Origin of the sequence: Sulfitobacter noctilucae (assembly GCF_000622365.1) — a bacterium.
Classification (GTDB): Bacteria; Pseudomonadota; Alphaproteobacteria; order Rhodobacterales; family Rhodobacteraceae; genus Sulfitobacter; species Sulfitobacter noctilucae.
The window spans coordinates 507,768-565,438 of the sequence record NZ_JASC01000013.1; the positions used below are offsets into that span (position 1 = coordinate 507,768).

Here is a 57,671-nt window from a genome sequence, read left to right on the forward strand (position 1 = left end):
GTTTGGCGTCGTTCTGCCCGATGATGAAACGGTCAAGTTCGGATACGATCTCGCGTGGGGTCAGGTCAGTCATGTCGAAATTTTCTCCACCGTGAGGTTGCCGTTTGTGTAGACGCAAATATCAGACGCAATCGCCATCGCATCGCGTGCAATGCTTTCTGCGTCGCGGTCACTGTCCATAAGCCCCCGCGCTGCCGCGAGCGCATAGTTTCCGCCCGATCCGATCGCCGCCACGTTGTGTTCAGGCTCAAGCACATCGCCGGCCCCGGTGATCACCAATAGATCCTCACCATCGGTCACGATCAACATCGCTTCGAGCTTTTGAAGGTACTTGTCGGTGCGCCAATCCTTGGCCAGCTCCACAGAAGCACGGGCCAATTGCCCCGGCGTGGCCTCCAACTTGGTTTCCAACCGTTCCAGCAAGGTAAAGGCGTCTGCTGTCGAACCGGCAAAGCCTGCAACCACGTCAAACCCGCCGGGCGACAGGCGACGTACCTTGCGCGCTGTCCCTTTGATCACGGTCTGTCCAAGGCTCACCTGTCCGTCGCCGGCAATCACCACCTCTCCGTCTTTTTTGACGCCAATGATGGTCGTACCATGCCAGCCGGGAAATGCGTCTTTTGCCATGAAGGGCCTCCTTTGTTCTGCCTTGCTATATGGCCTTGGCGGCGCAGGCACACAAGGGCGCGGCAGCTTGTCGGCACCGGGCGGACCCTTTAGCCTTTCCCGATGACATCCGAAAAGCCCCTGTATTTCTTTCTCGAAGAACCTTTGCGCGAAAGCGCAGCGGCCGGAGAGCACAACTTTCTTAACTTGGTGAGCGAGGTTGTCACGAATTCAGGTTTCTCGGTTCAATTCGAAGGATTGCCTGCGACGCGCACCGGAAACTATTCGCTCGGTCACATGGCGCAACCGCCGGACGACAAGGGATTGGTCTTTCGCCGCGTCTATCACTATCCGTTCTGGCAGATTGATGCGGTGGCGCAACGCTGGCAGGGGGATGTGGCGCGGGCGCGTTTCATACCTGAACAAGCGCCCAGCGACGCGCCGCGGTTCTATCGGTTCTGGCAAAAGCGGCTGTTCGGTGATGCACCGCAAAGCACCCACCGCGACGGCTTTATCTTTGTCCCGCTTCAGGGGCAGCTGACACGCAAACGCGTCTTCCAGACCTGCACGCCGTTAAAAATGATCGAACATTGCCTTGAATACGGGGGCGGCCGGCGGGTCATTGCGACCCTGCACCCCAGTGAAGCCTATAACCCGAGTGACCTTGCCGCATTGAATGCTCTTGCGGATGAACACAGAAGTTTGACGGTGGAAACCGGCAAGATGGAGCAGAATTTGCAGCGCTGTGACTTCGTTGTCACCCAGAATTCAGGCGTTGCCTTTAACGGGTTTTTCTTTGGCAAACCGGCTCTTTTGTTTTCGCAGATTGATTTCCATCACATCGCCATCCAAGCAGATCTGGACGCGCTGGGCGACAGCTTTGCGCGTGTCGCGGCGCATGCGCCAGCGTACGATAAATATATCTGGTGGTTCTGGCAGGATCAGTCGATCAACGCAGGCCGGGATGATGCCAAAGCCAAGATCGCAGCGCGGCTCAGGCGGTTTGGTTGGCCGATAAAATAAGGGCGCCCCAATCGGGGCACCCTGTAAAATCCAAAGGCTAGTGGATCAAATGGATTCTTTGATCCAGTTTTCCAAAGCCGCTTTCGGCTTGGCACCGGCCATGTTCGACACAACCTGTCCGTCCTTGAAGATGAACAGCGCGGGAATGCCGCGTACACCCATTTGCGCGGGTGAATTGGGGTTTTCGTCAACGTTCACTTTGACGATTTTGACCGTGCCTTCCATCTCGGAAGACAGCTCTTCAAGCGATGGGCCGATCTGTTTGCAAGGGCCGCACCACTCTGCCCAGAAATCCACCACTACGGGGATTTCGGAATTCTTAACTTCGGCGTCGAATGTGTCGTCTGTGACTGCGACAGTGGCCATGTTGCTCTCCTGAAAAGCGTTACGTTGAGCAGAACCTAAGAACGCGGGTGAGGCGCGTCAAGGTAACCTGACGCCTTCGCCGCCTTTGTCACAAGTTCGTGCGGCAAAGGCATAAGGCTGGCGTCGACAGTCCATAGAATGGCGCAGTCGATGCGGTGGTCGGTATAGACTTGTTCAAGCATAAGCGTATAGGCACCCATCTGCCGCAGGATACCGACCGGACAAGCCTCGGGTGTTTCGGGCACAACACGATTAGTTTTGTAGTCAACCAAAAGAATATGATCATCGCGGATGATCAGCCTATCGATAATCCCGTGAAAGCGCGTGGTCCCGAGGGTGGCGGTTACCGGTACTTCGGCCAAAGTGCCGGGCGCGAACACGGGGGCGAGCGTTGGCGCCTCTATTACGCGGCGGGCATCCGCGATGGCGCGGGTAGCATCCTCTGGCGTAGCGTTGCGGGTCAGATGTGTTGCGGCGGTGGTCAAGGCGGGCTCGACAAGACCGGGCAAGGTTTCGAGCAGCTCATGGACCAAAGTGCCAAAAGCCATCGCCGTTTCTACATCTTCGCCCAGTTCCCCACCGATGGCTTTCGCACCCCCGAGGTCCGAGGGAGACCATACAGCATCGTCATGTGCAAAGATCGCGGGTATTTCACTGAAAACAGGCTCTAACTCAGGGCTTTCGGGTCTTTCTACTTCAAGGTTCTGCGGCGTCAAAGCATTCCAATCCCCTTCGCTGAAACGCGTAACGCCTTCTATTTCCACCGCGTTCACGTGGGACATGGCATCAGCTACGATGTCGTACCATGCCGTATTATCCTTGGATAAATCTCCCGCTGCAGCAACGATCAGCCATTTTTCTGCACGGGTCATTGCGACATAAAGCAGGCGCAGGCGTTCGGCGAACTCCGCCTCTTTCATTTCCGCGGTGGTTTGGCGCAAAACCTCTGGTAGATCGCTCGCGGCGGGTTTCCAAAGCGGGACGCCGTTCATGCGAATGATCTCGTCTTTGACCGAAATATCGCGCCTGCCGGTATCTGGCAGGATCACAATCGGCGCTTCCAGTCCTTTGGACCCATGCACCGTCATCACCCTGATCTGGTTTGACGCGCTGTCAATTTGGCGCTTGATCTCAAGATCGTCCGTCTGCATCCATTCGATAAAGCCCGTCAGACTGGGCACATCGTTACGCTCGTATGACAGCGCCTGCGTCAGCATAGCGTTGATGCCATCCTCCGCCTCCGGGCCAAGCCGCCCGAGGAGTTTCTGGCGTCCATTATGGCGCGTCAGGATACGTTCAATCAAATCGTAAGGGCGCAGAAAGTCGACCTGCCCGCGCAGATCTTGTAGGACATTGACGGTCTTCGGGAAATCAGTCTCGCGCTTCCGCAGCGCTTCCCAAAGATGCCGTTCTGTCCGGCGATGCGACAGATCAAAGAGAGCCTGTTCATTCCATCCGAACAGGGGTGATTTCAACGCGGTCGCCAGCGAGAGATCATCATCAGGTGTCGCCAGAAACGATAAAAGCGCCGCGAGATCTTTCACTGCAAGCTCTGCCCCGACCTTTAGCCTGTCCGCGCCCGCGATGGGCAGATTAAGCGCTTTGCAGGCACGAATAATCTCCGAAAACAACGCAGAACGCCGTTGTACGAGGATCAGGAAGTCACCAGCGCGGATCGGGCGTTTGACAATCGTGCCCGGTTCCTTGCCGTCATCGGGAATGAAATGCGTACCATCGGTCAAATACTGGATCTTCTCGGCGATCTGGCGGGCCAGGATCACTGTATGATGCTGTGGGCTCAACCGATCCAGCGGATCCGTCCACGGTTGGTTCTCGTCCTTGTCCGCCTTGTCGACCACCGGCCAGAGATCGACACGGCCGGGCAGCGCTTCCTTGAAAGCGATGTGCTGGCTTTGCTTGCCAAAATCCGGGCGCTGGTCCGGGTCAAAAGCAGTGTCTACCAAGTGCAAAATGGCGCTGGAGGACCGAAAAGAATAGTCTAGGCTTTGATGCAGAAACGGCTCGCTGGCGGCTTTGAATTTCTCTTCGAACAGGAGGCTACGCCGATCAAATTCCAACGGATCAGCACCCTGAAACGAATAGATCGACTGTTTTTTATCACCGACCACAAAGAGTGTGCGAGCGACGTTCGTACGCGCACCTTCGCCGCTGTGGAACTCGTCCGTAAGCCGTTCGATCACGTCCCATTGTCGTGCGGAGGTATCCTGCGCCTCGTCTACGAGAATATGGTCAATGCCGCCGTCAATGCGGTACAGCACCCAAGCAGCCACGGTTTTGTCCATCAACAAGGCCCGCGCCCGAATTATCAGATCGTCAAAGTCGAGCCAGCCGCGCATCTGTTTGGCGTGCGCATAGCGTTTGAGGAAAGCGCTCGCGAAACGGTGCAGCGCAATGGCTTTTTCTGCAGTAGCAAGCGCAAGCCGACTATCGCGTGCCTCTTCAACGCGCTGCATAAAGTCGTGAAGGTCGGACAAATCGTCAGCAATGACGGTTTGGGTAGCTTTGGTCGGAAAGCTGTCGATTTTTGCGGCAAAGGGCGCTTTGGTTTTTTCGCCATATAGGAAAAGCCCCTCTAATTGGGGCAAAACAGACATATCAAAAGCGTGTAGTTCACCCAGCACGACCGCAGCTTTGCCATCATTGCCGCCTTTTGCGACGAGATGCGGCATGATCCGATCAATCAGCGCCCCTTCATCGCCCACGAAAACACGGCTTTCGATTTTGCGTGCATCCAGGTCGGGGTCTTCGCCAAGCAGTGAAAGGATATCGGCACGAGTTTGTTCGGCTTGAAACCCCTCCTGCATGCCGACGATCCTCTGGGTCAGCTTGCTTAAATCCTCGGCGGTGTAGAAGGCCGCAATCGCTTCGATCAGCGGTGCTTCCGAACCTTCGGACATCTCGTCAATGATGTCGGCGCGCAGCAGATCGGCAGCACGATCTTCGATCTCAGTGAACTGCGGGCTTACCCCCGCTTCGAGCGGAAAACGCCGTAATAAAGACGCACAAAACGAATGAATGGTTTGAATTTTCAACCCGCCGGGGGTCTCGATGGCAAGGGCAAAAAGCGTTCGGGCCTTGCGCAACTGGACATCGTCAAGCCTGCCTTCGATCCCGAGCTCCTGCATCGCTTCGCGAAGTTTAGCCTCTTCCAGCATTGCCCAAGCGCCCAAACGTTTGAACAACCGGTTCTGCATTTCTGACGCGGCGGCCTTGGTATAGGTCAGGCACAGAATATGCTGAGGCTCTACCCCGCTGAGCAAAAGCCGCGCCACCCGGTCGGTCAGCACGCGGGTTTTGCCTGATCCGGCATTGGCCGCTAGCCAAGTAGACGCATCAGGCCGCGCCGCTTCGATCTGGGCGCGGGTGGCATCGTTGATCATCATGTCAGATCCTCCGGGACAGAGGACATGGTGCCGTCCCATTCGCCAAACCGCGCCAGTTGATCGTAATCGCCTGAGGCTGCATCGGTTTCGACCAACCGCCGCGAGGTGAAACCCTGAGTGTCCGACAGGTAGGTGGCGATCAGCAGATGCAACCCGGCCATCACTTCGGCAGGGGGTTCCTTGTCTATCGGAGCAGGTATTTCTTTGGGGTTGCTGCCCAAGCCAATGAAGACCGCATTCGCCACAGGCGCTGGGCCTACGGCCTCAAACCCGCCTTCTTCAACCATCGCGGCCTCAAGCAAGAGTTGCTTGTCAAAATGTTCCTGTTGCGCGGCTGACGGGGGCGTGCCGGTTTTGTAGTCATAGATCAGAATGTCGCCATGCTCTGTCCTATCCAGCCGGTCGGCATAGCCCGTGAGGGTAAAGCCCAGATCGTCAAACCGGTGCGTGCCCTTGGCCGATTCTTCCAGCAACAGTGGCTTGGCAAAGTTTTGGCGTTTGCGTTCCTGTGCTATGAACCAATCGGCGATGCGCGCAATGCGGGCTTGCCACATCACACGGGCCGTGGGCCAGGGCACCTCCTGTTCCAGAACTTCGCGGGTCACCACCATCAAATGGTCGCGGGTCAGGCGGGACGGATCAGAACTGACCGATTTGATGAACAGCTCCATGATTTTATGTACGACCATACCGCGTTCGCGGGCATCGGCGGTCTGCACCAAAGGATCAATCGGCCGCAAACGCAGGGTGTGTTTAGCGTAGACCGCATAGGGGTCGCGGATCAGTGTTTTGATCTCTGTCACCGAAAGCGCGTGAGGCCGTGCGGTGACAGGGGGCCGCGGGGAGGGACGCGATGCAGGGTCGATACGATCAAAGGTTTCGAGCGCTTGAACCTGTTTGATCCAATAGGTGCCTTGCTCTTGCATGGCCTTCCAAGCAGCGACGCCGAAGCCGTCCGGCAGACCGTTTAGCAGGTTATCGAGTCGGTTCAGCCAGCGCGATGGGACGGTTTCTGCCTCATCCGAGCGGATGGCGCGGGTCAGCCAGACTTCGGGCGCGGCGATGGCCTGTTGGTAGTCATGCGCGGACAGCCCGATGCGGCGTTCGGGCAAGAGCATCCCGGCCTTCAGGCGCATTTGCCTATTCAGCCAGGGATCAGGCGGCGGCGCTTCGGGCCATGTGCCGTCATTCAATCCCCCCATGATAATCAGGTCAGCACCCTGTACCCGCGCTTCAAGCGTCCCCCAGATCATGATGTGGGGGTGTGGGGCATCGCGGTCGCGTACCTCTTCGGCAGAGAGCAACGCACCGATCAGATCAGCGTAATCTGCAGCGGACATGACACCACCTTCGGCTGCATGGGTCCGCAAGGTCTCCATGACTTCAAGCGCTTTACGGCCTGCTTTCTTGCGCCAGAGCTGAGATTGTTCTGATGGTGTGCTGCCATCCGCGATACGTTCGGCCAGATCAAGATGGGCCTCGACCCAATCCGCAAGCGGTCGCGGCTGTGTCGCCCAAAGGTCATTAAACTGGGTGGCCACCCAATTCAGCCAGTTCACAAAGCCATGTTTGCTCTCTGGATCTTTAATCTTGTCGGCGGCCAAAGTGCCCACGCGCTGGATACTTGCGGCGTCGGGGAAAGGCAGGCCCGTACGCCTGATCTGTAACTCAAACCGTTGGGTGTTCAGCTGGTGTTCGTTGCGGTCGCCGCCGCTGTGGGTAAGCGGATGTTTAAGCAGAACCAACAGCGCCTCTGCATCCAACCGTCGCACAAAGCATCCTGCAAGATGGCGGAGGAACCGTCCCGGAGGTGAAAGCTGCAAGGGCGTGCCGGCGCTGTCGTCGGGCAGGATGTTCCAACGGTCAAGCGCGGCGGTCACTTGCCGCGTAAGCATCCGGTCTGGTGTGATTAAAGCGGCGGTTTGACCCTCTTCCACTGCTTTACGCAGCCTCATCGCAATGCTGAGCGCCTCGATCCGCAGCGTGGGCGCTTCGATCAGGGTCAGCTTCTCCGTAGCTTCAGGGATGTCCTTCAGTTTGGGTCCTTCTTGCAGCCAAGTGTCCGTGACCGGGGCAGGGCGCAGAGACAGGGAGATCAAGGCGTTGCGCGCCGAAGAAGGCGCGGGCATTTGTGCCCAATCCTCAATTTCGGGATGCACATCCAGTTTTTGCATAAGATCGAAAAACCGGTATTGCGGATGATCCTCGGGCGGGGTTTCGCCGTCCAGCATGGTCCAGCGTTCGGCGGGCATTTCAAAATCGAACCCCGGCAAGATCAACGCCCCTTGCGGCAGTCGGGCCACTGCTTGCATCAGCAAAGACGTGGTGCCGCGCGACCCGGTAGAGCCGGCGATGATCACAGGATTCTGCGCGGGGTGCTTTTGCCAATGGGCTGCGATTTTCTGGATCAGCTGACGTTGACGCGCCTGTGCATCCGGAGTGCTGTCCATCTGGTCCAGATAGTTTTGCGCAATGCCTAGGAACCGCTTGGCCCGTTCCCAGTGCCCGGATTGATCCGTCACATCCAGGTCAGCGATGGTATCGGCTGAAACACCTTCGCCCTGCATTTCGTCGATCAGCGTGGCGAGGCTGTCGGACAAAGCGTAAAGCGAGGAGTGCGGCGCGAGATCTGTGTCAGCGTCCAATAGTGTCGAGACCAACTCGATCAGCTCAAGCCTGCGTCGCAGCGGCGGAACGGCGGGGGCAACGGTGACACCCGGCACCAGCGTATCCAGATCGGTCAAAAGCCGGATGCGCGGCAGGAGAGAGGGCGGACCTTGATCAAAGAGATCCCGCAGACGACGGGCCATGCGGCGGGTGTTCACGATCAGATCGACCTGCGCAATGGCATGCGGGGGCTGGTCAGTCAGACGTTTGTGCAGTCCGGTAATGAGCGCTTTGGGAAAATCCACGCCGGGTGCCACACCGAAAACGCGGGGGTGGTCAGACGGATCAAACATCGGCTTGATCCAGAATGCCTTCGGCCAGCGCGATCCCGCCCGGATGGCCGACGTCGCACCATGAGCCGGGATAGGACAGGCCAGAAAGACGCCCCTTCGCCAACATCTGATCCCACACCACGTTCAGCGAGAATGCTTGCTCGGTGATCTGAGCCAGAAGATCGGTTTTGATGATCTGAACACCACCATAGACGACGCCGGGTCCGCGACTGATCTGCCCTGTGGGTGCCAAAGTGAAATCACCGCTGCCCTCATGGCCCACCGCGGATGCCACCGGAACACAAACCAAAAGCGCGTCCATTTTATCGGGCTGCCAGGCGTCTTGCAGTAGCTTCAACGGGTTCGGTCCTGCCCAGATCGCATCTGTGTTCATCGTGATGACCGGACCGGCACCCAGAAGCGGTAGAGCGTTGCGCAAGCCACCACCAGTTTCCAGAATATCGGGCTGTTCGGTCAGGGTGAGCACCCCTTTAGGATGCAAGTGATCCGCCAACATCTGCGCTTTGTAGTGCAGGTTTGCGACGATCGGATCGGCCCCAACTTCCTGCGCCAATCCCAATGCATGGTCAATCAGCGGCTTGCCTGCCACAGGGATCAGCGGTTTGGGCCGGTCGGCGGTCAGGGTTTTCATGCGGGTGCCGAACCCGGCGGCGAACATCAGGACGGGGAAGGGGGGCATCGCTGTTTCAGGCTTTCCAGAAAGGGGGATGAGGGATCGGGCAGCAGCCTATCCAGCAGTTTGGAGAGAGGCAAAAGATCGGGATGGGCCAGGTTACGCTGCACATACCCCCAGACGCGGGGGATCAGGTCGACATAGTGAGCTTTGCCATCCCGCAGACAAAGACGGGCAAAAATACCGAGAATCCGGAGATTGCGTTGAAGCCCCAGAATGGCATAGCAGGCCCGAAATTCTGTGGCTTCAGTATCTATCCGGTCCAGCATGTAAGCAAGGATCTCGGCTTCGATTTCTGGGCTGACGTCGCGCCGGGCATCTTGCAGAATCGAGACCAGATCATAGGCTGGATGCCCCAGCATCGCATCCTGAAAATCAAGGATCCCGACCCGCGCCAACCCACCGTTCTGGTCAAGCAACATCAGGTTCTGCGCGTGGTAATCGCGCAGGATCATCACTTGATCCGCGTTGGCAACGCGCTGGGCGAGAGGATAAAATTGCTCTGCAAAAGCATCCATTCCATCGGGGTTGGGGGCATACCAGTCAAAAAGCGGTGCGACCATTGTAGTCAGATACTGCGCATCACTTGAGGGAAGTGGGGGCGCGGGGTGTTGATGCAAATGGATCAATACGTCTGTCGCCGCACGATAAAGCGGGATCTCGACGCCCGGATCATTTGCCATCAAATCGGCAAACAGATCATCGCCGAAGTCTTCGATCAGCAGAAACCCGTGTTCGCTGTCCTGATTGTAAATTTCGGGCGCTTTCAGGCCGATGTCGCACAAATGCCGCGAGATAGAGACGAATGGGCCGGTGTCTTCGCCTTTGTCGGGGGGTGCATCCATCAAGATGGCAGCGGCGCCATCTGCCTTGATTAGCCGGTCATACCGCCGATTGGACGCATCGCCGGCAACCACACTGCGCCGGGCATCTTGCCATCCAATGGCTGTCAGAAACGCAGTGCTTTGATCTGCGCGGTCAGTCATGGCTGCCATACCTTCAACTTTTCATCCCAGCGCGGGTCCGTCCAGCTTGCGCGGATCATTCGGGTATCGTCGGTGTCTCCGTTTGTCACGTGCAGCATCAAGGCCTGCACCGGACTGAGTGGCCCAAGACGATCAGGCCATTCAACCAGACAAATGTCTGTCTCGAAGGCGTCGATCAAACCCAGTTCTTCAATCTCCGAGGTCGACGTAAGGCGGTAGAGGTCGGCATGCCATATGTCGGTACCGGCGGCTGGATAGGTTTGGACGAGGGTGAAAGTAGGGGAGGGTACATCTTCGGCATGGGCCATCAGGTGCTGGATCAGCGCACGGGCGAAATGTGTTTTGCCGGCACCCACGTCTCCTTCCAGCAAGATAACGTCACCGTCACCCAGTTCTGGTGCCAGATCCTGCGCCAGTTGCGCGGTGTGATCGGGTGAAGTCGAGTTGAGAGAAAGGCTGCACGAAGTCATGCGCTATCGTCGCAATCGGCCACTGGCCTTGCAAGTCGAAAGCGGCGCTGAAAATACCTTTCGCAGCGATCCCTGACTTAATTGACCGTATCGGAAAGCCTTGCTTGCGCTGCCGATCGCGAAAACCGGACAAGGGTTGCCTCTGCTGCAAGTGGATAGAGGGTGCACCGCAGGTCAACGCCGGTTTGGAGCTCTATGTCCAACGAAGTTGGCTGGGTGGCACCGATGGTCTTGGCGAAGTTTGTGATCGTCTTCCAGCCATCAGGCGTTTGCGCTTTGCTCTGCCAGTGAGTGATGGCGTCAGCCAGCGTTACATCGGCAAAGGCGGCTTCGGGGTTCTGTTCCCACATCCGGCGATAGGCGGCGTTGCAAAACGTCAGCACGCCCGAAGAGGAAAACACCACCAATGCGTCGTCGATGTTGTCCAGCACCGTCTCGAATTGCTCCATCTCTGCGCGATAGCAGCGCGACTGGGTGATTTCGGCGCTGATGTCCTCGATCAGGAAAGCGGTGGCGCCATCGGGATGGGGCCGTCCCTGAACCGCATAGGTACATCCGTCTTCCAGCGTCCAGGTTTCGCGATAACGACCGCCTGATGCCGCTGCAATAACCTCGGCGATGTCTTGGCGCCATGAGCGGTAGTTCTTGGGCTCCGGCATCTTGCGGCTTTCGCGTAGCGCATCGAAGAATGACATCATCGTTGGCTGGCTTGCCAGAAAGGCCCCCTGCAAACCTGTCAAATCCACCAACGCGGGATTGAACATGCCCAGCCGCCCGTCGCGGTCAAAGATCGCCAGACCAATAGAAAGATGAGCAAAGGTCTTGGCCAGTGTCTGAACAAATAGACGCTGGGTTTCTTCGGCCTGGACCAGAGGCGAGATGCATGTTGCGTGATAGGTCCACCCTGTGTTGGTCCTATGGCTTTCGATCTGAAACCAATCGCGGTCTCCGTTTTGGTTTTCCAGCACGCGCCGCTGTGGCTCATGCGCCTCATCCGCATCAAGATGAAGCGTGCACGCGCAATCGGGATATCTGGATTTCAGCAAAGCAAAGGCCGAGTTATGCCAGATCACCGCACCCGCCGCATTGCTTTGCCAAGCCGGGTGCGGAGAGGTTTCGCAAGACAGACGCATAGCGCTGTGATCCTGAGGAAAGGGCGTAACATCTTCTTGCGTGTCTGTCTGTGACAGATGCACCCAGCACAAGCCGTCGCGCCAGTTCACCTCGATCACTGAATCATCATCAGCTGCCTGCGCAAACATCGTCATGCTGCCGGATGCATCTGTACCGACGGTGTCAGGGAAGTCGGGGAACGACGGCAACAAGGCATCGCGCAGGTCATCCCAGACGTGCGTGCCGGGAAACAGGGAAAAGCGTTTGAGCGCACCGGTGCTCGCATGGTGTAGCACGCCGTTGTCAAACAAAAGCGACAGGTCGTTTGACTGGCTGCCGTCGGCAGATTCTTTAGCGAAGGACGGCTGCATGAGAAGCACCATCGCAACCACGGCCGTGAGAACCGACATCCCGAAGATCATAAAAAGCTCTGAGATCGCCAGCATCAACTCTGTCCCCGAAAGATTTAGTGATACGGCAGCTTTGTTTATTTTGGTTAATTAGACGTTAATGCCAAACCGGCTTGTAAAGACCTTGCCGGACATCACGCCGTAATATGCCGGTTCTGACCCATGCCCTGCGGTGTCGTTTCGATGTCTGACGCAAGCTTTTCGCGCGGCCAGATCACTTCGACCACAGCACCGCCTGCGGGGGTATCGTGCAGCCCCTCGTATCCGTTCGCAAAACGCAACTGCGCGCCCGAACGCTCCAGTAAAGTTTTCGCGATAAATAGGCCCAGGCCCATGCCTTCGTATGCAGGGCGCGACCTGTCTGTCTGCGCAGTCGTACGTTCGCGCATGAAGGGATCACCAATGCGTCCCAGGATATGCGAGGGAAACCCGTCGCCATCGTCCATAATACGAATGGAGATGTTATTCTCGGACCAGCTTGATTCAACCCAAACGGTTGTCTGCGCGAAATCCACGGCGTTCTGGATCAGGTTGCGCAGCCCGTGAATGATCTCCGGTTTGCGGGGGATTACGGGCTGGGATTTACGGTTTTCCTGTCCCGGTGCCTGCTGGAGCAGAACGGCTTTGCCCCGGTCCATATGTGGTTCGGCGGATTCCTCGATCACCGCTTCTAAAGGCGCATGGCGCAGATGCAGATCGTCTTTGCCCGCCCGACCCATATCTCGCAGAATATCGCGACACCGGTCAGCCTGATCGCGGATCAAGGCGGCATCTTCGGCCATGTCAGCCATATCGGGATGATCCCGAAGGTCGTTCAACAGCTCGGCACTGGCCAGTTTGATCGTTGCCAAAGGTGTGCCCAGTTCATGCGCAGCAGCAGCGACGACGCCCCCCAGATCGGTCAGCTTTTGTTCACGCGACAGCGCCATTTGGGTGGCGGCCAATGCATCCCCCATCGAATGGACCTCGGACGTGACGCGCCGTGAATAGGCGGAGGTAAAAACAATCGCGATCACCAGCGCCGTCCACTGACCAAACACGAAAATTTCGGGCATATGGAGCACTCGACCGGCGGACGTGACCAGCGGCAGGTGAACAAGAGCCAGGATGGAGACCAGAACGATCCCCGTCGAACACAACACGATTGTTGAGCGCAGACTTAGTGCAGTTGCCGAAATTGTGATGGGGCCAAGCAAGAGCAAGGCGAATGGATTATTCAGCCCGCCGGTGAGAAACAGCAAGAATGCAATCTGCACCAGATCGAAGCTGATCATCGACAGGTTCTCAAGTTCGGACAGGCGCTTGTTCTCCGGAAAGATGAAACTTGCGACCAGATTTGCGATAACAGAAGCACCAACCGCCATAAAACACAGGCCAAGCTCCAGCTCTAGATTATAGAGAACCTGCGCGACGGTGATCGCAATCAACTGACCGGTAATCGCGACCCAGCGCAACAGGATCATCGTGCGCAGTCTGATCCAATTCGCCCGTGTGCGCCCGGAAAGAGGGCGAATGGTTGCCTGCGTCATGTTCGCACCTATTGATTTGTCGCCCTTGCGTCTGCAATGACGTAGCTTAGGTCTGCAAAAAGACATCAACAAGCGCGCGCATTGGCGCAGGAGGACTGCTGTGAGCCGGAAAATAGCAATTGGAGCCGTTGGCGTTGCTGCTGCATTCTTGTTGGGTACGGTGTGGATGACGGTACAAGACGGTGCTGATGCAGACCAATTCGCGCAGTGTCGATCCTCAACAGTGGCCGGTGATCTCGGCGGGCCATTCGAGCTGATCAATGCCAAGGGTGAGACGGTTACGGACAGTGATGTGATTACTGAACCCGCGCTGATCTATTTCGGGTATACATTCTGCCCGGATATCTGCCCGCTGGATGTGGATCGCAATGCCTCTGCGATTGAAATTCTGGAAGAGCAGGGCAAGACTGTGACACCCGTCTTCATCACCATTGACCCCGAGCGCGACACGCCAGAAGTGGTGGGCGATTTTGCCGATGCGATGCACCCGCGTATGATCGGTCTGACCGGGACGCCGGAGCAGGTAAAGGCGGCGAGTACCGCCTATAAAACCTACTACAAGGCGCATCCGTCTGTTGATGATGAATATCTCGTGGATCATTCGACCTTCAGCTATCTTGTGCTGCCCGAAGTAGGTTTCGTCGATTATTTTCGCCGCGAAGTGACCCCGGCCGAGATGGCCGAAAGGATCGGGTGCTTTGTTGATCAGCTTTGAAATGTTGACCTAAGGCAAAGCCGGTCCATATTCAATTGTAACGGTTTAACAACACAGAGCACCTTGACGTGACACAGGACCAATCAGACCTCGGACCGGACAAGACCTTGTTGCTGGTGGACGACGACGAACCTTTTCTGCGTCGTCTTGCCAAAGCGATGGAGAAACGCGGTTTCGAGGTCGAAACTGCTGATAGTGTCGCCGCTGGTCGCGCCATCGCGACGGCCCGTCCACCCGCCTATGCGGTGATTGATCTGCGGCTGGAAGACGGCAACGGGTTGGATGTGGTCGAGGTGCTACGCGAACGGCGTGTTGATGCGCGCGTTGTTGTACTAACGGGTTACGGTGCCATCGCCACAGCGGTTGCCGCGGTCAAAATCGGTGCCACGGATTATCTGTCAAAGCCTGCAGACGCTAATGATATTACCAACGCGCTTTTGGCCACAGGCGATGACATGCCGCCCCCGCCGGAGAATCCGATGAGCGCGGACCGCGTACGCTGGGAACATATCCAGCGCGTATTCGAGCTTTGTGATCGCAATGTGTCAGAGACCGCACGCCGCCTGAGTATGCACCGCCGCACATTGCAGCGTATTCTGGCAAAGCGGTCGCCGCGCTAGAGATCGTAACGTTTGAGGCGTTTGTCTACGATTTCGCCGTTGGCCATCTCGTAACCCTCGATCACGCCATAGTCCTGAAAACCACGGCTTTGATAGTAGATCAGCCCACCTTCATTGTCGGCGCGGATGTTGGCATTGATCCACTTGAAGCCGTTGGCCTTGGCTGCTTTGCGCGTGGCGTCGAACAAGGCTGAGCCGATACCCAGACCAGTGCGGCCAATCTGCACAAATGTGGCGATGTTCGCGGCTTCGGGCGGCAATGAAGTTTCTGGTTCGATCCACTGAAAACCGACCACATGCTCATCTTTATCAATTGCGACGTGCCAGGCGTTTTTACCAGGTGCAAAAGCCATCCACTCTGCCAGATCATCCGCCGTGACAGCGCGGGTCAATGCGGTGGTGCCGCCCTCTTTGATGATATCGTTCAGCAAGCGGGCCATGTCCCCAAGATCCAAAGTGATCGGCCGGCGGACCTGGATCATGACATTACCTTTAACAAATCTTCATGCCGTTTCGTAAATGCATTCCGCGTCTCGATCGGGGGCCGCAGCACAATGCCCAAATCGCGTATCAATGCGGTATCGGGTTTGCCAAAAAACTTGGTTGCTTCAGTTTCTGAAAATCCTGCGATCTGTACGGCTTCCATCCAGGCGCTGACCTTGTCAGCTTTTTTGATCTGCCGTTTTACTGTAGCAGGGATTTGCGCGGGCAGCCCGAAGCGTAAATGAATGGCCGCCGTCAGCCGGTCATCCAGAGCGGTATAGCCTGGCCCAACAGCAGCCTTTACAGGCGATATCATATCCCCGATCACGTATTCAGGTGCATCATGCAGCAGCGCAGCCAGTTGCCATTTTGCCGGGGCTTTGGGGTTCAGTCGGCCAAACAGTTCTTCGACCAGCAAAGAGTGTTCGGCGACGGAATAGGCGTAGTCACCATGGGTTTGGCCATTCCAGCGGGCGACAAACGCCAGACCGTGGGCGATGTCCTCGATTTCGATGTCCACAGGCGTCGGATCAAGCAGATCAAGCCTGCGACCCGACAGCATCCGCTGCCATGCTCTGGGTTGTTGTGGCATCTGCGCTGCCCCTACGTCATTGAGTCTATTGGAACTATTTTTCGTCTCGGATGTTTCTCACATGAAGGAGAGATTGATGAAACCGCTTATTGCCCTGCCCGTTGCTATTGCCGCTCTTATGACTGCACAGACTGCCTTTGCCGATCAAGTCTGCATGTCTACAGACGAGATGCATGCCGCTTTGACCGACTGGTATGCCGAAACGCCTGTGGCGGAGCCATCCTCGACGAATGAACAGATTTGGGCGTCCACCAAGAATGGGACTTGGACCATGGTTAAAACCTTCTCGGATGGTCATGCTTGCGTGGTTGCCCAAGGCGACGACTGGATGCAGGGACTGTCAGATGAACGTGTGGCGGCATTGGTAGATTAATTCCCGCAAACCATGCGGCACCATCGCATGTTGAGAGAGGCGTATAAAAGTGCTACGCGCCCTTTAAATACATGAACGAGGTGCCCCATGGCCAACGACTATATTGTAAAAGACATTGCGCTTGCCGCCTACGGCCGCAAGGAACTCGACATCGCCGAAACAGAGATGCCCGGCTTGATGTCACTTCGCGAGGAATACGGCGACAGCAAACCCTTAAAGGGTGCTCGGATCGTAGGATCGCTTCACATGACAATCCAGACGGCTGTTTTGATCGAGACATTGGTCGTGCTGGGCGCTGATGTGCGCTGGGCGTCATGCAACATCTTCTCCACCCAAGATCACGCAGCGGCTGTGATTGCCGAAGCAGGCATTCCGGTTTTCGCGATCAAAGGCCAGTCTTTGGAAGAGCATTGGGATTATCTCGACAAATCCTTTGCGTTTGAAGAAGGTCCCAACCTGATTTTGGACGATGGTGGCGATGCAACGCTCTATATCCTTTTGGGTGCCCGTGCCGAAGCCGGTGAAGACGTCATCTCGGTGCCGACTTCCGAGGAAGAAACAGTGATTAAAGCGCAGATCAAAAAGCGGATGGAGGCCAGCCCCGGTTGGTTCACCAAGATGCGTGACCAGATCGTTGGCGTATCCGAAGAGACCACAACAGGCGTACATCGCTTGTATGATCTGAAAAAACAGGGTCAGCTGCCTTTCCCTGCAATCAACGTGAACGACTCTGTGACCAAGTCAAAATTCGACAACAAATATGGTTGTAAGGAATCGCTCGTTGACGGGATTCGCCGTGCAACCGATACGATGATGGCCGGTAAGGTCGCCGTCGTGATGGGTTACGGCGACGTGGGCAAAGGCTCTGCCGCGTCATTGGCGGGTGCCGGTGCGCGTGTGAAAGTGACCGAAGTCGATCCGATTTGCGCGCTGCAAGCCGCGATGGACGGGTTTGAGGTTGTCCTGCTGGAAGACGTGGTTGGCACCGCCGATATCTTCATCACAACCACCGGCAACAAAGACGTTATCCGCATCGAGCATATGCGCGAGATGAAGGACATGGCGATCGTTGGCAACATCGGCCACTTCGACAACGAGATTCAGGTGGCCGCGCTGAAGAACCACAAGTGGACCAACATCAAGGAACAGGTGGACATGATAGAGATGCCGAATGGCAATCGTCTCATCCTGCTTTCCGAGGGCCGTCTGCTGAACCTTGGCAATGCTACAGGCCACCCGTCTTTCGTGATGTCCGCATCATTTACCAATCAGGTACTTGCGCAGATGGAGCTGTGGATGCGCGGCGATAACTACGAAAACGACGTGTATATCCTGCCCAAGCATCTGGACGAAAAAGTGGCTCGTCTGCATCTTGACCGTATTGGTGTGAAGCTGACCAAGATGGACCCCGAGCAGGCCGCTTATATCGGCGTGAGCGCTGATGGTCCGTTCAAGCCAGAACACTACCGCTACTAAAAGGCTGTTCTGAGTGTTCAAGGGTGCAGTAGCTCTGGTACTGGTGTCGTGGTTCTGCGGAACTGCGGCACTTGCCGCCCCAAAAGTCACTGAAATACTCAAGACCTACGCGGTGGATGCCACAACCGCCTCCGCACTCAAGCAGCAAATGCGCGCGCGTGGGCCCAAAGGGTTTTGGGCCTATACCCGTTGGGACATTCGCTGGTCCTCCGCCTGCGAAGTGCGGGTTAAGGTGTCCTATACGATGCCCAAGCACAAAAATCCTGACGCGATGTCGCCCAGCCTGCGCCGCGAGTTCGATGCGATGGTCGCGAGTTTGATGGCGCACGAGCGTCAGCATGGCCAACATGGTATCAACGCAGCCAAAGAAATCGACCGTGCCAATTGCAACGGTGGTATGAAAATCATTCGGAAATATAATCGGATGGACAAAGAATATGACCGGAGAACCAGGCATGGGTTCACCGAAGGCGTTTTGCTGAACTAACCGCAGCCCTCTGGCGCTGCGATCCGTTCGTCCAGTGGTGCGACATAGAACGAGCACCACTGCGATCCCCCGCCACAATTTGCTTATTTGCGCAAGCGAACCCCGGCTAAGGGGAGATGTCAGGCAATTTTCCCTTTGTGGAGACCGGAAATACCCGTACGTTCGCCCCACATGGCCCACAAGGGTCGGGGACTAAGATTAAATATGGGAGAATCTTATGGGCAAGCGTGACGACTGGATCGCGAAATACGCGGAAGAGCTGAAAACAAAATGTGGTATGTCACCTGACATGGACCTTTTGACAAAGGTCACGATTGGCTGCGGTCCGTCGATCTATAGCGCCGATGCGCAAACCGTTGCATCTAGTCAGGAGAGCGAGCTTGAATTGGTCAAGAAGAACTTCCTGATGAAAAAGCTGGGTCTGTCTGACGGTCCTGAGCTGATGGAAGGCATCAACAAGGCGATCGAGACTTATGGCAAATCCGAGCGTAACAAATACCGCGCTGTGATCTATTACATGCTGACCAAGCACTTCGGCAAAGAAGCGGTCTACGGATAACCCGAACCCCTTCCAAGCAATTTACGCCCGCCTCTTTCGATGGCGGGCGTTTTGCATTTAAGAAAACTTTTCAATATCAAATCCTTGGTGTTTGGCGATGTTACTGCTACGCCCTACGAACGGCCAGGATGGCCAGAACAGATTTCTATACGTGTGCGGTGGTTATGGGAGCACGCGGGGTGAGAAAGGGTTCTGGCATCCGTGTCAGAACCCTTTTTTGTTCAGCTATAGGCTTAGCGCTGCAGGCACAGAGCAAAACACCCCTAGGGTTTAGTGTCGCCCATATCACAAACGATCTGCCATTCCCCATCTGTTACAGGCTGTACGGATAAGCGTGAGTTATTGACCAACACCATCTCTTCCAGCTTCGGCTCTTGTTTGATCTGGTCCAGCGATACCGGCGTTTTAAATGGACGTACGGCTTTGATATCAACACATTCCCAACGGTCATCGTCCGTTGTGCTGTCTTGGTGTGCCTCTGCGATCACCTCGACAATGCCCACGACTGATTTCTCTTTCATGGAATGATAGAAGAACCCCAGATCACCCACCTTCATGTCGCGCATGAAGTTGCGGGCCTGATAATTTCTAACGCCATCCCATTCTTCGCCAGCATCACCTTTGGCGACCTGATCGTCCCAACCCCAAGTGTTAGGCTCCGATTTGAACAACCAATAGGCCATCAGGGGAGCACCTGAATCCATTCGCGCAGGGTTACGGTCTCGAACAATCCGGCCTTGGCGTAGGGATCCTCTGCCGCCCAAGCCTCGGCCGCTGCCATATCGGGCAGGTCCAGCACCAGCATGGAACCGCACATGTCACCTTGTGAATCGCGAAACGGTCCGCCCAAAGTGACGCAACCTGTGTCCTTCAAGTAGGCCAAGTGTGCATCACGGTTGGCTTTGCGTACGTCAAGCGACCCGGGTTTATCATGAGCCATCAGGCAAACGAGCATATCATTCTTCCTTTAACGGGCGGGCCAGCAGGCCGCGCATTGCTGTTTCAACATCTACTTTGTTCCCTAGCAACGCCGCAACGGCATCGGTGATGGGAAGATCGAGTTTCTGGTCTTGCGCCAACCGATGCATGGCCAGTGCGGTTGCGGCCCCTTCAACAGTTGTCGCGCTATCAAACGGGGTGCCGCCGCCGATGGACAGACCCAACCGGTAGTTCCGCGATTGGGTCGAAGTGCAGGTCAGGGTCAAATCGCCAAAGCCGGACAGGCCCGCCAGCGTGGCCGGGTCGGCATTCACATGTGCAGCGAACCTCTGCATTTCGGCGAAGCCCCGTGTCATGACAGCCGCGCGTGCGCTTTCGCCCAAACCGGCCCCGATGGACGTACCGCAGGCAATGGCGATCACATTTTTCAATGCGCCGCCCAATTCGGCCCCTACCGTATCCGTCGTGCGATACAGGCGCAGGTTGGCGGTCGTTAGGGTTTCTTGAAGCACGCGCCCGATTGCATCATCGTGACAGGCCAACGTCAGCGCCGTCGGCAAACCACGGGCAATATCGGCTGCGAAACTGGGACCGGTTAGGATAGCAGGTGTGCAATCCGGAATGGTCCGGGACAGGACTTGCACAGGTCCGGCACCGCTATCAATTTCGATGCCCTTGCAACAGGCAACAAGTGTTTTTCCCTGTAATAGTGCCGCATTCTGGGCCAAAAAGTCCCGCAGCTTCTGCATCGGGACCGCCAACAAAAGGATCTCTGCGGTGCAGGCCTCCTCAAGAGCGCCTGTAACGGTCAAGATTGCCGGGAAGGGGTGATCTGGCAAGCGGCGCTTGTTCTCGCGTTGGGCTTGCATATCGCCTGCATCACGCGCCCAAAGTGTCACCGGCCCGTTGCCTGCCAGCGAAATTGCCAGCGCTGTTCCAAAAGCTCCGGCACCCAGAACAGAAACTCTCATGCTTTGGCCCCTTTTTTTCCGCTGCCCAGCATCGCGGGTTGTGATTGATCCAATGGCCAGCGGGGGCGTGCCGAAAGCGACAGGTCATCTGGTGTGCGATGCTGGGATTGCTCTGCGGCCGCAAAGGCAATCATCGCTGCGTTATCCGTGCAAAGCGCAAGCGGTGGTGCGACGAAGTTGGCTTCATGTTCCCTTGAAACAGTCTCTAACGCTAAACGAATAGCGCCATTTGCCGCGACGCCACCCGCTACACACAGAGTCCGGGGTGCGGCGGCAGGATAAAGGGCAAACGCCCGCCGCGTTTTCTCGGCCAGAACATCAACCACGGCGACTTGGAACCCTGCGGCAAGATCCGCCTGATCCTGCAGGGTCAGCCCGGATTGCGCGGCGACAGCCGCATCCCGCGCACGCAACACTGCCGTTTTCAGACCCGAGAAAGACATATCGCAGCCGGGACGGTCCATCAGCGGGCGCGGAAAAGCAAAGCGGCGTGGATCACCGGATTTCGCGGCCTGTTCAATTGCCGGACCGCCAGGTTGGGGCAGGGCAATCAACCGCGCGACCTTGTCAAACGCTTCGCCTGGGGCGTCATCAATCGTTCCGCCAAGTCGCTTGAAAGTATCAGGACCGGAAACCAACAAGAACTGGCAATGTCCGCCGGATACCAGCAACATCAAATAGGGGTAGGGCACATCATCCGTCAGTCGCGGTGTCAGCGCATGACCCGCCAGATGATTGACCCCGTAGAGCGGTTTGCCCGTTGCGGCAGCGAGCCCTTTGGCGCACATCACACCAGATACCACGCCGCCAATCAGACCCGGACCGGCCGTCACCGCAATCGCATCGACCCCGCTCAGAGTTAGATTCGCCTGAGTTAGAGCCTGTTCTACACAGTGATCCAGCTTTTCAGCATGCGCGCGCGCCGCGATTTCGGGGACAACACCACCGAACGCGGCGTGCAGATCGGTTTGCCCTGCAACCACCGAAGACAGAATTTGCGCCGGTCCGTTTGGCGCGAGGCGGACGATTGCCGCTGCCGTGTCATCACAGCTGCTTTCCAATCCGAGAAATGTCAGAGGTCGCGACATGAGGCTTTCCATTGCAAGGGTGCTGATGCGCAGGTAACACCAAGAGACGATGGCGAACAATGCTCAGACCTCAACCGCGTTGTTGCTGACGCGACCGCAAGACAGTGCCGAGCGTTTTCTGGCGCGATTGAACCCGTCACTGCTGACAAATGTCAGTGTTTGCATGTCGCCTTTGCTGCAAATCATTCCGAATGGCTCAACGCCGGACATGAGCCGATATGAAGGCGTGATATTTACCTCCGCGCAAGCGGTCATTTTCGCGCCCACGGGTGCCGGAATGCCGGCCTATTGCGTTGGCGCGCAGACCGCAAAACGCGCGGCCATCGCCGGTTGGTCCGTCAAGCTTGTCGTCCAAACCGCAGAAGAGCTGATCGCTGCCATACGAGCGCAGAAAAATACGGGTTCGTTGGTGCATCTGGCCGGAGCGCACCGGCGTGGCGATATCGCTCAACGGTTGGGTGATCAGGGTATTTCAGTCCATGTAGTGACGCTTTATGACCAGCGGCTTTTGCCTCTTAAGGTTGAGGCGCAAACGCTGCTGGCCGAGGCAGAGCGTGTCATTGTTCCGCTGTTCTCGCCGCGTACAGCGGCCCAGTTTCTGGATCAGGCAGAGACCCTAGGACAGGCGCACGTCATCGCGATAAGCACTGCCGTTGTCGCCGTTTTGAACGGGGCCACAGTCGCTGGAGTTGATATAGCTGATGAACCAACGGGCGCAGATATGGCAAGAAGTGTTGAAATGCTCTTGCAAAAGACCAGCTTAGCTTGAAGCAGGGCCATATTGCCGAGTAAGGTTGTGGTGAACATCTGGCACTGGTCAGAATCAGAAGGGTATGCAGCGTGGCGAAAGCAAAAAAACCGGCATCAAGCAGTAAAGCCGCCTCCGATGCGGCGAAATCATCGGCTTCGACAACAGCCAGTTCTGCCTCTACTGCCAGTTCCGCGTCCAAACCCAGCGTGGCATCCAAGGCAGCAACGACGGCGAAGAAAGATGGCGCTGACGCCAAATCTGCGCCCGCGACAGATAAGCCCAAGCCAACAACGAAGTCTGTGGCGTCAAAAACCACGACAACATCTGCGGCTTCAACCTCGACCGCGTCCAAACCAAAGCCAGCGAAATCGACACCATCAAAACCGGCGGCTTCCAAAGCTGCTGATGCAACAACGACCGACGCGCCAAAGGCCGCTTCGAAAGACATGCCGAAGACAACCGGCCGAACGCCGCCTGCTGACACCTCTTTTGTGCCATCAAAAGAAGACGCGAACAAACCGGCGGCCGCAAAGCCTGTTGCGAAGACACCTGCGTCCCAGTCCCCGCAAAAACAACGCAGTGTGTTTGTGCCATTGGTGCTGGGCGGGGCGATTGCTGCTGCTTTGGGTTATGTAGTGTCAGAGGCAAACTTCTTTAACACCCGTGCTGATGTATCGGGGCTTGCAGAAACTCAAACGACGCTGGAACAGCGGATATCTTCGTTGGAAGGTACAGAGCCTTCTGCGCCGGATTTAAGCGGGTTGGAGACCAGCATCGCGTCGATTTCCGACACGGTGGGGGATTTGGAAGCACGGCTGACCGAACTTGAAAACCGACCTGCGCCGACGGGCGAGGCAAGCGGCCCGCCCCCTGAGTATGCGCAGGAGCTTGAAGATCTGAAGGCATCCGTGGAACAACAAACGACCGAGATTAAACGTTTGTTGGAAAACGCGATGAGCGTTGAGGAAGCGACTGCGGATGCCGCGCGGCAAGCTGCGGTGCAAAGCGCGCTAACCAAGATCACCGTCGCGCTGAGCACGGGATCCCCCTATGACGATGCCCTGCAATCCCTGTCGGAAAGCGGTGTTTCAGACGTGCCGGCACCGCTTGCAGACCCGGCAGGAAATGGCGTGCCGACATTGCAGAATTTGCAGAACGATTTCCCAGATGCGGCCCGTGCCGCACTGACAGCAGCGCGTGCCGCGGGTAACGATGATGGTGCGTCCGGCGTGGGCGGTTTCTTGCGCCGACAGCTTGGGGCACGCTCCGTAGCACCGCGTGAAGGGTCTGGTCCGGATGCGGTTCTGTCCCGCGCCGAAGCTGCCGTACGAGAGGGCCGCGTCAGTGATGCACTTGCAGAGATCGATACGCTTCCGACAGAAGCGCAGGACGCAATGGTAGATTGGCTGTCGGCTGCGCGCACCCGCGCAAACGCCGAAGCAGCCGTTCAGGACCTGTCCCAAAGCCTGACGGCAAACTGAGAAAGTTGAATTTATGTTGTGGTCATTGATTAAGATTGTCGTTTTCGTTGCCGCCATCGCGGCATTGGCTTGGGGTGCCGGTTATCTATTGGAAAGCCAGGGTGGCCTGCAGGTCACTGTGATGGGGACAGAATTCAACTTTGGTCCGCTGCAGTCTGTGATTGCGGTGATTGTTCTGATGATCGCGGTCTGGCTCTTGCTCAAGATTATCTCTTTGCTGGTGGCCACATGGAAGTTCCTGAATGGCGACGAAACGGCCATTTCGCGTTATTTCGACCGCAACCGCGAACGCAAAGGGTTCGAGGCTTTGTCCGAAGGGCTGATGGCGCTGGCCAGTGGCGAGGGCAAAGTTGCGATGGCCAAGGCGCAGAAGGCGGACAAGTATTTGAACAAACCCGCGCTAACCAATCTGTTGACCGCGCAGGCGGCAGAGCTTGCTGGTGACCGCCGCAAGGCGGAAGAGACCTATCGTAAGCTGGTGGAAGACGAGCAAACGCGGTTCGTCGGCGTACGTGGCATCATGAAGCAAAAGCTCGCTGATGGGGACACGGAGACTGCTCTCAAGCTTGCCGAGAAGGCCTTTGCGCTGAAGCCAAAGCATGTGGAAACAGGCGATACCCTGCTTCAACTCCAAGCCCAGAAAGAAGACTGGAACGGTGCGCGTAAAACATTGAGCACCAAGTTGAAGAATGGCCAGCTGCCTCGTGACGTGCATAAACGTCGCGATGCTGTTCTGGCGCTGTCCGAAGCGAAGGACATCATCGACGACGGCACGGACATCGCAGCACGCGAAGCCGCGATTGAAGCGAACCGCCTGTCTCCTGATCTGATCCCGGCGGCGGTGATGGCCGCTCACAGCTACATTGACCAGAACAAGCCGCGCTATGCTTCGCGTGTCTTGACGAAAGCCTGGAGCGTTCAGCCGCATCCTGATCTTGCCGCTGCATTTGCCGCGATTGAGCCGGATGAGAAGCCCGCAGCACGGATCAAACGGTTCAAGGCACTCACCAAATCGCAGCCGGACCATGCCGAAACCAAGATGCTGAACGCAGAGCTTTATATTGCGGATGAGGATTTCCCGAGCGCCCGCCGTGCGCTTGGCGATCTGGTGGAGACGAACCCGACTGCCCGCTCCGTCACCTTGATGGCTGCGATTGAACGGGGGGAGGGTGCGTCTGATACGGTGGTTAAAGGATGGCTTGCCCGCGCGCTGACAGTGTCACGCGGGCCGCAGTGGATTTGCGATAACTGCCAGAACATCCATACTGAATGGACGCCGATCTGTGGCAACTGCAAAAGCTTTGACACGCTAAGCTGGAAGACGCCGCCGATGGCCGAAGTTGCGATGCCCGGTGGTGTGCAGATGTTGCCGCTGATCGTCGGCGCGGTCGAGGATAAATCAGGAGCAGATGGCGCTGGTGCTGTCACCACCCGCAACGATATCGAAGATGTGGAATTAATCACGGACCCGCCAGAAGATCAGTCGAAAGCGGAAACAGCGAAAGTCTGACGCTACTTTCCTTTCCAGACCGGATCACGCTTTTCTGCAAAAGCCCGCGCGCCTTCAAGCTGGTCTTCGGAAGCATAAAGGGTGTCGACAGTTGGCAGCTGACGCTTTGTAATCCGGTTCATCGCGTCCTGGAACTTTGAATCCTCGGCATCGCGTACGATTTCCTTGATCGCAGCATAGACAAGCGGCGGGCCAGAGGCGAGCAGACGGGCCAGTTCCCATGCGCGGTCCAGCAATTGACCGGCTGGGAGGATCTCATTGATTAGACCCCAGCCTTTGGCCTCGTTTACGTCAAACCAGCGCCCTGTCAGCAAAAGTTCCATCGCGATATGATAGGGAATGCGCTTGGGAAGCTTGATGCTGGCGGCATCGGCAACGGTGCCGGAGCGGATTTCGGGAAGGGCGAATGTCGCGTGTTCTGCGGCCAAGATCATGTCTGCGGACAGCGCCAGCTCAAGCCCGCCCCCGCAAGCGATGCCATTCACCGCAGCGATCACTGGCTTGTTCAGGCCGCGCAGTTCTTGCAGGCCGCCGAACCCACCTAGGCCATAATCGCCATCGACAGCATCGCCATCAGAAGCGGCTTTGAGATCCCAACCGGGACAAAAGAATTTATTGCCGCCGCCAGTGATGATCGCAACTCGCAGGTCGGGATCATCACGAAAGCCGGCAAAAACCTCGCCCATCAGTACGGATGTTTTCAGATCAATTGCATTGGCTTTGGGCCGGTCGAGCGTAACTTCGAGGATCGGACCTTCGCGGCGAGTTTTGACGGGTGAGGCGGACATTGTATTCCTTTCAGCGGGCCAAACGCAAAAGTGCATCGGCTGCGATGGCATCGGTTGGTGTGCAGATAAGTGGGTTGATCTCTATTTCTTGCAGGTGTTCGGCATGTGCAACAGCAAAGGCTTCGACGGCCCGGATGGCTGTCAGTATTGCGGGCATGGAGACCGGGGGTGCACCGCGATACCCCGAGAGGCGCGGGGCAATTCTAAGACTGTTTAGGGCGTTTGTGACTTCGGCCTCGGTGACAGGCAGCAGAAGGGAGACGCTGTCTTGCAAAAGTTCTGTATGGGTGCCGCCCGCGCCAAGTGTCAGCAGAAATCCATGCGCAGGGTCGCTTATCACACCGATCAACAGTTCGAGTACCGAGTTGCCGATCATTTCTTCGATCAAGAAACCGGTCGCGTTCATCGACTGCGCCGCGGCACAAGTCTCTTCGCTGGTTGTCAGGTTAAGCACGACGGCCCCGGTCTCGGTTTTGTGCGCGATCCCTTCGCCTTTAAGCACCTGTGGATACCCTACTGCCGTCGAACAGTCTCTAACACGGGGCAAATCGCTGCATTGACGAGAACGTGGTATGCGCAAACCGTATTTCGCCAAAGCTTCTTTGGCCTCGGCTTCGCTGATCAGTTCTGCTGATTGAGGTGCGGACGGGAGCAGCACCGGCAGTGCCGAAGCTGCCGATGGCCTGGCCGCGATTGCGCAAGCTGCCAACGCTTCAGAGAGGCCGGAGAAGGGAACGATATCTGACGCTAGAAAATCAGAGGCGACCCCTTCCGGCATCAGTTCCGGCAGGCTTGCTGCCACTGCATAGAGACTGCCTGTCTGCTTTGCTGCCTCCTTGACCGCCTCGATCACGCAGTCCCAATCGGAAGGGTCGCACAGATCGGCGCGGGGGAAGTCAACGATCAGGATCGTGATGGCCACATCGGAGTCGGCCATCGCAGCAAAAGTGCGGGTCATCGCAGGCACATCGCGCCAGATGTATGTGTGGTAGTCCAAAGGATTGGCCAAAGCGACGCGGGAACCAAGCGCTGCGCGGAGGTCGGTCTTTTGTCGATCGTTCAATGCCGGAAAGCTGAGCGGCAGGGTTACGGCGGTATCGGCCGCAAGACTGGCCTCGCCGCCGGAGCAGCTTATCGTTGCGACGGTGTTTTGCGGTAAACGTCCAGCGATATGCAGGAGTTTTAACGTTTCCAGAAAAGTTGAAAGGTCATCAGCGCGCAGGATGCCAAGGCGGCGCAACAAGGCGGCGGCTCCAGCATCTTGACCGGCAAGAGATGCCGTGTGCGATATTGTTGCGCGTCGTGCCTGATCGGATCGCCCGACCTTAATTGCGACGACAGGTTTGTTTAGTTCGCGTGCCTTGGTTGCCAACGCTTCGAATGCACGCAGATCGCCGATGCCTTCGATATGAAGCCCAAGTGCGGTGACACGCGGATCCTCCAAGAGGGCCATGCCGATTTCCGAGATACCTGATTGCGCCTGATTGCCCGCCGTTACGACATAAGCCAACGGCAAGGCACGTGACTGCATGGTCAGGTTGATCGCTATGTTCGAGCTTTGCGTGACAATAGCAACGCCACCCTCGACACGTCTGCCGCCGTGCTGATCCGGCCAAAGAAGCGCACCATCCAGGTAATTGATAAAGCCATAACAATTTGGCCCAAGGACCGGCATTTCGCCCGCTGCATCAAGCAAATCAGCCTGTAGATCTGCCCCGAATGTGTCCTCTGCCTGCGCTTCAAGAAAACCGGAGGCAAAACACACCGCGCCACTCGAGCCACGTTGTGACAGGGCGGCAACGATGTCGATTGTTGCCTCACGATTTACGCCGATGAATGTGGCGTCCGGTGCGGCGGGCAGGGCGTCGACGCTGCGAAAGACAGGATATCCTTCGATGCTCTCTGCAGTCGGATGTACCGGCCAGATATCGCCTTCAAACCCCATTCGCGCAGACTGCATAACAACCTGTCTGCACCACGCACCGCCCCCAACGACGGCGATTGACCGGGGCCGTAACAACCGTTTGAGGTCACGCGTCATCAGGCCCCCAGCGGACGCAGCAAATCACGCGAGATGATATGACGCTGAATTTCCGAAGTACCGTCCCAGATTCGCTCCACCCGTGCATCTCGCCAGAAGCGTTCGATGGGGAAATCATCCATCAATCCCATCCCTCCGAATATCTGCAAAGTTGTGTCTGTAACGCGGGCTAGAGCCTCGGAAGCATAGACCTTAGCCGAGGCAATCTCGCGGTTGGCAGGCAATCCTTCATCCAATCGCCAAGCAGCAGCAAGGGTCAGCCAGTCGGCGGCATCAATCTCGGTGATCATATCGGCGATCTGGAAGGACACGCCCTGGAATTTGCCAATCTGCTGTCCGAATTGCTTGCGCTCGGCCGCGTAGTTCAGTGCGTAGTCAAAGCAGCGCCGCGACCGTCCGACAGAGAAAGCCGCAACCGTCAGGCGCGTGGCGTAAAGCCACTCGTTCATCACGGCAAAACCGCCATCGACTTCGCCCAGAACCTGTGCATCCGGCAGGCGGCAGTTATCGAAATAGAGGATACAGTTTTTGTACCCCTTATGGCTGACGGAGTTATAGCCATCGCGCACCTCGAACCCCGGCGTGCCGCGGTCGATAAGAAAGGTAGTGATACGCCTTTTGGGACCTTTGGGCGTTTCATCGACGCCGGTGGCGATGAAAACGATAAAGAAATCGGCATGCTCTGCGCCCGAAATGAAGTGTTTGGAGCCGTTTACAACCCAGTCACCGCCATCACGCACCGCGCTACACTTCATGCCGCGCACGTCCGACCCCGCATCAGGCTCTGTCATAGCAAGCGCGTCCATGCGTTCACCCCGGACAGCAGGCAGAAGATAGCGTTCACGTTGTTCAGCGTTGCAGGCCATCAGGATGTTTTGGGGCCGGCCAAAGAAATGCGTCAGCGCCATGGAACCGCGGCCTAATTCGCGCTCGACCAGTGTGAAATCCACATGTGACAGACCCGCACCGCCGACCTCTTCGGGGAAGTTACAGGCATAGAAGCCCAGATCGATGACCTTCTGTTTGATCTCTTCGCCCAAGGCCTGAGGCACCTGCCCGCTGCGCTCGACATCTGCCTCATGCGGATAGATTTCATTCTCCACAAAACTGCGCACAGTCGAGACGATCATCTCTTGTTCATCGCTAAGGCCAAAGTGCATTCGGGGTCGTTCCTTTTGTGATGTCTTTGCCGACCTTAGGCTGATCGCTGTGAAAATCTATCCGCAAAATACAACAGATGTTAATCAGCTGTTTACCGCTATCGGGTCAGAACAGAAGGGGAAGGTTCGGTGCAAAAGTGCCGGATCACAAGTGAATGCAGCAGAAAGCCAGGCATGATCCGATCGTTCAAGACACCTTTTACGCGACCACAGCTGGGGGCGTATCATTCTGGGGTGATGCAATATCACTACCGGGATATGATGTGTAACAAATCGCCTATCGATATCGCCCTGTATCTTCACCTGATCCACGCGGTCCAGCCCGGCAGTTTTATCGAAATCGGAACAAAGTTTGGCGGCTCGGCCATGATGTTCCGCGATGTGATGCGGATGTACGGGATGGATACCCAGGTGGTCTCGATCGACCGGAGGCCACCCGACGTGGATGATCGCTTTGATGGTATTCGATTTGTCGAGGGCGACGTGATGGCGCTTGATCGCACGTTTGTCGAAAACGGGCTGTTTGACCTGCCGCGCCCCTGGGTTCTGTCAGAAGACAGCGCGCATACTTTCGAGGCCTGTATGGCAGTACTCGACTTCGGGTCGAAACACCTGCGGCAGGGCGAATACCTTATCATGGAAGACAGCGTGTTGGCAGAGCTTGATCTGGCAGATCGCTTTGACGGTGGCCCAAGCCGCGCGATTAAGACCTATCTGAAAGCCAATCCCAACGTCTATGAGATCGACACCAGCTACTGCGATATGTTTGGCGTCAATGCGACGACCAATCCCAATGGCTATTTGCGGCGGATATAGAATGGGACTGGCAGAAGCGATCGGCGCAGGTTCGGTGTTTCAGGAAGACATCCGTCTAGTGATCTGGGACCTGGATGAGACGTTTTGGGACGGAACGATGACCGAAGGGGGCATGCGTTACCGGATGGATCACCACCAGCTGGTGATCACCCTGGCCGAACGCGGGATCATGTCTGCCATCTGCTCCAAGAACGATGCGGGGCTAATTGAGGCCGAGTTACGCGAGCGGGGTCTTTGGGACTACTTCATTTTTCCGAGCATTGATTGGAGTCCGAAAGGTCCGCGCATTGCGGCGATGCTGGATCAGATAGGTCTGCGGGCGCAATCGGTACTCTTTCTGGACGATAATCCGATGAATCTTGCTCAGGCGGTACATGCGAACCCGGGGCTGAACATCGGACCGCCGGAAATGATATGTACCTTGGCAGATGCACCGCACTTGCAAGGCAAACCAGACCCTGAACTGCGCAGACTGGCGCAATACAAGGTAAAGGAACGCAAGGCTTCTGCTGCGCAAGTGGTTGAAGGCGATGCCATTGCACTTCTGCGCCAATCCAATGTGCGCGTGTATATCGAATACGATGTCGAAGCGCATTTGGACCGCGCGATCGAGTTGATTAACCGAACGAACCAGCTGAATTTTACCAAAAAACGTTTGCCAGATGACCTCGCCACCGCACGAGCGGAGCTGTCCGCTCTGCTTGCGCTGAATACAACAGATGCCGGGCTCATTCGCGTATGCGATGATTACGGGGATTACGGTTTTGCCGGATTCTACCTGACGGAACGACTGCACAATGTGCGGCGGATGAAGCATTTTTGTTTCTCTTGCCGCACCTTAAATATGTACGTCGAACACTGGACGTATGATTTCTTGAACAGACCGCCAATGCAGGTGGTAGGCGAGGTGCTGTCAGATGTGATGAACGATCCGGTGAAGGTCGATTGGATCACGCCGGCGGCTATCAGCGACATATCCGGAAAAGCGCCTTCTGCTCTACGATTCGACAACATCTTTGCGCGCGGCGGCTGTGATCTTGCCAGTCTGATGCATTACTTTGCGCTGCACAGCGATCACATACATGAGGAATTCAATCAGCCGCTGAATGGTCAGATGTTTCGCCGTGATCATACCTCTTTCCTGATGCCGGCGCTGGGCGATCCCTTGACCGAGGAAGAGATGTGGGCAGCCGCGTCACTAGGATACGGGCGCGCAGATTTCCAATCTGATTTGACGAATTTGACGTCGGGGCGGAACTTGTGCTTCCTCAGCTGTTGGGCAGACGCCGATATTCCGGTCTATCGCCACCGGGCAACAGGCTTGCGTTTGCCCTACTGGCTGGTGGGGGCGCAGAACCAGAACCTGATTGCACGCGCCGAACTGCGGGAAGCTGTTGCGGAAACCGACATACAGCGGCAGAGGCTCAACGTGCTATGCCGTGATTTCGAGCATGAGGGGTTGCTGGGCGACGCCGAGATGCTTGAGCGGTATACCACGATTCTCGACGCCATACCTGACGATGTGCAGATCATTCTCGTACTTGCCCCATTGCGTGGTCCGCTACATTTCCAGAACCCCGAACGTCCGGACCACCCGCATCACAAACGGCTGAACGCAGTCTTGCGCCAGGTTGCGTCAGGCCGAACCAATGTGATGTTGCTGGATCCCGCTGACTTCATTGAAGGTGCGGAGGATATGATCGATCTGAATCATTTCAAGCGGCCGGTCTTTCACCGGATGTACCGCGCTGTTCTGGATCATTTGGGGGCAGCCGCTTTGGGAACAGATCGGAAGGTGATCGATGGCTGACGCAAAGTTATTTTCAAACCTGTTTCTGAGCGTGGGAGCGATGAAAGCCGGGACCACATGGCTTTATGCTGTGTTGGCCCGGCATCCCGCCCTGCATTTCGCGTTGGAAAAGGAAATCCACTATTTCTATCACCGGTATGTGAACCCGGAACAGTTAAGCGAAGCCTACCGTTTGCGCGAAGCACGCAATAGGTATCTGTTTCGTTTTGACCCGTCCAAAGCCAACATAGATGCGGTACGGGCCAACCTGCATTGGGTCAGCGCATATCTGGGTCGCCCGGTAGATGATTATTGGTACCGGAACCTTTTTCAGATGCGCGACCATCAGGTCTATGCTTGCGACTTTTCCAATCTGCACGCGCAACTTCCACAAGAGGCATGGCCACAGATCGCAGCGAAATGTGACCGTCTGCGGGTTCTCTATACCATGCGCGATCCGGTGAAACGGCTTTGGAGCCACACGAAATTCCATCTGCAACTTACCGGACATTTGGACAAGCTGGAGATATGGGGACCAGACGAGTTTTTGGAGTTTGTCCACCGCCACCACATTTGGGTGAATGCGGAATACGGTCAGATTCTGCGCAATCTGCATGGGGGGCTGGCTCCTGAAACACTGAAGGTGATCTTTTACGAGGATTTGCATAAGGATCAACGCGGCACATTACGCAGTATAGAATCCTTCCTTGAGCTATCTCATTTCGATTATCCGCAAGCGATATTGGACAAGAGGTTCACAGAAAGCGTGAAGTACGAAATGCCCGGGTTCTTTAGGGAAATTTTGCAGGATGATGTGCAGCGTATTTGCAAGGAAGTGGAAGCAGAAGGGTATCACGTGCCTGCGTCATGGCGCGCAGAAGCACCCATCGCTGCTTAAGGTCTGATTTAGCTGACATCTTTAATACTCTTTGGCAGACAAAGGGACCTAACGGAGTACCGCTTAGGTCAAACCGCACCTCGATATTGCAGTCGCTGAGAGGGTGCCAGTTCGCTGTCGTGCGCAACGACCGCGCGACTGGTCGGCCGGTTTTTGAGCTTTCTGGCATACTTATAGAGAACGATGTCCTCCGCATTTATTTCCTCAAGCATCTGTCGCATATCTGGCGAAATCACGCTCGACGAGCTTTCAGACGACGCGTTTGCGGTGACCGGCTGCCACCGAAAATTCGGATAATGGGGCTTTGCCAGCTGACTAAGGCGTTCCATGGCCTGAGTAAACTCTGGAACGATGCCTAGGACGCCTTGATGGATGATCTGGTCACAGGTTTGTCTGGCTCTTTCAACCTCCTCCCGCTGTGCTTGAGTACAAAGTGCAGCAAGGCGTTGGGTCTGGAAGTTGCGGCATTGCCTGTCACCACGGACTGCAAGGCGGGCATGGACATACCCGGCAAAACCATTCTGGCGGGCCAGTCCGGTGCCGAAAGTTTCCGCGTTTTGAATTCGCTCAAACCGATAGGCAGATCCGATCCGGTCAACCGGATCGCGCAGCATCACAACTGGAATGATATGCACGCCATCCAGAAGAGGCAGCGGCCCTTTCAGGGTATGCGTCGAAAAAGCGGCAGCGTCGGGATTGCCTTTGATCCAGGCCGCGACCTCGGCGGTGTTGGCGGCACCGTCACTTTCGAATTCAGCACTCACCCAACGATCCGCAAAGTTCTGTTTCAGGATTTGGTCGATTGACGTTCCCGCGTTCTTGAAGAGGTGATGGTGAAAGATGATGTGGCGCGTCATGATTAACGCCGCGACTGATATAGATCGGCCGCCTCGAACGCAGCGCGCATCATGCTGCGTCCTTTGTCGAACGAGTACGAGGCATGCATGTAGCCACGGGCATTTTGCGACATAGCTTCCCAAAGCCTGTCATCGCAGGTGAGGCGGTTGATGGCTTCCACCCATTCGTCGGGTGTTTCGGCAATAAAGCAGTCATAGCCTGAGCGCAGTCCGATCCCCTCGGCGGCGATCGGACTGACCACACAGGGGATGCCCTGGGCCAAAGCGCTTAGAACCTTTCCCTTTATCCCCGCACCAGAGAGCAATGGCGCAATGGAAATTCTGTGTGGATCATATGCATCGCATGTCTCGGTTACAAAGCCGTAGGGCACAATATGATCGCTGGCCAGCGCGCGTATGTCTTCGCCCATGCCGGAGCCATAAATCGTTAACTGTGTTTCGGGGTTGTGCGCCACGAGTGAAGGCATCACCCGGCGGACAAACCACTTCACCCCTTCTGCATTAGGATGATGCCGGAAGCTGCCCAAAAACGAGAGACCATGGCGGGTGCTGGCCGCGGGAATGGCATCGGGTACGCGCACAACCCACGGGCATCGCACCACTTTCGCCTCTCCATCGGTGTAGGCTTGAATGACGGAATGTTCGACATCGTTATAGGACAGGACGACGTCGACGTTGCGAATCACTTCGATCTCTTCGGTTCTGGTTTGACGCGCGCGGTCCAGTTTGCCTTTATCATCCTCGCTTTTGGCCGCCCGGAATTCGCGCAGAAAATGAAGATCCGCATTGTTGAACAAGATTTTCGCATCGGAGGCCTGGCGGCGAATTTGCCCAATAACATTCTGCGCGACATAGTAACGGGTGATATAAAAGACATCAAAATCAGCGGCATGCTGGTCGAGGTATTCGCCCGCGTTCATGTAGAAGGGCGCATATATCACCTCAATACCAGACTTTTGCAGGTCTTCTGTGTATTTGCCCAAATGCGCCATATTGGTCGAGACGAACGTGACCTTGTAGCCAAGGGATTGAACCAATTGCATTTCCTGCAGAGCGGCGTATGAGCCTGCGTCCTTGTCCGCACGCGGGGGCGCGTAATCAATGAAAAGAACCCGACCGACGATGCCACGGTCTTTTTCCAGATCCGGGTTTTGTCCTTCAATCCCTTTCCCGGAAAACGAGGCTGCCCAACGGCGCTTGAACTTGGGGCGGTTCACCTCTTGATACTTTTTGAAGCCGGTGGTGACGTCCGTGCCGGAGGTCATTCCCTCGAAATGGTAGACTACCGAAGACGGAATAAACCATGTGGTGAACCCGGCCTGCCGCACCTTGAACGCGAAGTCGGTGTCTTCAAAGTACATCGGCTCCAGATAGGAGGACAATCCGCCAACCTGGTGCCACACGGATGCCGGGGCCATCAGGGCGGCTCCGGATAAATAATCCGCCTGTCTTGCATAGCAGAACCTCGGATCATTCGGGTTCTGACGGTTGCCATAGTTCCAGGGATTGCCGCTGCCCCAGACAATACCGCCTGCATCTTGAAGATCACCGTTCGGATACAACAGCTTGGACCCAACAAGACCGACATTGTCGAACCGCGAAAACCCGTCCAGCAGCGCGTCGAGCCAACCAGCTGTTACCTCAACATCATTGTTCAAAAGCGCAATATATTTGCCGTGGGCCCGTTCCGCACCGGCGTTGCACGCCCGAATAAAACGTTGCGCAACTGGATGACGCACCACGGTGATGCCCTCCACAAGCTGTTCAAGCGTCTGGGTCTCATCAGTCGATGCGTCATCGACTACGATGACTTCGAACGAGACTTCGTTATGCGCCAGCAGCAAGGAGCACAGTGCCAGATAGGTCAGGTCGATATTGTTGTGGACAGGGATGATCACCGAAACGTCGGGATTTTTGACTTGTGGAAAACTCAAGGGCTTGCGCTGCAAATTCTCTGGCCCGCCCTCGAGGGTTTGTAAGGCATGAAGCAATTGAGCGTGGTCCGTGGCTGCTTTGCCTGCCGCCAGTTGCGCCTTGAGAGCGGCATAGCGATAAGGCGTTTGCGGCAGCAAAGCATTGGGAAAGGGCGCGGCTGACTCGCGGCGCATCACGTCTTCGGGGGTGACGATGTAGGGCATCAGTTGATGATGCTCGAACAGGATGACCGAGCCTGATCTGTCTTTCAGTGATAGGTGGCGAACGTGACCATTCAGGTATTCTGGCGGAAGACGAATGACATTGTCTCCGGCAACAATGCGCAGGGGTTTCACATGTTTGCCGTCAATACTGAGTACGACTTCGATTTCTTGCGCCGCCTCGCAGATCAGGGTGTGCCCGAAGTTTTCGCGTACGGAGAACGCAGGTTTAGCCATTGGCGTGATTGGGAAAACCTCCCGCCCCACCTGAACATGCAGGCCTTGACCCGGAGCCAACTGATTGGGCAAGGGCGCGCTTAGCCAGTGGCCGTCGGATATGTCGCTTCGTCCATAAATCCACTCGGGCTCGAGAATTGGTGTGCTGCTGCGCGCGGCTTCAGCGCTTGTCACCTGCATGTCAGCAAGAAACAGGAAGGGTTCAGTCCCTTTGTCATCGGGCAGGTGTTTGCGATATTCGATCTCGAAACTCACATCGCAACTTTTGAAGTGCGGGGGGATCGGGTGCGAGATACGATCATAACCGCTTGGAACTGGGCCGCCGGGAAATGACGTGTCGAAAGGCAGATAGTGCCGCTCTTCTGTTTCAGTAAGCGGATCGCGAAAGATCAGACAAAGACTGGCTGCGGCGCGGTGGGCGGCCAAACATACCTCGAAAACCGTGCCTGGCTGCACAGTTGGAACGTGGATTTGAGCGTCAAAGTAGATCTGGCACGGTGCCTCGAACCGATTGACCATGACTTGAATGGTTTTGCTGCCGGAAAGGGTCCAATCCTCGAGATGGTTGACCCAGCACGCGTAAACCTCACCCGGAACCGTCTCGGCGGGAAGAGAATGCGTTTGGCGACTTAGGTCTTTTGTATCGAGCCGATATATGGGGGCACGCTCTGGAAAGGGCGAAGCTTTGTGGTCGCAAATCTGAAACGGCGATAACGCATCCCCGAGCCTGATTTCCATCGGTTGAGCTGCGTCGACTTTCTCGACGTTTCCAAAAACGGTACCGTCCAGCATCACCAGACACCGCAACTCGGACATAAAATCCAAAGACATAGAAAGCCAACCTCGTGTTCTTGCCCATCGGCAAAGTGGTAAAAGAGGATCACTACGGCACGGTTTGTCTTAAATTTGCGTTAACTACGATTAAGATGGTCTTACTTGTCCAGAATGTCGCGGTGGTAGCGGTTCAAAAGGAACAGTCCACTCATCGTGGTCAGCGCGGCCACCGCCAGTGGGTAGGCGACCGAAACGTAGGTCGGCTGATAGAATGGATAGAACCCGTCTCGCATCAGGCCGGCAATGTGGACGATGGGGTTGAACCAGAGGTAATCCGAATAGGGCTGCGGCACGCTTTCGAAGATAAAGAATACGCAGGATGCCAGAAAGAGTGGGCGGTTCAAAATGGCCCATGCGGTGTTCCAGACCGGGTATGCAAGTGTCAGAAAACTGTTGAGTGTTCCGATCCCGATCGCGAGTGAGAAGGTGAGCAGATAGGCTTGGCCGATCTTTGAAAAATCCAATGTTGTTGTGGGTTTGAGGTACAGGATGATAAATCCTAGCACGATGAAATGCACCATCATTTGCGTCAGGGCATTCAGGATAAACCGTGCGATCAATGCGTCCAAAAAGGTGATCCGTGGATAGGTCAGCAAGGCCCGGCTGAATTGTATCGTTTGCGCCAATTTGGTCGATATATCGGAATACATCATCAATGGCAGAATGCCTGCTGCATAGAACAGCGCGAAACTTGTGCCCAGCGGCGGGGTGCGAAAGCCGATGGAGAACACAAGCGTCAGCAAGGCAATTCCGGCCGCCGGTTCAAGTATCGCCCAGACATAACCACCCGGAGAGCGCCCGTAGGTTGTCGTAATTTCTCGTAATATAAGTGCGCCGATGGCACGCGGTGTCGCGAGTGAGGCAGCCTGCTGGCACAAGCTTGGCTGCAAATGAGAGGGTAAAGACACCTGAGTAACCTCTTTGATAACCAAGGTTACTATTAATTAACCTTAGCAGGCATACTCTTTCATAAATACAACTAAAAAGTTAACGTTTATGTCAGATAGCGCAGCAGAGAGTATCAAAGGTATCAGGACGATCCGGCCTCCTGAACAGGCACAAAAGCGTGCTTTGCCAAGATCCGCTGCGCCTGACTTGGAAGAGTCCGCTCCGCCACGGCAGGTCGCGAACGCGGTCCCGAAATTCAACATCAAACCACCCGCACGCCGTGCCCGACCCCGTCGGCGCCATCGGTTCTTGTTTCTTACGTTCGTACTGATCGTTGTCACGCCCGTTTGTCTTAGTGGGTATTATTTTTCGACCCATGCCGCGGATCAATACGCATCGCGGGTCGCCTTTTCGGTCCGTACCGAGGAACAAAGCTCTGCCATTGAATTACTGGGCGGCATTACAGAACTTTCCGGGTCCAGCTCTTCAGATACGGATATTCTGTTCGCTTATCTTTCCAGCCAGGAACTTGTCACTCGGGTGGATGATCTAGTTGATCTACGGGCGGTCTGGTCACGGGTTAGCACAAGGCAGGATCCACTCTTTGCTTTTGATCCTGACGGAACGATCGAAGACCTTCAGGAACATTGGCATCGCAAGATTTCTATCGTGTATGACAGCGGCACGGGGCTGATTGATTTACAGGTGCTGGCCTTCGATCCGTTGGATGCAATGCGCGTGGCGCAGGCTGTGTTGGGTGAATGCGCCGGGATGATCAACAGCCTGTCGCGGATCGCGCAGGAGGATTCGATCCGTTTTACGCGTGACGAGCTGGCGAACGCGGTTGAACGGCTGAAGACTGCACGGCGGGCACTGACCCAGTTTCGCAATCGTACGCAAATTGTTGACCCGACAATTGATACACAAAACCAGATGGGTTTGTTGGTGACGCTGCAACGCCAGCTGGCTGATGCGTTGATTGATTCAGATTTGCTGCAGGACACCACCCGCGAAAACGATCCGCGCATCGTACAAGCCAAGCGCCGGATCGAGGTGATCCGCGCGCGGATTGCATCGGAGCGACGGAATTTAGGATTGGGAGAGGAGGGTGAGAGTGGGGAGGCGTTTGCGAACTTGGTGGGCGAATATGAAGGATTGATCGTTGACCGCGAGTTTGCAGAAACGGCGTATACCGCTGCCTTGGCGGCGCATGATTCTGCACTCGCCGAGGTGCGCAAACAAAGCCGCTACCTTGCCGCGCATGTCAAACCGACGTTGGCTGAAAAGGCGCAGTATCCTGAGCGGGGTAAAACAATGGCACTGCTCGCGCTGTTCTGCTTTTTCGCGTGGTCTATCTTTTGCTTGGTTTTCTATAGCCTGCGTGACCGAAGCTGAGGCGCGAATGATCCATCTCGAAAACCTGACCAAGTATTTCCCCACGCGGAGGGGACGGCAGACCATTGTCGAAGATCTGACGGCGACGTTTCCGACAGGTGCCAGTGTCGCGCTTTTGGGTCGTAACGGTGCCGGAAAAAGTACGTTGTTGAAGCTGATTGCTGGGACGATCAGGCCAACGTCGGGGCGGGTTTTGTCGACGGGCACAATTTCCTATCCGGTGGGATTTCAGGGTTCTTTCCACCCTGATTTGACGGGTATCCAGAATACCCGCTTTGTGGCTCGCCTATATGGTGTGGACAGTGATGGCCTCGTTGACTTCGTCGAGAATTTTGCCGAACTCGGCGCGCACTTCCGGATGCCATTGCGCACCTATTCCGCTGGGATGAAATCGCGGCTGTCTTTTGGGGTCTCAATGGGTATTCCGTTCGATACTTACCTTGTCGACGAAGTGACTTCTGTTGGTGACGGGGCTTTCCGCCACAAAAGCGTGCAGGTGTTCGACAAACGGAACGAGACCGCTGGCGCAATCGTGGTTACCCATTCCCCGCCGATGGTGAAACGTCTGTGTGATATGGCTGCTGTGTTGGAACAAGGACATCTGCACTTTTATGATGATCTGGATGCAGCGTTAGAGCACCACGAACGAAATCTGGCCGCGCCTGCGGCACACTAGCCGGCTGCAGCATCGACCGAACCAACGCCAGTGCGTTGTGTGCGAAGATGTCCGGCGACCAGTTGTCCTGCCAGACCTGCACTATGTCAGAGGATATACCATGCTGATAGCGATCAAAGTGATCCAACATTTCGGAAATGCGCAGAGCCTCCCTTCGCAGGTCTTTGAGTTCGACCAGTAAGCTACATGGATGTTTTGCAGTTAAATCGGTTGCCCCGTCAAAATTGCGAAGAATAATCGGCAAACCTGCTTCAAATGCCTCGAGCGCGCCAATGGGTGTTCCCTCGTAGCGAGAGGTCAGAAGATAGGCATCGGCCTGAGCTAACGGGATACGGACATCAGGGAGAGGCCCGGTAAAGGTGATGCGCCTGAACGTTTCAGGGGGAACAACACCGCTGATCCTAGATTGAAAAACGGGATCATCAGTGCCCGGGCCGCAGAGGATCAAGCGATAGTTTTCTGGCATTTCCGCGAGCAGTTGTGCGGCTGTTTCATAGTCTTTCTGCCGACCGGTTCGGCCGGTCATTACCAATGTACGTATCCCCCATTTCCGCCGCGAGGGGAGAGGACGGAGGTCTGAGCAGTTTGCCAGGATATGTACCCTATGTCGGGCAAGTCTGGACGCCCGTGCATCCCGCGCCATCCACCCGGCCATCCGATGATTCAGGAATACCAGATTGTGTGCCGGACAGGTGGCAACCAGAGCCCTTTCCAGTTCCTTACAAATGCGATGCACCACTGGATTATAGCCACGACCGTAGGGCAGGCCATGATGGGTAAAGGCCACGGCGCAGGTGGGTCGCCAAATATTCAGCGCCAACAGCAGTCGGAAAAGCAACACCTGAAGCCGTGAGTGAATCCAGATCAAATCAGGATCTGTCTCTCGAAAGACCTTCAAAAGGCCGGTAATGCCCCGCCAAAGATGCAAAGGCGACATGCGGTTTGTCAGTCCACGCACGACGATGTGAGGGACATGCATACCATGCAATGCGGTATAGCCGCCCAAATCCTTGTCACTTACGACAGAAAGTCGAACGTGATCTTTCAATGCACCAGCAAGGTGCAGAATGTGACGCGGCACACCAGAGGGACGCCCGTCACCACCGACCAACAGTACCCGTGCCTTTTCTTTAAATCCGTCCAAGAGTTGCTGCCCCCCAGAAACCAAGTGTTGCTGCGCGCTTCTGTCTATACGGTCTAATTCGTCGCAATTTGGTTAACCGTGATATTCCTTTCCGTTGCCGTGCGGTATTGAATTCCCGGCAAATTCCGCGGGCTTCGGGCGTCAGTAAATCTTCGATCGCAGCTAGGGCCGCGATATTTGCATCTATCCGCCCGGAAAAAAGGCCACGCAGAACGCCGAACTTTCGTAGAATTTGCGTCTTCGCACTTCGACCCGCTCCAATATTGTTATCACCGTGTTGACGGTAGAGGATCGTGGGGGGGTCATTATCGAAGATGACAGTGCCACCTGTGCCTGTGACCAATAGATAAAGCCACCAATCATGCGCAAAGACATTGCCAGTGCGTTGTGCGGCCTTGTTTGCCAGGGCCGCTGCAGCGGGGTTCAGCATGACTGTATTGCCAGAGGCGACATTCTCAATCAGCGCATTGCGTAGCGAAAAGGGTCTGGTCAATCGGGGTGATGGGGTCAATTGTCCACGTTCTGGGTACCAATACAGGTGTCGCCCGCAGGACAAGGCGGGTTTGACCGAATGAGAGCTCAACGCATCAAGGCTACGCGCGAGTTTATCGTTGAGCCATATGTCATCCTGATCCGCAAAGCAGACGTATCCACAATCGGGATTTAGACCGGCTATCAATGCCATATAATTCGCTGAAAAACCCTTTTGCGGGCCCTTCAATATCGAAACCTTGCCTGGGTGTTCGCGCGCAAAAACTTCGAGCATTTTAAGACTTTCATCGGCCGAACCGTCATCGCTGCAAACTAGATGCCAGTCGGGCACGGATTGTCCCGCAATACTGCCGAGCTGCGCGGGCAAATGGCGCGCGCCGTTGTATACACCCATTAAAATGGTGACCGTAGGTTTCGTGGGTATGTTGGGTGCTAAGTCCATATCGCTTCCCCCACAACAAGCGAAATAAGTTCACATATTGTTAAGTGTCCTCAATTAACCCTGATCGAAGTTGTCGTGGTCGGAGAACATGAGTGTCAGGGTTTCCCTTAATTACGCTGGGCAAAAGGTTCGCATCATCCCTTCGCGAGGAAGGAACGCGGCCCGCACTTCGGCGCGCGCGTCACTATGCGTTGCGGCGGATTAAGGGGCAGGGCGCAAGCAGCTTGGCGCCCGCGATACGACATGCGCCGCAGGGCCCTGAACGGTATCTCCACGGCATCTGGCAAGATCTCGCCCGCGAAGAGGCATTTCACGTAAAAACCGCCCCGGCATTGCTTCGAGGTAAACGGCAAATCGCAATGATCGCTGATCTAAACCTGCCGCAATGTCGCAAATACCGGGTCGAGCAACTTGCCGCTTTCTGGCGGGGGCGCGGCGTGGAATTTGAATATGCGCATTATCAGGACATCCCGCGCGCCACGCGCATCATCCAGCATGCCAGCCATCTGATGGAATACCGGCTTCAAACCGGTCCCGCCGCAGATATGATCCGATACGAGGCACACAGACTTCGACTTCCGATCCTGTACGATCTGGACGACCCCCTTTTTTCGGTTTCTGCCTATGAAACCTATCGGAACATGGAAGCGCTTGACCCGGCGATGAAGGCTCATTTCCTGTCCGAGGCACCGAGATATCTAAGCATGATGAACGGGGCCGATGTGTTGTCTGTGTCGACCCCTGGAATGGCGCAACATGCGGAACTGTATACAAATCGTCCCGTTTTCGTGCGGCGGAATTTTGCAGATATTGAGACACTGGAGTCCGGTGCGGCAGCGATTGCAGAAGACAGGCTGGAAGATGGCTTGTTTCGTGTGGCTTTCTCAAGTGGGTCACAAGGCCATGAAGTTGATTTGGCAGAAATTATTGAACCGCTAACCGAGTTTGTTCTGGATGATCCCGATAGGCGTTTGATGTTGATTGGTCATTTCGACACAGCACATTTGCCGAACGGACTTGAACGCCAGATCGAAACCGTCAAATTCACCGATTACCCACAGTATCTGCATGCGTTGCGTCGAGCGAATTGTACTGTCATGCCGCTTTGTGATGATGCTTTTAACAGGTGCAAAAGCGCCGTACGCGTTCTAGATGCGGCAGCGGTTGCTGTGCCGGCGATTGTCGGCACCGTAGGTGATCTGGATAACGTGGTGGAGCACGGGAAGACCGGGTTTGTAGCGCAAACGCCGGGGGACTGGATGAGCGCGCTGCGCGAGTTGGCAGCGGATCCCGGCGCGGCCGCAGATATAGGTGTGAAAGCCCGTCAAGCGCTTGAGCAAAAGTGGAAAGGGTCGGATCAACCCCACATCATTGCGCCCGAACTTCTGGCATGGGTTGAAGAATGAACAAGCGACATATTCTGCTCGCCAATATCTTCTTTGCCCCCTTCAGTTATGGCGGTGCGACCGTGGTTGCAGAACAGGTTGCACAGGCGCTGCAAGATCAGGGCGGATTCCGCATCACGGCAGTATCTCTTTGCTCACGCAATGATCTGGCACCTTATGCGGTTATCAAGAGCCAGAAGAATGGCATTGTGAACTTCCTGATCAACGTGCGGCACGAACGATCTTACGCCGAGATGTACAACAACCCCGAGATTACGGCCCGACTGGCTGAATTGATAAGTACGTTGGAGCCTGATCTGGTGCACGCCCATTGCGTTCAGGAGATTGGTACGGGCCTTTTGGCGGTGGCAGAGGCGGCCGGCATTCCAGTGATCCTAAGTGTTCATGATTTCTGGTGGATTTGTGAACGGCAATTCATGATCCGTTTCGACGAGAAATACTGCGGACAAAATCCGGTGAAGATTGATAAGTGCAAAGGATGCGTCGATAATTTCTGGGCAGCGAAGGTTCGCTTCAATCATCTTCAGGAAACGAGTGCGAAGGCGGCATTGATTACCTACCCCAGTGCATTTGCCAGAGATTTGAGTGAGGCATCGGGTTTTGCGCCCGGCCGTGGTGTGGTTTGGCAAAATGGAGTCAAACTGCCGGATGATGATTTCTTTGCAAAACAGTCGAAACGTCGTTTGGCCGACCGGCAGATTACATTTGGCTATGTCGGCGGGCCTGCGGCGATCAAAGGCTGGCCGATTATAAAGCAGGCGTTTTCTGGTATCAAAACAGACGCGTTTCGCGGATTAATCGTGGACGGCAGTTTGGATCATTCCTGGTGGCAGGAAAAGGATTTGCGCGCTTTGCCAGGGGATTGGCGCATCCATCCTAGATTTACGCAAGAAAATATGGACGAATTCTACGCGGAGATCGATGTGCTGTTGTTCATGTCCCAATGGAAAGAAACCTTTGGACTGGCCATTCGCGAGGCGCTGGCACGGGGCATTACGGTGGTGCAGACCGATAGTGGCGGCACTGTAGAGCATGAAGGCGTGATGCCGGCCGATCTGATACCTATCGGCGGCTCGCCAGATATTCTGCGACGCCGCATCGCCCGATTGCTGCAGGAGAACCAACGCAAAACCCAGCCGATCTCCGTCACAAGCTTCGATGATCAGGCGCGGGCCTTTGCAGGGCTCGTGAAAGACGTGTTTCACAAGCTGGAACACGCAGCCTAAACACCTATACTAGTCTAGAAGGTGAAATCGTTTTCGTCCAAGTCGTTCAGGTTGACGTTTCGCAGGCGGATGGAGTTTCCAGAGCCAGTATTGATGACAACGTCCTGCCCGGATTGGGACGCGGCGTTACGGACATCCATGAACTGATTAAAGCCGGACATTCTTGAAAAATCCATAACTTCATTCCCGTTGAAAGCATCGAAATCGCCGATGGTATCATTGCCGTGGCCGTCGGAAAAAACGAACTCATCCGCGTTGAAGCTGCCAAACATCATGTCATTGCCTTCCCCGCCGATGACAGTGTCGAACCCGGCACCGCCATAAACGGTATCGTTGCCGGTGCCGCCGTCGACAACATCATCCCCCTGGCCGCCAAAGAACCGGTCACCGCCTTCGCCACCCCAGAGGGTATCATCGCCTTCCTGGCCAAACACGCCGTCACCTGAATCTCCACCAAAGATGCGATCGTCTCCACGGCCCCCAAACAAGCGGTCGAATCCAAGGTTTCCGATCAGGATATCATTGCCTTCTTCGCCGTAAATATTGTCGGACTGATGGCCGCCGTCGATCACATCGTCGCCGTCTCCGCCCATCAGCAGATCGAAACCGGCATTACCGAACATCGTGTCATTGCCCGCACCACCAAATACACCATCAACGCTGAAGCCGAAGTTGCTGCCCGCGCTGAGCCAGTCATCACCGTCACCACCATAGACGCGGTCGGGCGAGGATCCGGCCCAAATGCGATCATTTCCGCTGTTGCCGTGCAGTTGGTCGAACCCGTCGCCGCCAAGCAGAATATCATTGCCGTCCCCGCCTGTGATCGAATCGGCAAAGGTATCGCCCGAGATTGTATCGTTGCCATCACCGCCGTGGATCGTGTCGAACCCGGCACCGCCCAGCAGATAGTCGCTTTCGCCACCACCTGCGATGCTGTCGTTCCCACCTTCACCGTTAACGGCATCGCGTCCGGCGCCTGCCTCGATCGTATCGTTGCCCAAAGCACCGAACACACGGTCATTCTGCCCACCGCTTTGGATATGGTCGTGACCATTCGTGCCGACCCGATCGTTCGACCCGCGGTTCAACGCATAGGTCGGGGCATCCTGCCAAGCCGGAGTAAGTGAGTTTGGATCAATACCGGTTGGGTTATCGACATACCCCGGATTGGGGTCATCCCGTGTAGGCGCGGTGCTGCCGGGATATTCCGCCGGGTCGGTTTGAATGCGGCTTCCGGTAATCAGGTTTGTCGTGTCGAAATCCGTTGACCGGAAACGCGACCCGTCGGCGGACCGCACTTCCAATACTTCAGAGCCAACGCGAAATTCGGCGCCCCAACTTTGCGACACGATGGTCATGCCGCCCAGACCGCCCACGGTGCCAAAATCGCTGAGGTCCAGCCTGTCGAACCCCATCTGGAAATCCAGAATTGTATCGCGCGCGCCGTCTTCTACGACGACAAAGGTATCAAGCCCGCCATCGCCGCGCATTGTATCCTGCCCCGCTCCGTCCAGCAGGATATCGTTGCCAAAGCCGCCATTCAGCCGATCGTTGCCGGAAGCACCGGACAGAACATCGTCGCCAACCGTTCCGTACAGCTGGCTTCCGTTAGAACTGGCACCAAGGTTGGTGCCAATGTTTGGCAGAGAGATCGAGAATTCAGAGAGGTAAGGCGCGGTTTCTGTCGCAACCCAGAAGCGGATGCCATCAGGTGTGGCCATCGCATCAATTGAGGTGATGGCGCGCAATGGAGTATCAGCGGTGCCCGCCATCGCATCTACATGCTGCAAACGTCCGCCGGGCAAAACGGTAAAAAGGTTCACGCCGCTGTCGGAGCCCGCAGCCAGCACGAAGTTCTGCCCGTCCAGCGTCACATTCGTTACATGGCTGGCATCGCGGAAACGGGTGTCGAGCGTGTCGATCAGGTGATCAACCGGCGTCATGCCGTTTGGATTGACCGCGAAGGTCGTAAGCGAATCGCTGCCCGATCCGGCAACAACGACATAAAGTTGTCCGTCTGCTGCTGATGTCACGGTCATGCCGCCGGGGCGGTCCACCCAGAAACCATCGGTCGCATCGACATCGCTAATGTGTTGCATGGAGCCGTTCGTATTTTGACGGAACATACTCACGGTATCTTCGCTGCCATAGCTGACGAAAGCATAGGTTTGGCCGTTGTGCGTTGTCGTAATGATATCTGTCGCGCGCTCTCCCTGCATCGCGTTGCCCTGATGGATGTTGGTCAAATTGATTGTGGTGCCCGATCCGAAGGACACATTGACCAATCCACCCGTACGCAAAGCGGCCAACCCGGTAGAGCCGTCGCCGATCAACTCCATCTCGGAGATATTGCTCAGATTGCGGCCGGGTGCGGTGTAGGACAAGCCGCCATCAATCGCGTTGCCAATGCCATCGCGGTCCAACCGCACGCCCGTCAAGGCCCCTCCGTTCAGTCCCGCCATAAAAAGCTGCTGTGTGCCGCCCACATCGCGCAACACCAGATCAGTTGTTTCAAGCTGCAAAAGATTGGGTGCCAACTGCCAGTTTTGCGCCAATGACGTATTGCCGGAACTTTCATTCAGATCATAGGCTGTCAGCCAGCCATCCCCCCGCGTCGCGGCAAAGAGCATTGGACCACCGGCCCCCTCGATAATCTCAATATCGCTTAATCCGACAAGGCCGAATTCTTCGGCTGAATGCAGTCCACCGTGATTGGTAAATGTCGCTCTGACCATGTGCTGACCCCTTTTTGACTGGGGCGTTACCTGCGTGGGCAACTGGCATCTTGCGTGATCTGAAAGTGTCGGTTCTGAGGCGTTTAGTGCTGATTTTAAATGATCGGTGTTGCGTCAAATTCTATCTGTCCGTGCGCAAGGCTTTGGCAATGTTAATCGCAGTGGGACAGGGTCCGGTCCATTCGACCTTCATTTACGATGCAAAGGACCGCCCATGTCACAGACCTCTCCTACGCTGTCACTACCCTACATACAGCCCGCGCAGGCGCAAAAGCATGTGACCCATAATGAAGCGCTTCGGATCCTGGATGCGGTCACCCAACTGAGTGTTTTGAGTGTGACGCTGACGGAGCCGCCTGCGCAGAACGCTGACGGAGATCGCTATATTGTGGCGGATGAAGCCACGGATGTTTGGGCAGGGCAGGAAAATAGTGTGGCGGTTTGGGTCGACAGCACTTGGCAGTTCTTTGCGCCCAATATCGGTTGGCGCGCCGATATCGCCAGCAGTGGCGAAGAGGTGCGTTTTGACGGGACCGATTGGCAAACCGTCGGGAGCGGTGCGGTCGATCTTCAAAACGTGCCCACGCTCGGGGTGAACACGACGGCCGATGCGACGAACAAACTGGCGGTTGCCTCTGATGCGACGTTGCTGACCAATGCAGGTACCGGACATCAGCTAAAACTGAACAAGGCGACCGCGACGGATACGGCCAGTCTGTTGTTCCAGACGGGGTTTGCCGGACGTGCCGAGATGGGTACGGCGGGGAACGATAACTTCTCGATCAAGGTCAGCCCGGACGGGAATAATTTCAAGACCGCCATGCGTACCGAAGCCGCAACCGGTGCGGTACAATTTCCCAGCGGACAGGCGTTTTTTCAGGATGTGTTTATCCTCAATGACGCCAGTTGGTCGGTCACGATCCCGTGGTCCAACCCGTCGCGGATCATGTTGTGGCTGAGCGTGAATCTTGAGGGGCGCTTTTACCTGACCGCGATCACCGGCACGCTGACCGGGGCCAACAACTTTGGCGAGATGTTCGCCAACCCGCCCGGCACGTTGAACTTCTTTTCCGGGCCGCTGACCGGCACCACGGGCCCAGCGGGGGGAATCAATCTGTCGATTGATAGTACGGGCGCGGTGCCCAAGCTCCATGTGGAAAACCGCCTTGGCTCGAACCGCCTGTTCACACTTTCAACCTTGGGGAAATAATATGACAAATGACATCAACACCGCCTATCGCAGGGCTACTTTGCCAGGTTTAGGAGAGGTCCTGATCCCTGATGGTATCAGTGATGCGCAGGTTCTGGCCGAAGTGCTGGGCGAGGAGTCTGCGGCAACATCGGGAAAGAAAACCAAGAAAAAGCCCTAAATCGGGCGTCAAATCGGCCTGCACCCTGTATTGGTATCTGTAATGGATCATCAATGCAGGACGGACAGGCCCCGTGGATTTCATAACAGCGACAAAACTGCCCGGTGTGGTTTTGATCAACCCGCCGCGTTTTGGGGACGCGCGCGGGTTCTTCAGTGAAAGCTGGAACCGTCAGAAGATGCGCGATCACGGCATCGACATTGATTTCGTTCAAGACAATCATTCAGTCTCGGCGGCGGTGAACACCGTGCGCGGTCTGCATTTTCAGTCGCCACCCCACGCGCAGGCCAAACTGGTGCGCTGTGGGCGTGGCGCACTGTTTGATGTTGCGGTCGACGTGCGGCGCGGCAGCGGCACTTTCGGCCAATGGGTCGGATTTGAGCTGACGGCAGAGAATGGGTTGCAATTGCTTATCCCGGCGGGATTTCTTCATGGTTTTGCAACCCGTACCCCCGACACTGAGATCATCTATAAATGCAGCGATTATTACGCGCCTGAATGTGACGGCGCGGTGCGGTTCGATGATCCGGACATCGCAATCGACTGGGGGCTTAGCGGCCCTGCCGTTCTGTCGGAGAAGGATGAAAAGGCACCCCTGATGGCGCAATTTGATTCACCCTTTGTGTTCGGAGAAACCGAATGAAGATACTGGTGACAGGTGGTGCCGGGTTCATTGGCTCTGCGGTTGTGCGTCTGGCCGTGGCGCGGGGGCACGAGGTGGTGAACCTTGACGCGCTGACCTACGCGGGTTGTCTGGCGAATGTCGCGTCGGTTGCGGATAGCCCGAACTATGCGTTCGAGCAGGCCGATATACGCGACCGCGCTGCGTTGGACCGGATATTCGCCGTACATCAGCCGGAGGCCGTTATGCATCTGGCCGCGGAAAGCCATGTGGACCGGTCGATTGACGGCCCAGGCGATTTTGTCGAAACCAACATCACAGGTACCTACAATATGCTTGAAGCAGCGCGGTCCTATTGGACCAGCGCCGGCAAGCCCGAGGGCTTCCGCTTCCATCATATTTCGACAGATGAGGTGTTTGGCTCGCTCGGATCAACAGGGATGTTCACCGAAGACACCCCCTACGATCCCCGCTCGCCCTACTCCGCATCCAAGGCGGCCAGCGATCATCTGGTCAGAGCTTGGTCAGAGACCTATGGCTTGCCTGTCGTGCTAACCAATTGCTCCAACAACTACGGCCCCTACCACTTCCCCGAAAAGCTTGTGCCAGTGGTGATCCTGAATGCTCTGGCGGGGAAGGATATTCCGGTTTACGGCGAAGGGCTGAACGTGCGCGACTGGCTGTTTGTCGAGGATCACGCCGATGCGCTCCTGCTGGTGCTGACGAAAGGCGCGCTGGGCCGCAGTTACAACATCGGGGGCGAAAACGAGGCGCGGAACATTGATCTGGTGCGCAGTATTTGTGCCATTCTGGACGATCTCCGGCCCAAAGAAGGGCCCTATGCCGATCAGATTACCTTTGTTCAGGACCGTGCCGGCCATGATCTACGCTATGCGATTGATCCGTCCCGCATCCGCGAAGAACTGGGCTGGCGGCCTTCTGCCACGCTGGAGGAAGGGCTGGCCAAAACTGTTGCCTGGTACCTCGACAACGAAGATTGGTGGCAGGCGTTGCAGGCCCGCGATGGCGTGGGTGAGCGATTGGGGGTTAAGGCATGAGCATTCTGGTGATTGGAAAAACGGGACAGGTGGCGCGCGAGCTCGCGCTACTGCCGGATGTGATTTGCATCGGCCGGGACGAAGCAGATTTGACCGTCCCGGAGCAGTGCTCAGCGGCGATCCACGCCTACGGCCCAAGTGCTGTGATCAACGCGGCGGCCTATACAGCCGTCGACCGGGCCGAGGATGAAGAGGCCTTGGCAAACCTTATCAACGGCGACGCCCCCGGTGTGATGGCCCGCGATTGCGCGGCTCTGAGCATCCCCTTTGTGCATATTTCTACCGATTATGTGTTCGAGGGCGGCGGCAGAGCTGCTTGGTCGCCGGATGGCACGACCGGACCTTTGGGAGCTTACGGCAGATCGAAACTGCGCGGTGAGCAATTGGTGAACGGTGTGGGTGCCGCCTTTGCCATTCTGCGCACCTCATGGGTCGTGTCTGCACACGGCAATAATTTCGTGAAAACAATGCTGCGTCTGGGCGCGGAGCATGACAGCCTGAACGTGGTGGCTGATCAAATTGGCGGGCCAACCCCAGCGCGTGACATCGCTGTCGCCTGTCATGCCATCGCGCTGCAGCTGATCAAAGCGCCGGAGAAAAGCGGCGCTTACCATTTCTCGGGCCAGCCCGACTGCAGTTGGGCCGATTTTGCCCGCGCCATTTTCGATGAGGCGGGGCTGGTCTGCGGTGTGACGGATATTCCGTCATCAGACTATCCCACACCCGCTGTGCGGCCGCTGAATTCGCGAATGGATTGCACCAAGACGGAACGCACTTTTGGTATCGCACGCCCGGACTGGCGCAGCGGTTTGGCCGATATTCTCAAGGATCTGGGAGCAACAACATGACCAACCGCAAAGGTATCATTCTGGCAGGCGGTTCGGGCACGCGGCTTTACCCGATCACCATGGGGATCAGCAAACAACTGCTGCCGATCTATGACAAGCCGATGATCTATTACCCGATTTCGGTGCTGATGCTGGCGGGCATTCGCGAGATTGCGATGATCACAACGCCGCAAGATCAGGCGCAGTTCCAGCGCTCGCTTGGGGACGGGAGCCAATGGGGTATTTCATTGACCTATATCGTGCAGCCGTCGCCGGATGGATTGGCGCAAGCCTATATTCTGGCCGAGGATTTTCTTGATGGCGCGCCCTCTGCGATGGTTCTGGGCGACAATATTTTCTTTGGTCACGGCCTGCCGGAGTTGTTGGCCGACGCGGATGCGCAACCGACCGGCGGCACGGTCTTTGGCTATCATGTGGCCGATCCCGAACGCTATGGTGTGGTTGGGTTTGACAAGGCAGGCGTGGCGCAGACGATCATCGAAAAACCCGAGAATCCAGCGTCTAATTACGCTGTAACGGGGCTGTACTTCCTGGACGCAGATGCCCCGCGTCTGGCGCGTGAAGTTGTACCGTCACCGCGTGGCGAGCTCGAAATTACATCGCTGTTAGAGATGTATCTGACCCAAGGCCATCTGCGTGTGAACCGCATGGGGCGCGGATATGCCTGGCTGGACACGGGCACCCACGCAAGCCTTCTGGACGCAGGAAACTTTGTGCGCACACTAACACAGCGGCAGGGCCTGCAAACCGGTTGTCTCGAGGAAATCGCCCACGAGCAAGGCTGGATCACTGATGATGCGCTACTTGAACGGGCCGAGATGTTTGAGAAAAACGATTATGGCAAGTACCTGAAAGACCTGCTTAAATAACGTTTAGCCTTTGGCACCCTGACCGCGTGCATAGACATCTTCGTAGCGGATGATGTCATCCTCGCCCAGATAGCTGCCGGTCTGCACTTCAATCAATTCCATCGGTACATCGCCGGGGTTCTCCATGCGATGGATCGCGCCAAGCGGGATGTAGATGGACTCGTTCTCCTCAACCATCTGAACGCTCAGGTTGTCCTGATCCGGGCCAACGGTCACCTTGGCAGTGCCCACAACGACGATCCAATGCTCTGACCGGAATTTATGACTTTGCAGGCTGAGCGCCGCACCGGGGTTCACCACGATGCGCTTGACCTGAAAGGATGCGCTGAGGATCAGGGTCTCGAAAAAGCCCCAGGGACGGTGATCTTTGGGAAAGGTATCAGCCTGTGCGACGCTGTTGGCACGCATTTGTTTGACGACATCGCCAAGGTTCGCAGTGCGCGTCCGGTCCGCGACCAGAACCGCGTCTGGCATGGCAACCGCAACGATATTGTCCAAGCCCAGTCCGACCAGCTGCACCGCGCCATTTTCGGACCGCAGCAGGGTATCGCGACAATCGACAGCATGGGCGGTGCCTTGAACAGCGACACCTGCATCGTCTTTGACTGCATGCTGATGCACCGCGTTCCAGCCGCCCATGTCAGACCAATCGCCAGCGTGGGCAATAACGCTCAGGTTGCTGACCTTTTCCATGATGGCAAAGTCGATGGAGATGTCTTCGCATTTTGCCCAAGCGTCAGGATCGAGCCGCAGGAAACCCAGATCGGTCTGCGCCTGCCCAACAGCTTCTTGCACCTGCGCCAACATCTGAGGCGCGTGGGCTGCGAAGGCGTCGATCATCGTCTGGGCAGCATACATGAAAATACCGGCGTTCCATAGGTAGCCACCGGCGGCGAGCATACGCTCAGCCTCTGCGCGTTCTGGTTTTTCCACAAAGCGTTTCAGGGGCGTGGCGCCCTCGACATCACCCGCGTCCAACTCAAGATAGCCGTATCCGGTTTCTGGACGGTCCGGTTGAATACCAAAGGTGACGATCTGTCCGGCCTGCGCCGCAGCGACCCCGCGCTTGACGGTGTCACAGAACACATCGGCCTGTGTGATGTAGTGGTCAGACGGGGCCGCCAGCATCAGCGCCTGCGGATCGCGCTGGGCTTGCACCAAAGCCGCCGCCAGCAATGCGGGTGCTGTATTGCGTGCCTCGGGCTCGATCAGCACTGCACCCGGCGTGATGCCAGCATCATGCAACTGCTGAGTGGCGATGAAACGAAAATCCGAATTTGTGACGACCAGCGGTTCAGCGAACCCTGTACCGGACAGGCGTTTGCTGGATTGTTGAAACAGGCTGCCTTCGCCGATCAGGTCGATAAACTGTTTGGGAAAGCTTTTGCGCGACACAGGCCACAAACGTGTCCCCGATCCACCGCACAGGATCACCGGGGTAATTGTATTGCTCGTCATCATGCGTCCTTCTCGTCTGTCACTCAAAGGCCTGCCTTTGAACGCCTTCTGTTAGGATGGCGCGCCCCTGAGTTGCAAGAGACAATAGCCTAAGGCCGCCAAGGTATGGGTGCATTTTTGCCAAGTCACGAATTTTATTGAATTTCGTGTCGCTCCCGACGCACCGCAAAGGCGATTTCCTGCCGTTCGTTCTGTTCATGCATAATGCGAGCGGCTCCTTGACCTTCTAGTCACTGGAACCTTTATGTAGCAGGTATAGCAATCAGCAGGAGCGCGGTTTGGAACAGACATACACGCTGGCCATCGACAATATGAACTGCGGTGCATGTGTGGGCCGAGTGACAAAGGTGCTGAACGATCTTCCGGGCAGCAGTGACGTTCATGTCAATATGGCGAATGAAACGGCACGTATGACTTTAGGCGGCGCATCCACTCTGGACGCTGCCATCGAAGCCCTAAAGATCGCTGGATATCCGGCACAGACGCAAGAGGTACGGCTTTCCATCAGCGGTATGTCTTGTGCCTCCTGCGTTGGTCGGGTGGACAAGGCTCTGCGCGGTGTGGCGGGCGTGACCGACGCACGGGTTAATCTTGCTGACGAAACCGCGACGGTGAGGTTCGTGCCGGAGATGACCGACATTGCGGCGTTGGCTCAAGCCTCCACCGATGCAGGGTATCCAGCAGAGAACCTGTCAGAAGATACCAGCATTGACCGTCAGGCCGAGAAGGTAGCTGATGCCGATCAACAAAAGCGCACAATGTGGATTGCCGCAGCCCTGACCCTGCCGGTCTTTATTCTTGAGATGGGCGGGCATTTGATCCCGGCCTGGCATCACTACATCGGGGCCAGCATCGGGCATCAGGCCAGTTGGACTATTCAGTTCATCCTCACGACAGCAGTGCTTGTCGGGCCAGGGCGCAGGTTTTTTCGCAATGGGGTGCCAGCGCTTTGGCGGCGTGCACCGAACATGAATTCGCTGGTCGCGCTGGGCGCTGGATCAGCCTGGGCGTTCTCGACCGTGGCGCTCTTTGCGCCGACTTTGCTGCCCCAAGGCACGCGGGCCGTCTACTTTGAGGCCGCTGCCGTCATCGTGACCCTGATCCTTCTGGGTCGTTGGTTCGAAGCACGCGCAAAGGGCCAAACCGGCAGCGCCATTCAGGGGTTGATCCAGCTTTCGCCACGTGTGGCCCGGGTGAAGCGCGACGAGGACTGGGTCGAGGTTTCTGTTGATGAATTAAGCGTTGGCGATGTGTTTCTGCTTCGACCCGGTGAGCGCGTGCCGACGGATGCACAGGTGCTGACCGGCGAAAGCCGCGTCGATGAAAGCATGATGACCGGCGAGCCGATGCAGGTTGCGAAAAACACTGGCGACAGGCTGACCGGCGGCACGGTCAACGGCCACGGCAGCTTGACCTGCGAAGTGACCCGCGTCGGCAAGGATACGACTTTGGCCCAGATCATTCGCATGGTGCAGGACGCACAGGGTGCGCGCCTGCCCATTCAGGCGTTGGTCGACCGCGTGACGCTTTGGTTTGTACCAGCGGTCATGGCGGTGGCCGTTGTGACGGTGCTGGGTTGGCTCATCTTCGGTCCCGCGCCTGCGCTACCGATCGCGCTTGTGGCCGGGGTGTCCGTTTTGATCATCGCCTGCCCCTGCGCGATGGGCTTGGCCACGCCGACATCTATCATGGTGGGCACCGGACGGGCGGCAGAGCTGGGCGTATTGTTCCGGCAAGGCGATGCACTACAATCGCTCAGCGACGTTCAGATCATAGCGCTGGATAAAACAGGTACGTTGACTGAAGGAAAGCCACGGTTGACCACATATGATCCCGTGGCTGACAGCACCGGTGACACGCTTCTTGCCCAGATCGCGGCAGTAGAGAGCAGATCAGAACACCCGGTCGCTCGGGCTGTGCTGTCGTTTGCGGAAGAACGAGATCTGGCACTGCCAGAGGTGACGCATACTGAAGTGATCTCCGGCAAAGGTATTCTTGGCACTGTAGCAGGCCAACAGATTGCCATCGGGAATATTGCTCTGATGAAGGATCAAGGAGTTGATCCGGATCCGTTCAGGGAAAAAGCAGTAGCGTTCGAGGCAGAGGGCCAGACCGTCTTTTTCGCAGCAGTCGACGGGGTATTGGCCGCTTTGCTCGCTGTTTCCGATCCTTTGCGCCCCACCACCAAGGCGGCAGTGGCTGCGCTTCAATCGCGGGGTATGCATGTTGCGATGATCTCGGGCGATGCGGAAGGCACGGCGCAGGCCGTCGCCCGCAGCCTTGGTATCGACACGGTGATCGCGGGCGTCTTGCCCGATGGGAAAGTCGATGCGCTGCGCGAATTGCGCGATGCATATGGTATGACGGCTTTTGTGGGCGATGGCATCAACGATGCGCCCGTCCTCGCCGAGGCTGATGTCGGCATCGCCATCGGGTCCGGCACAGACGTGGCGATTGAAACCGCTGATGTGGTGCTGATGTCCGGCGACCTGAACGGCGTGGTGCAGGCCTTTGATCTATCCCGCGCCACCCTGCGCAACATCCGTGAAAACCTCGTCTGGGCTTTCGGCTATAACGTCCTGCTCATCCCCGTGGCTGCCGGAGCGCTTTACCCTGCCTTTGGCCTTCTGTTGTCGCCCGGGTTGGCGGCGGGGGCTATGGCGTTTTCCTCCGTTTTCGTGCTGGCTAATGCGCTGCGCTTGCGCCGTGCAGGGGGGACAGCATGAATATCAAATCCGTCAGCGCGGCCACCGGCTTGCCCGCCAAGACCATCCGCTATTACGAGGATGTGGGCCTTGTCAGCCCGGCGCGCGAGGGCAACGGCTACCGCGTGTTTTCTGACAAAGATGTGCATAAACTGGCATTCCTGGCTCGGGCCCGATCCCTCGGGTTTCCGTTAGAAAGCTGCCGCAGCCTGCTGGCGCTATACGATGATCAGGACCGGGCCAGTGCCGATGTCAAAGCTATCGCCATCAGCCACTTGCAAGAAATCGACCGCAAACTGGGCGAACTGACCGCGATGCGCGACACGCTAAGTGTTCTGGTCCGCTCCTGCGCGGGCGATGATCGTCCCGATTGCCCAATTCTGTCTGATCTGGCGCAAGAGGTTCCGCAATAGCACCAGCTTGACGGCGCGGCCCAAGGCGTGTTGGCTGTGCCCAACCACCCCCGCAGGTTTTTGCCGCGACAGAATAGGAACCCCGATATGTATGTTTTTGACGCGCCGAAACAGGCCAGCGTTGCCGTGCAGGGCAGCGATGACCGCTTTCCAGTACGCCGCATCTTTTGTGTTGGTCGCAATTACGAGGCGCACGCCCGCGAGATGGGCAAAGACCCGACGCGGGAGTCCCCTTTCTTTTTCACCAAACCGGCAGATGCGGTGATGGATACGCCCTGTACCATGCCATACCCCAAACTGACCGAGGATCTACATTACGAAATTGAACTTGTGATCGCGATCGGCAAGGGCGGCGATCACATTGCCGAAGAGGATGTGATGGATCACATCTGGGGCGCGGCCGTAGGTCTGGACATGACCCGCCGTGATCTGCAGGCGGAAGCCAAAGAAGCGGGCCGGCCCTGGGACTGGGCCAAGGCCTTTGACAATTCGGCTCCCATCGGCCCGATCCGGCCCATTGAAAAGGTCAAAAGCCTTGAGGCGGGTCGCATCTGGCTGGCCATTCACAAGGAGGGCGAGACAATGGCCGAGATGCGCCAGGATGCGGATTTGTCCGATCTGATCTGGTCGGTGCGCGAACATATCGCAATCCTGTCGCAGGCGATGACCTTGGCCCCCGGTGACCTGATCATGACAGGCACGCCCGCCGGTGTTGGTGCCGCTGTGCCGGGCGACAAGATCACCGGCGGTGTCGAAGGCGTCGGCGGTCTCGAGGTGAATATCG

51 protein-coding genes and 1 pseudogene (2 of these 52 cut by a window edge) are annotated in these 57,671 nt (G+C 56.5%); 26 read left to right on the top strand and 26 right to left on the bottom strand.

What is annotated here, in order from left to right:
• Positions 1-73, bottom strand: partial view of an ATP-dependent protease ATPase subunit HslU gene (hslU, locus tag Z945_RS0109215; RefSeq protein WP_025051817.1) — the 5' portion only. The gene continues 1,235 nt to the left of window position 1, outside the view; 73 of the gene's 1,308 nt are visible here — the first part of the coding sequence; it begins with the start codon at positions 71-73; its stop codon lies beyond the left edge, outside the window.
• Positions 70-627: an ATP-dependent protease subunit HslV gene (gene hslV / locus Z945_RS0109220; protein WP_025051818.1), complete on the bottom strand. Its 558-nt coding sequence runs from the start codon at positions 625-627 to the stop codon at positions 70-72. Before hslV ends, hslU begins: the two co-directional genes overlap by 4 nt.
• Before the next feature lie 102 nt (positions 628-729).
• On the opposite strand from hslV, the gene Z945_RS0109225 reads away from it, so the two are divergent.
• Entirely contained in the window at positions 730-1,629 is a 900-nt protein-coding gene (locus Z945_RS0109225) for a hypothetical protein (protein WP_025051819.1), read from the top strand.
• A 45-nt stretch (positions 1,630-1,674) separates the two neighbouring features.
• Here Z945_RS0109225 and trxA read toward each other — a convergent pair whose 3' ends face one another.
• From trxA to regB, 8 genes are all read right to left on the bottom strand, one after another.
• Positions 1,675-1,995, bottom strand: coding sequence for a thioredoxin (gene trxA, locus Z945_RS0109230; protein WP_025051820.1), 321 nt, complete (start codon positions 1,993-1,995; stop codon positions 1,675-1,677).
• Positions 1,996-2,030: 35 nt separating this feature from the next.
• Positions 2,031-5,399: a double-strand break repair helicase AddA gene (gene addA, locus Z945_RS0109235; RefSeq protein WP_025051821.1), complete on the bottom strand. Its 3,369-nt coding sequence runs from the start codon at positions 5,397-5,399 to the stop codon at positions 2,031-2,033.
• Entirely contained in the window at positions 5,396-8,359 is a 2,964-nt protein-coding gene (gene addB, locus Z945_RS0109240; RefSeq protein WP_025051822.1) for a double-strand break repair protein AddB, read from the bottom strand. Before addB ends, addA begins: the two co-directional genes overlap by 4 nt.
• Positions 8,352-9,038: a nucleotidyltransferase family protein gene (locus tag Z945_RS0109245; protein WP_025051823.1), complete on the bottom strand. Its 687-nt coding sequence runs from the start codon at positions 9,036-9,038 to the stop codon at positions 8,352-8,354. Before Z945_RS0109245 ends, addB begins: the two co-directional genes overlap by 8 nt.
• Positions 9,017-10,018 (bottom strand): aminoglycoside phosphotransferase family protein, encoded by a 1,002-nt coding sequence (locus Z945_RS0109250; protein WP_025051824.1) that lies wholly within the window; start codon positions 10,016-10,018, stop codon positions 9,017-9,019. The genes Z945_RS0109245 and Z945_RS0109250 overlap by 22 nt, the downstream gene beginning before the upstream one ends.
• A complete protein-coding gene (tsaE, locus tag Z945_RS0109255) occupies positions 10,015-10,488 on the bottom strand; it encodes a tRNA (adenosine(37)-N6)-threonylcarbamoyltransferase complex ATPase subunit type 1 TsaE (RefSeq protein ID WP_025051825.1) in 474 nt (157 codons plus the stop codon). The genes Z945_RS0109250 and tsaE overlap by 4 nt, the downstream gene beginning before the upstream one ends.
• 77 nt (positions 10,489-10,565) lie before the next feature.
• Positions 10,566-12,047, bottom strand: a complete 1,482-nt coding sequence (locus tag Z945_RS0109260) for a PAS-domain containing protein (RefSeq protein ID WP_025051826.1) — start codon at positions 12,045-12,047, stop codon at positions 10,566-10,568.
• Between the two features lie 98 nt (positions 12,048-12,145).
• Positions 12,146-13,540: a sensor histidine kinase RegB gene (gene regB / locus Z945_RS0109265; RefSeq protein WP_025051827.1), complete on the bottom strand. Its 1,395-nt coding sequence runs from the start codon at positions 13,538-13,540 to the stop codon at positions 12,146-12,148.
• A gap of 100 nt (positions 13,541-13,640) precedes the next feature.
• Here regB and Z945_RS0109270 point away from each other — a divergent pair, with 100 nt between their 5' ends.
• Positions 13,641-14,255, top strand: a complete 615-nt coding sequence (locus tag Z945_RS0109270) for an SCO family protein (protein WP_025051828.1) — start codon at positions 13,641-13,643, stop codon at positions 14,253-14,255.
• A gap of 68 nt (positions 14,256-14,323) precedes the next feature.
• Positions 14,324-14,875: an ActR/PrrA/RegA family redox response regulator transcription factor gene (locus Z945_RS0109275; RefSeq protein WP_025051829.1), complete on the top strand. Its 552-nt coding sequence runs from the start codon at positions 14,324-14,326 to the stop codon at positions 14,873-14,875.
• Here the strand turns inward: Z945_RS0109275 and Z945_RS0109280 are convergent.
• Both Z945_RS0109280 and Z945_RS0109285 read right to left on the bottom strand, forming a co-directional pair.
• A complete protein-coding gene (locus tag Z945_RS0109280; RefSeq protein ID WP_025051830.1) occupies positions 14,872-15,357 on the bottom strand; it encodes a GNAT family N-acetyltransferase in 486 nt (161 codons plus the stop codon). The genes Z945_RS0109275 and Z945_RS0109280 overlap by 4 nt on opposite strands.
• Complete coding sequence (locus tag Z945_RS0109285) at positions 15,354-15,950, bottom strand: HD domain-containing protein (protein ID WP_025051831.1); 597 nt, start codon at positions 15,948-15,950, stop codon at positions 15,354-15,356. Before Z945_RS0109285 ends, Z945_RS0109280 begins: the two co-directional genes overlap by 4 nt.
• A gap of 76 nt (positions 15,951-16,026) precedes the next feature.
• Between Z945_RS0109285 and Z945_RS0109290 the strand changes: the two genes are divergently transcribed.
• The 4 genes from Z945_RS0109290 (at position 16,027) to Z945_RS0109305 (ending at position 18,845) form a co-directional block, all read left to right on the top strand.
• The gene (locus tag Z945_RS0109290; RefSeq protein ID WP_025051832.1) at positions 16,027-16,323 is read left to right on the top strand and encodes a hypothetical protein; all 297 of its coding nucleotides are present in this window, start codon (positions 16,027-16,029) and stop codon (positions 16,321-16,323) included.
• 87 nt (positions 16,324-16,410) lie between these two features.
• Positions 16,411-17,799, top strand: a complete 1,389-nt coding sequence (gene ahcY, locus Z945_RS0109295; protein ID WP_025051833.1) for an adenosylhomocysteinase — start codon at positions 16,411-16,413, stop codon at positions 17,797-17,799.
• Between the two features lie 13 nt (positions 17,800-17,812).
• Complete coding sequence (locus Z945_RS0109300; protein ID WP_025051834.1) at positions 17,813-18,286, top strand: DUF922 domain-containing protein; 474 nt, start codon at positions 17,813-17,815, stop codon at positions 18,284-18,286.
• A gap of 217 nt (positions 18,287-18,503) precedes the next feature.
• Positions 18,504-18,845, top strand: coding sequence for a DUF2853 family protein (locus tag Z945_RS0109305; RefSeq protein ID WP_025051835.1), 342 nt, complete (start codon positions 18,504-18,506; stop codon positions 18,843-18,845).
• A 263-nt stretch (positions 18,846-19,108) separates the two neighbouring features.
• On the opposite strand, the gene Z945_RS0109310 is transcribed toward Z945_RS0109305, so the two are convergent.
• The 4 genes from Z945_RS0109310 to tsaD are packed head-to-tail and all read right to left on the bottom strand — an operon-like array spanning position 19,109 to position 21,843.
• Complete coding sequence (locus Z945_RS0109310) at positions 19,109-19,528, bottom strand: EVE domain-containing protein (RefSeq protein ID WP_025051836.1); 420 nt, start codon at positions 19,526-19,528, stop codon at positions 19,109-19,111.
• Positions 19,528-19,800 carry a YciI family protein gene (locus Z945_RS0109315; RefSeq protein ID WP_025051837.1) on the bottom strand — a complete coding sequence of 91 codons (273 nt, stop codon included), beginning with the start codon at positions 19,798-19,800 and terminating at the stop codon, positions 19,528-19,530. The genes Z945_RS0109310 and Z945_RS0109315 overlap by 1 nt, the downstream gene beginning before the upstream one ends.
• A 1-nt stretch (position 19,801) precedes the next feature.
• Positions 19,802-20,755, bottom strand: a complete 954-nt coding sequence (locus Z945_RS0109320; RefSeq protein WP_025051838.1) for an NAD(P)H-dependent glycerol-3-phosphate dehydrogenase — start codon at positions 20,753-20,755, stop codon at positions 19,802-19,804.
• Positions 20,752-21,843, bottom strand: coding sequence for a tRNA (adenosine(37)-N6)-threonylcarbamoyltransferase complex transferase subunit TsaD (tsaD, locus tag Z945_RS0109325; protein ID WP_025051839.1), 1,092 nt, complete (start codon positions 21,841-21,843; stop codon positions 20,752-20,754). Before tsaD ends, Z945_RS0109320 begins: the two co-directional genes overlap by 4 nt.
• 49 nt (positions 21,844-21,892) lie before the next feature.
• Here tsaD and Z945_RS0109330 point away from each other — a divergent pair, with 49 nt between their 5' ends.
• The 3 genes from Z945_RS0109330 (at position 21,893) to Z945_RS0109340 (ending at position 25,585) form a co-directional block, all read left to right on the top strand.
• Positions 21,893-22,612: a uroporphyrinogen-III synthase gene (locus Z945_RS0109330; protein ID WP_025051840.1), complete on the top strand. Its 720-nt coding sequence runs from the start codon at positions 21,893-21,895 to the stop codon at positions 22,610-22,612.
• A gap of 71 nt (positions 22,613-22,683) precedes the next feature.
• Positions 22,684-24,075, top strand: coding sequence for a COG4223 family protein (locus Z945_RS20060; RefSeq protein WP_025051841.1), 1,392 nt, complete (start codon positions 22,684-22,686; stop codon positions 24,073-24,075).
• Between the two features lie 13 nt (positions 24,076-24,088).
• A complete protein-coding gene (locus Z945_RS0109340; protein ID WP_025051842.1) occupies positions 24,089-25,585 on the top strand; it encodes a heme biosynthesis protein HemY in 1,497 nt (498 codons plus the stop codon).
• Positions 25,586-25,587: 2 nt separating this feature from the next.
• Here Z945_RS0109340 and Z945_RS0109345 read toward each other — a convergent pair whose 3' ends face one another.
• The 3 genes from Z945_RS0109345 to Z945_RS0109355 are packed head-to-tail and all read right to left on the bottom strand — an operon-like array spanning position 25,588 to position 29,574.
• Positions 25,588-26,373: a carnitinyl-CoA dehydratase gene (locus tag Z945_RS0109345; RefSeq protein ID WP_025051843.1), complete on the bottom strand. Its 786-nt coding sequence runs from the start codon at positions 26,371-26,373 to the stop codon at positions 25,588-25,590.
• Between the two features lie 10 nt (positions 26,374-26,383).
• Complete coding sequence (locus Z945_RS19565; RefSeq protein WP_037970827.1) at positions 26,384-28,414, bottom strand: acetate--CoA ligase family protein; 2,031 nt, start codon at positions 28,412-28,414, stop codon at positions 26,384-26,386.
• Positions 28,414-29,574, bottom strand: a complete 1,161-nt coding sequence (locus tag Z945_RS0109355) for an acyl-CoA dehydrogenase family protein (protein ID WP_025051844.1) — start codon at positions 29,572-29,574, stop codon at positions 28,414-28,416. Before Z945_RS0109355 ends, Z945_RS19565 begins: the two co-directional genes overlap by 1 nt.
• 174 nt (positions 29,575-29,748) lie before the next feature.
• Between Z945_RS0109355 and Z945_RS0109360 the strand changes: the two genes are divergently transcribed.
• From Z945_RS0109360 to Z945_RS0109370, 3 genes are read left to right on the top strand one after another with little or no spacing between them, the layout of a single operon-like run.
• On the top strand, positions 29,749-30,390 hold the full coding sequence (locus tag Z945_RS0109360) for a CmcI family methyltransferase (protein ID WP_025051845.1): 642 nt from the start codon (positions 29,749-29,751) through the stop codon (positions 30,388-30,390).
• Between the two features lies 1 nt (position 30,391).
• Positions 30,392-32,200 (top strand): hypothetical protein, encoded by a 1,809-nt coding sequence (locus tag Z945_RS20065; RefSeq protein ID WP_025051846.1) that lies wholly within the window; start codon positions 30,392-30,394, stop codon positions 32,198-32,200.
• Entirely contained in the window at positions 32,193-33,077 is an 885-nt protein-coding gene (locus tag Z945_RS0109370) for a sulfotransferase (protein ID WP_025051847.1), read from the top strand. Before Z945_RS20065 ends, Z945_RS0109370 begins: the two co-directional genes overlap by 8 nt.
• A 68-nt stretch (positions 33,078-33,145) precedes the next feature.
• Here the strand turns inward: Z945_RS0109370 and Z945_RS0109375 are convergent, their stop codons facing one another.
• The 3 genes from Z945_RS0109375 to Z945_RS0109385 form a co-directional block, all read right to left on the bottom strand.
• The gene (locus tag Z945_RS0109375) at positions 33,146-33,934 is read right to left on the bottom strand and encodes a sulfotransferase family 2 domain-containing protein (RefSeq protein WP_025051848.1); all 789 of its coding nucleotides are present in this window, start codon (positions 33,932-33,934) and stop codon (positions 33,146-33,148) included.
• Positions 33,935-33,936: 2 nt separating this feature from the next.
• On the bottom strand, positions 33,937-37,137 hold the full coding sequence (locus Z945_RS19575) for a glycosyltransferase (RefSeq protein WP_025051849.1): 3,201 nt from the start codon (positions 37,135-37,137) through the stop codon (positions 33,937-33,939).
• A gap of 101 nt (positions 37,138-37,238) precedes the next feature.
• Positions 37,239-38,048 (bottom strand): ABC transporter permease, encoded by an 810-nt coding sequence (locus Z945_RS0109385; RefSeq protein ID WP_241434485.1) that lies wholly within the window; start codon positions 38,046-38,048, stop codon positions 37,239-37,241.
• Between the two features lie 289 nt (positions 38,049-38,337).
• On the opposite strand from Z945_RS0109385, the gene Z945_RS0109390 reads away from it, so the two are divergent.
• Together Z945_RS0109390 and Z945_RS20860 are read left to right on the top strand one after the other, a co-directional pair.
• Positions 38,338-39,423: a KpsE/RkpR family capsule polysaccharide export protein gene (locus tag Z945_RS0109390; protein ID WP_241434486.1), complete on the top strand. Its 1,086-nt coding sequence runs from the start codon at positions 38,338-38,340 to the stop codon at positions 39,421-39,423.
• Positions 39,424-39,430: 7 nt separating this feature from the next.
• Complete coding sequence (locus tag Z945_RS20860) at positions 39,431-40,099, top strand: ABC transporter ATP-binding protein (RefSeq protein WP_025051852.1); 669 nt, start codon at positions 39,431-39,433, stop codon at positions 40,097-40,099.
• A gap of 133 nt (positions 40,100-40,232) precedes the next feature.
• Here Z945_RS20860 and Z945_RS20315 read toward each other — a convergent pair.
• Together Z945_RS20315 and Z945_RS20320 are read right to left on the bottom strand one after the other, a co-directional pair.
• Positions 40,233-41,180, bottom strand: a pseudogene (locus tag Z945_RS20315) (glycosyltransferase family 4 protein); the annotation flags it as partial.
• 49 nt (positions 41,181-41,229) lie between these two features.
• The gene (locus tag Z945_RS20320; protein ID WP_081780984.1) at positions 41,230-42,177 is read right to left on the bottom strand and encodes a glycosyltransferase; all 948 of its coding nucleotides are present in this window, start codon (positions 42,175-42,177) and stop codon (positions 41,230-41,232) included.
• A 359-nt stretch (positions 42,178-42,536) separates the two neighbouring features.
• On the opposite strand from Z945_RS20320, the gene Z945_RS0109415 reads away from it, so the two are divergent.
• Both Z945_RS0109415 and Z945_RS0109420 read left to right on the top strand, forming a co-directional pair.
• Complete coding sequence (locus Z945_RS0109415; RefSeq protein WP_152541097.1) at positions 42,537-43,583, top strand: glycosyltransferase; 1,047 nt, start codon at positions 42,537-42,539, stop codon at positions 43,581-43,583.
• The gene (locus Z945_RS0109420; RefSeq protein ID WP_025051856.1) at positions 43,580-44,809 is read left to right on the top strand and encodes a glycosyltransferase; all 1,230 of its coding nucleotides are present in this window, start codon (positions 43,580-43,582) and stop codon (positions 44,807-44,809) included. Before Z945_RS0109415 ends, Z945_RS0109420 begins: the two co-directional genes overlap by 4 nt.
• Positions 44,810-44,823: 14 nt before the next feature.
• On the opposite strand, the gene Z945_RS0109425 is transcribed toward Z945_RS0109420, so the two are convergent.
• A complete protein-coding gene (locus Z945_RS0109425) occupies positions 44,824-47,544 on the bottom strand; it encodes a calcium-binding protein (protein ID WP_025051857.1) in 2,721 nt (906 codons plus the stop codon).
• A gap of 214 nt (positions 47,545-47,758) precedes the next feature.
• Between Z945_RS0109425 and Z945_RS19580 the strand changes: the two genes are divergently transcribed.
• From Z945_RS19580 to rfbA, 6 genes are all read left to right on the top strand, one after another.
• Positions 47,759-48,754 (top strand): DUF2793 domain-containing protein, encoded by a 996-nt coding sequence (locus Z945_RS19580; RefSeq protein WP_025051858.1) that lies wholly within the window; start codon positions 47,759-47,761, stop codon positions 48,752-48,754.
• Between the two features lies 1 nt (position 48,755).
• On the top strand, positions 48,756-48,914 hold the full coding sequence (locus Z945_RS20605) for a hypothetical protein (RefSeq protein ID WP_161634086.1): 159 nt from the start codon (positions 48,756-48,758) through the stop codon (positions 48,912-48,914).
• Between the two features lie 73 nt (positions 48,915-48,987).
• A complete protein-coding gene (gene rfbC / locus Z945_RS0109440; RefSeq protein WP_037970829.1) occupies positions 48,988-49,557 on the top strand; it encodes a dTDP-4-dehydrorhamnose 3,5-epimerase in 570 nt (189 codons plus the stop codon).
• Positions 49,554-50,594 carry a dTDP-glucose 4,6-dehydratase gene (rfbB, locus tag Z945_RS0109445; protein WP_025051860.1) on the top strand — a complete coding sequence of 347 codons (1,041 nt, stop codon included), beginning with the start codon at positions 49,554-49,556 and terminating at the stop codon, positions 50,592-50,594. The genes rfbC and rfbB overlap by 4 nt, the downstream gene beginning before the upstream one ends.
• Positions 50,591-51,442, top strand: a complete 852-nt coding sequence (rfbD, locus tag Z945_RS0109450; RefSeq protein WP_025051861.1) for a dTDP-4-dehydrorhamnose reductase — start codon at positions 50,591-50,593, stop codon at positions 51,440-51,442. The genes rfbB and rfbD overlap by 4 nt, the downstream gene beginning before the upstream one ends.
• Positions 51,439-52,311: a glucose-1-phosphate thymidylyltransferase RfbA gene (gene rfbA / locus Z945_RS0109455; protein WP_025051862.1), complete on the top strand. Its 873-nt coding sequence runs from the start codon at positions 51,439-51,441 to the stop codon at positions 52,309-52,311. Before rfbD ends, rfbA begins: the two co-directional genes overlap by 4 nt.
• 3 nt (positions 52,312-52,314) lie before the next feature.
• On the opposite strand, the gene Z945_RS0109460 is transcribed toward rfbA, so the two are convergent.
• Positions 52,315-53,769, bottom strand: coding sequence for a mannose-1-phosphate guanylyltransferase/mannose-6-phosphate isomerase (locus tag Z945_RS0109460; protein WP_037970830.1), 1,455 nt, complete (start codon positions 53,767-53,769; stop codon positions 52,315-52,317).
• 278 nt (positions 53,770-54,047) lie between these two features.
• Between Z945_RS0109460 and Z945_RS0109470 the strand changes: the two genes are divergently transcribed.
• The 3 genes from Z945_RS0109470 to Z945_RS0109480 all read left to right on the top strand — a co-directional run.
• A complete protein-coding gene (locus Z945_RS0109470) occupies positions 54,048-56,495 on the top strand; it encodes a heavy metal translocating P-type ATPase (protein WP_025051865.1) in 2,448 nt (815 codons plus the stop codon).
• Positions 56,492-56,887 (top strand): Cu(I)-responsive transcriptional regulator, encoded by a 396-nt coding sequence (gene cueR / locus Z945_RS0109475; protein ID WP_025051866.1) that lies wholly within the window; start codon positions 56,492-56,494, stop codon positions 56,885-56,887. Before Z945_RS0109470 ends, cueR begins: the two co-directional genes overlap by 4 nt.
• 87 nt (positions 56,888-56,974) lie before the next feature.
• Positions 56,975-57,671, top strand: partial view of a fumarylacetoacetate hydrolase family protein gene (locus Z945_RS0109480; protein WP_025051867.1) — the 5' portion only. The gene runs 14 nt beyond the window's last position; 697 of the gene's 711 nt are visible here — the first part of the coding sequence; it begins with the start codon at positions 56,975-56,977; its stop codon lies off the right edge, out of view.

What these genes read in the sequence shown, in the direction of transcription:
- Z945_RS0109305 (WP_025051835.1), top strand. Translation starts at nt 18,504, where the DNA reads ATGGGCAAGCGTGACGACTGGATCGCGAAATACGCGGAAGAGCTGAAA.
- Z945_RS20605 (WP_161634086.1), top strand. Translation starts at nt 48,756, where the DNA reads ATGACAAATGACATCAACACCGCCTATCGCAGGGCTACTTTGCCAGGT.
- addB (WP_025051822.1), bottom strand. Translation starts at nt 8,359, where the DNA reads ATGTTTGATCCGTCTGACCACCCCCGCGTTTTCGGTGTGGCACCCGGC.
- Z945_RS0109250 (WP_025051824.1), bottom strand. Translation starts at nt 10,018, where the DNA reads ATGACTGACCGCGCAGATCAAAGCACTGCGTTTCTGACAGCCATTGGA.
- regB (WP_025051827.1), bottom strand. Translation starts at nt 13,540, where the DNA reads ATGACGCAGGCAACCATTCGCCCTCTTTCCGGGCGCACACGGGCGAAT.
- Z945_RS0109320 (WP_025051838.1), bottom strand. Translation starts at nt 20,755, where the DNA reads ATGAGAGTTTCTGTTCTGGGTGCCGGAGCTTTTGGAACAGCGCTGGCA.
- Z945_RS0109280 (WP_025051830.1), bottom strand. Translation starts at nt 15,357, where the DNA reads ATGATCCAGGTCCGCCGGCCGATCACTTTGGATCTTGGGGACATGGCC.
- Z945_RS0109345 (WP_025051843.1), bottom strand. Translation starts at nt 26,373, where the DNA reads ATGTCCGCCTCACCCGTCAAAACTCGCCGCGAAGGTCCGATCCTCGAA.
- rfbA (WP_025051862.1), top strand. Translation starts at nt 51,439, where the DNA reads ATGACCAACCGCAAAGGTATCATTCTGGCAGGCGGTTCGGGCACGCGG.
- Z945_RS0109330 (WP_025051840.1), top strand. Translation starts at nt 21,893, where the DNA reads ATGGCGAACAATGCTCAGACCTCAACCGCGTTGTTGCTGACGCGACCG.
- Z945_RS20860 (WP_025051852.1), top strand. Translation starts at nt 39,431, where the DNA reads ATGATCCATCTCGAAAACCTGACCAAGTATTTCCCCACGCGGAGGGGA.
- Z945_RS20065 (WP_025051846.1), top strand. Translation starts at nt 30,392, where the DNA reads ATGGGACTGGCAGAAGCGATCGGCGCAGGTTCGGTGTTTCAGGAAGAC.
- Z945_RS0109370 (WP_025051847.1), top strand. Translation starts at nt 32,193, where the DNA reads ATGGCTGACGCAAAGTTATTTTCAAACCTGTTTCTGAGCGTGGGAGCG.
- rfbB (WP_025051860.1), top strand. Translation starts at nt 49,554, where the DNA reads ATGAAGATACTGGTGACAGGTGGTGCCGGGTTCATTGGCTCTGCGGTT.
- Z945_RS0109425 (WP_025051857.1), bottom strand. Translation starts at nt 47,544, where the DNA reads ATGGTCAGAGCGACATTTACCAATCACGGTGGACTGCATTCAGCCGAA.
- Z945_RS0109285 (WP_025051831.1), bottom strand. Translation starts at nt 15,950, where the DNA reads ATGCCACAACAACCCAGAGCATGGCAGCGGATGCTGTCGGGTCGCAGG.
- Z945_RS20320 (WP_081780984.1), bottom strand. Translation starts at nt 42,177, where the DNA reads ATGGACTTAGCACCCAACATACCCACGAAACCTACGGTCACCATTTTA.
- rfbD (WP_025051861.1), top strand. Translation starts at nt 50,591, where the DNA reads ATGAGCATTCTGGTGATTGGAAAAACGGGACAGGTGGCGCGCGAGCTC.
- Z945_RS0109460 (WP_037970830.1), bottom strand. Translation starts at nt 53,769, where the DNA reads ATGACGAGCAATACAATTACCCCGGTGATCCTGTGCGGTGGATCGGGG.
- Z945_RS0109355 (WP_025051844.1), bottom strand. Translation starts at nt 29,574, where the DNA reads ATGCACTTTGGCCTTAGCGATGAACAAGAGATGATCGTCTCGACTGTG.
- cueR (WP_025051866.1), top strand. Translation starts at nt 56,492, where the DNA reads ATGAATATCAAATCCGTCAGCGCGGCCACCGGCTTGCCCGCCAAGACC.
- Z945_RS0109340 (WP_025051842.1), top strand. Translation starts at nt 24,089, where the DNA reads ATGTTGTGGTCATTGATTAAGATTGTCGTTTTCGTTGCCGCCATCGCG.
- tsaE (WP_025051825.1), bottom strand. Translation starts at nt 10,488, where the DNA reads ATGACTTCGTGCAGCCTTTCTCTCAACTCGACTTCACCCGATCACACC.
- Z945_RS0109290 (WP_025051832.1), top strand. Translation starts at nt 16,027, where the DNA reads ATGAAACCGCTTATTGCCCTGCCCGTTGCTATTGCCGCTCTTATGACT.
- Z945_RS0109315 (WP_025051837.1), bottom strand. Translation starts at nt 19,800, where the DNA reads ATGCTCGTTTGCCTGATGGCTCATGATAAACCCGGGTCGCTTGACGTA.
- Z945_RS0109310 (WP_025051836.1), bottom strand. Translation starts at nt 19,528, where the DNA reads ATGGCCTATTGGTTGTTCAAATCGGAGCCTAACACTTGGGGTTGGGAC.
- ahcY (WP_025051833.1), top strand. Translation starts at nt 16,411, where the DNA reads ATGGCCAACGACTATATTGTAAAAGACATTGCGCTTGCCGCCTACGGC.
- Z945_RS0109375 (WP_025051848.1), bottom strand. Translation starts at nt 33,934, where the DNA reads ATGACGCGCCACATCATCTTTCACCATCACCTCTTCAAGAACGCGGGA.
- Z945_RS0109360 (WP_025051845.1), top strand. Translation starts at nt 29,749, where the DNA reads ATGATCCGATCGTTCAAGACACCTTTTACGCGACCACAGCTGGGGGCG.
- hslV (WP_025051818.1), bottom strand. Translation starts at nt 627, where the DNA reads ATGGCAAAAGACGCATTTCCCGGCTGGCATGGTACGACCATCATTGGC.
- trxA (WP_025051820.1), bottom strand. Translation starts at nt 1,995, where the DNA reads ATGGCCACTGTCGCAGTCACAGACGACACATTCGACGCCGAAGTTAAG.
- Z945_RS19565 (WP_037970827.1), bottom strand. Translation starts at nt 28,414, where the DNA reads ATGACGCGTGACCTCAAACGGTTGTTACGGCCCCGGTCAATCGCCGTC.
- Z945_RS0109420 (WP_025051856.1), top strand. Translation starts at nt 43,580, where the DNA reads ATGAACAAGCGACATATTCTGCTCGCCAATATCTTCTTTGCCCCCTTC.
- Z945_RS0109415 (WP_152541097.1), top strand. Translation starts at nt 42,537, where the DNA reads ATGATCGCTGATCTAAACCTGCCGCAATGTCGCAAATACCGGGTCGAG.
- addA (WP_025051821.1), bottom strand. Translation starts at nt 5,399, where the DNA reads ATGATGATCAACGATGCCACCCGCGCCCAGATCGAAGCGGCGCGGCCT.
- Z945_RS19580 (WP_025051858.1), top strand. Translation starts at nt 47,759, where the DNA reads ATGTCACAGACCTCTCCTACGCTGTCACTACCCTACATACAGCCCGCG.
- Z945_RS0109225 (WP_025051819.1), top strand. Translation starts at nt 730, where the DNA reads ATGACATCCGAAAAGCCCCTGTATTTCTTTCTCGAAGAACCTTTGCGC.
- Z945_RS0109260 (WP_025051826.1), bottom strand. Translation starts at nt 12,047, where the DNA reads ATGCTGGCGATCTCAGAGCTTTTTATGATCTTCGGGATGTCGGTTCTC.
- Z945_RS19575 (WP_025051849.1), bottom strand. Translation starts at nt 37,137, where the DNA reads ATGTCTTTGGATTTTATGTCCGAGTTGCGGTGTCTGGTGATGCTGGAC.
- tsaD (WP_025051839.1), bottom strand. Translation starts at nt 21,843, where the DNA reads ATGTCGCGACCTCTGACATTTCTCGGATTGGAAAGCAGCTGTGATGAC.
- Z945_RS0109245 (WP_025051823.1), bottom strand. Translation starts at nt 9,038, where the DNA reads ATGCCCCCCTTCCCCGTCCTGATGTTCGCCGCCGGGTTCGGCACCCGC.